Raw genomic sequence first — 44,487 nt, forward strand, 5'->3', positions numbered from 1 at the left:
GCGGACAAATGGAAATAGGAATCAAGAAAAATTATATACGTGGTGAACGTGGAAAAAGATTGGAAACTCTCCTTAATCGCTTGCATGAATGGATTCCAGCAAACGTGGAGGCTTCTCTTTTACACGGCGATTTATGGGGAGGGAATTGGATAGTTGGACCGAATGGGGAACCATTTTTAATTGATCCGTCCGTAATGTATGGAGATCGCCATTTTGAAATTGCCTTTACCGAATTATTTGGCGGCTTTTCCCAAGATTTTTACCGCTCATATGAAGAATATTACCCTCTTTCCGAAAGATATGAGGAAATCAAGCCTTTGTACCAGCTTTATTATTTGCTTGTCCATCTGAATTTGTTTGGGGAATCATATGGTGGAGCAGTAGACCGCATATTAAAAATGTATGTTTAAAAAAGATGAGGACTGAGAACCGTTAGTTTTTTCGGTTTAGACAACTGTTTCCCTTCGTTTTAAAGAGCTTGCAGCTCCCTAATTGTGCAAACGATCAAATGTTTTCTTCCAGAAAGAAAAGGATAGTTGTCGTCCCTCCCCGAAATTCTTATTTAAAAGCCCGCTCTTCTCAAATAAATTTATAAACGAACGTTTTCATTTTCTAATTCAACTGTAATGTCAAAGCTTCGCTGCCCGGCGCATTCGGTTTATTAGCTGAAAGAGGTTGGAATACTGAACTCAGCATCAAAATGCAAGGACTTGAAGCTGACAGCATTTCTATATTGAAGACAAATGAAACAGGCTTAATAGCTTGCTTGGTCCATTTTGTCTTGGTTGATTCGATTTATCTGAAAAATTCCGCCTCTAAACGCCGATGAAGGCAGCCGAATTGCGAGACTGCTGATTTTGGCAATCATATTTATTGTTAAACAAACGTTTGATTAGTAATATAGGTAATTGATAATAATATATGAAGCAAATAAATGTTTCCACAAAATTTTTTATGATAATCTAAAATAAAGGAGTTGATCACATGGCAAAAGTAGCTACTCTTATTACAGACTTGTTCGAAGACAGTGAGTTCACAAGTCCTGCAGAAACATTTCAATCAGCAGGTCATGAAGTGGTCACAATTGAAAAAGAAGCTGGCAAAAAAGTTAAAGGAAAAAAAGGTGAAGCGGAAGTTAAAATTGACTATTCGATTGATGATGTAAAACCGGACGATTTTGATGCACTTCTTTTGCCGGGAGGTTTCTCGCCGGACATTTTGCGTGCGGATGACCGTTTTGTTTCTTTTGTAAAAGCTATGATGGATGCGAAAAAACCGGTATTTGCTATTTGTCATGGACCTCAGCTGCTAATTTCGGCAAAAGCATTGGAAGGTCGGGATGCAACTGGCTATAAATCAATTCGCGTAGATATGGAGTATGCAGGCGCCAACTATCATGACGAAGAAGTTGTCGTGTGCCAAAACCAATTGGTTACAAGCCGCACACCTGCTGACTTAGAAGCATTTAATAGAGAATCATTGAAGCTTTTGGATAAAGTATCAAAGTAAGCGGAGAGAAATTCAAAATTTTTTGCTGAGTGATTTTGGCAAAAACAAACTTCATATATGGCAAAAAACCTGCCTGTTTATGTTTGAACAGGCAGGTTTTTATCATGCAGCAAGACTTTATTATAGAACATCTTTCATCAAACGTTTAATCATAGGTGCCATGAAGAATAAAATAAGGCCAAGAATAATTGAAATCATGCCGATAATGCCAAAATAAACAATTTCTGTTTCAACTGTGTAGTATTTTACAAGCTGGGCATTAATGGCTTGAGCGGCTGCACTAGTTAAAAACCATAGGCTCATTGTTTGCGCTGAAAAAGCCGCTGGAGCAAGCTTTGTAGTTGCTGAAAGTCCTACTGGGGACAAGCACAGCTCTCCGATTACAACAAGGAAGAAGCTAAGTACGAGCCATAAAGGGCTAACTAATGACTCAGTACCGTTTACATAAGCAGGAATGATCATAACTAGAAATGATAGACCGCCAAAAATAAGTCCGAATGCAAACTTGCTCGGTGTTGATGGCTGACGCTTTCCAAGCTTCACCCAAAACCATGCAAAAACCGGCGCCAAAAAGATGATAAATAAAGGGTTCAATGATTGAAACCATGATGAGTGCAGTTCAAGTCCTGCATAGGATAATTGGGTGCGCTTATCTGCATAAGTGGCCAAAATAATAGCCCCTTGTTCTTGAATAGCCCAAAAAACTACTGCGGCAATAAAGAGCGGAATGTAAGCAATTACACGCGAACGCTCCACTTCTGTTGTTTTAGGACTCCGGTACATAAATATAAAATAACATGCAGGTATTACAATTCCGAGGATGCTGACAATCATAGTAAAGCTATTTATAGTCAAAAGTCCTGCAGGGATGGTGACAGCTAAAAAGGCGATAATTACTAAAGCGCCGATGCCGAAAATAGTGAATACTTTTTTTCGTTCTTCCGGTTGTAACGGGTTAGGCACCTGTGTTCCGGCGAGACCAAGGTTTTTCTTTTTTGTCAGGACAAATGTCAAAAGCCCGAAAAACATACCAATAGCAGCAAGAGCAAAGCCAAGATGAAAATTATATCCTTGTCCTAAAGTTCCAACAATAATGGGAGCTAAAAATCCACCTAAATTAATACCCATGTAAAAAATACTAAACCCTGAATCGCGGCGGGCATCGTTATCTGCATAAAGATCGCCGACAACACTTGATACATTCGGCTTTAAAAGTCCAGTACCAAGAACAATCAGCGTCATGGAAATGAATAAAGCTTCAATATTTCCAGGGAAGGATAAGACGATATGGCCGAGCATGATTAAAATTCCGCCGTAAAAAACAGTTTTGCTTGTCCCTAACAGGCGGTCTGCAATCCATCCTCCAATCGTTCCCGACATATACACAAGAGAACCGTAGATCGCCATAATCGATGCAGCGGTAGCTTCATCTATTCCCAAACCACCTTTAGAAACTTCATAATACATATAACCTGTGGTGCTAGATAAAGATCACAGGATATAAAAATAGCCCTTGCATGGAAAATTCCTTTAAAATGAAAGTGCTACCAAACATTTAAAAGGAGAAGTCCCATGCAAGAGCACTTTCATTTTACAACAGACGAAGCGAAAATTCAAAAACAATATGCAGCGATTTTGTTCTTTGTATCTGGACAATTGTCTTTGATTCAGATGTATTTACAACGCCGAAATCACCATTTGTTGAAGCAAGAAGATGAAGTCATCATCGCCGTCCATGTTCTTGGAAAGTTGTTAGGTTTTACATCCGAACGAGCTTGGCACCGATTTGTGATCGGAAACTTATTTTCGAAAGATTTATTTCCTGAACGTTCTCGATATAACCGCCGTTGTCGAAATCTTGGCTTTGCCGTCAAATGGATACGATATCAACTAGCCAAACGTGGGCAACATCACGCTTATGCGGTAGTGGATAGCTTACCTATTGAACTCTGCCACCACGCACGAATGTATCGCGTCAAACGGTTTCAAGGAATCGCAGATATCGGGTATTGTGCATCCAAAAAGATGGCTTACTATGGGTTTAAGCTTCATCTCCAGATCACTGACCAAGCGCTTCCGATGGGATATGTCGTCACCGAAGCATCCTGTCACGACCGGACAGCTGCGGAAACCGTGATGGCCCAACTTCCTCATCCGTATACACTTGGTGACAAAGGATATGTGAGCCAAGACTTGCAAAAGAAGCTGTATGATGAATACAAGATCACTTTTTGGACGCCCGTTCGGAAAAACCAGAAAATCCATCAATCGAAAGCATGGAAACGATGGATGAAACGAAAACGCAAAATCGTCGAAACCGCGTTCTCGGTTTTAGTGGATTCATTTCGGATCACGAAAATTCGCGCCAATTCGATCTCTGGATTTGAAACGGCGCTTGATGCCATTTTGTTGGCCTATTCGCTCGTTGTTCTTGGGCTAGTTGAGCGTTGACGCTCAACTAGCACCATGGGTTAATACATATAATAAAGAAGTATTGCTCTCATTCCGTAATAGGAAAAACGTTCCCAAAACTCCGTAAAAAACAGCGTAAATAATCCTTTTGGATGTCCGAAAAAACCTTTTTGCGGAAGGCTTTGGACAATCTGCTCCTTTGTTATCATAAAAAATAAACCTCCATTATTTTTATATAATTTTTAAGATGTTTTGAATTGTCCAAAAATAAAAAAATAACCGTACCACCGCTCTTTAAATAATATTTTAATATAATTAAAACGTCAACTATTAAAGGTATAAAATTATATATATATAATATTTAAAACAGTTGTAAGTTAGGGAATTTTTAAAAAAAGGGGAGGATACAATATGAAATTGGTGATTGGCAAAAGAAAAAATCGGTTCCCATATAGGTTAAACCGATTTTATCCATGGTCATATTGATTATATTAACGTTAAGATTTCTTTCTATTTATTTCCTCTGCTATCAATTGATACGATTTTGTGCGTTCTTCATAGCTTCCAGTTATTGTTATGATCATCATTTCATCTGCTTCATACCAATTTTTTAATTCATATAAACGGTGAACGACAAATTTTGGATCGCCAATGATCATATTCTTTTGAAACTGTTGAAACTCATCTGAATTCAGCAATTGCTGCTTTGCTTCTTCTTTTAAAGGAAAATCAAGTGTTTTTCCTTTATGATGCTGAAGATTCCATAAAAAGCTGCTGAAGGTGATTTGCTCCGCTTTTTCGTTAGTTTCAGCGCATATTGCCGAGACTGTGACAATTGTCTTTGGCTGCTGCTTTCTTTTTTTCTGAAATTGGTTTTTATATGTTTGAATAATTTGCCGCCCGTCTTCATTGCTCATAAATTGGCCAAATGCATAGGAAATGCCGTTTTCAGCTGCTAAAAAGGCGCTCTTTATGCTTGTGCCAAGGATCCAAGGTTCAGGAGGAATATTTGGCAAAGGAGAGGCTGAGATGCTCGAAAATAATTCATTTTTTGGATAGTCATTATATAAAAAATGAAGCAGCTCTTGAACGGTTTTCGGCATGTTTTTTACATTTTCGAGATAATTGCCGGATAACGCAATGCTTGATTGAGCGTCTCCTCCGGGGGCGCGCCCGATCCCAAGATCAATGCGGTTAGGAAATAATGTTGCCAGCATATTAAACATTTCCGCAACTTTATACGGCTTATAGTGGGGGAGAAGCGTTGCGCCTGACCCGATGCGAATCGATTTTGTTTTTGCCCCTATAACTGGGAGCATAATTTCTGGAGCGGAGCAGGCAAGTCCAGAAAGATTGTGATGCTCCGCAATCCAGTAGCGGGTATAGCCTAGTTTTTCCGCCAATACGGCCAGTTGAATGGATTGCTCCAACGCCTCTTTTGCTGTTGAGTTGTTCAAAATCGGTGCTTGGTCTAAAATGCTAACCTGCATTATTCGCCAACCTTTCTTCGTATATTAAAAATTTTTTAATGCTTCGCGAATCGGGGTGTTTCCTGAGACAAGATCAAATGAGCGGCGAAAAGTGTTTTTCTCCGTTATTGATGCAAAAATAACCGAAGCCACATCTTCTCTTGGAATGGCGGCTCTTTCAAGATTTTCGGCAATTTTTATTTCTCCGGTTCCTTTCTCATCCAATAGCGCCCCCGGCCGGACAATTGTATAGTTTAAACGGCTTTGGACAAGGAAACGGTCGGCATAATGCTTGGCAACATAATAATGTTTAATCTTTTCGTTCCAATTTTGTCTATTATGGGCTTGCAGAGCGCTGACCATTATAAACCGTTGAACGCCTGCCTTTTCTGCTGCTTCAATTGTTTTTACGGCACCGTCTAGATCGACTAAAAGAGTTTTATCTGCACCTGTATGTCCGCCTGAACCAGCGGTAAAGACGATCCCTTCCGCACCTTTGATCGCCTCGGCGATCTGATCGACTGTGCCTTCCAAATCAGCTAAAACCGTCTTGACTCCGATCGAGTCAAAATATTCTTTTTGGTTTTCGTTGCGAATCATTGCTTTCACTGTGTGCTCGTTGCTTTCTTTTAATAACTGAACAAGAATTTTTCCGATTTTTCCATTGGCGCCAACTACAACAATTTCCATAAACGGACTCTCCTTTCAAACATCGTTTATTAACATTATTCCAGAAGCTGTCTGTTTTCTCAAATGATCGATACATGGTATGTGGTTGATTTTCCCATCGATGGGGATTAGTATATTAATAATTGACTTTTAAGATGTTCAAGGGGGTAAAGGAGGGGTGAGTATGGAACGCTATACGGTAAGGGCAGAAAAAGAAATTTCTATTAAAAAAATGCTCTTGATAGTTGGAATCATCTTTGCTGCTTTTAATTTGCGTCCTGCTATTACTTCGGTCGGACCGCTCATCGGTTATATTCGTGAAGATCTCGGAATCTCCAACGGGGTTGCGGGTTTACTAACGACTATCCCGTTAATCGTTTTTGCGGTTCTTTCGCCATTAGCTCCGAAATTTGCAAGCCGATATGGAAATGAAACGGCGATTTTTGCTGGGTTAGTCGTGCTTCTTGCAGGAATGATTATTCGAACATTCGGAGCGATGATCGGTCTGCTTTTAGGAACTGTATTGATTGGAGTAGGCATTGCCATTGGAAATGTGCTTCTTCCGGGTATTGTAAAAGAACGGTTCCCGGATAAAATCGGACTGATGACAAGCGTTTATTCAACAGCTATGGGTATGCTTGCAGGGATCGCTTCCGGTTTAGCAATTCCGTTGTCGGAAGGATTAAAATTTGGATGGAAAAATGCCTTATTATTTTGGGCAATTTTAGCAATTGTGGCGATATGTTTATGGTTTCCATTAATTAGTGGAAAACAGAGATCCGCGAAACCGCCAATTGAACATATTTCAAATGGTTTTTTGCTCCGGTCGCCGCTGGCATGGCAAGTCACATTTTTTATGGGTCTTCAATCGTTCTTATTTTATAGTATGGTTGCATGGCTTCCTGAAATTTTGCAGGCGGACGGATTAAGTGCTTCAACAGCTGGTTGGATGCTGTTTCTTGTGCAAATTGCTGGCTTGCCGGCAACATTTGTCGCTCCGGCACTGTCGGACAAATATGCAGATCAAAGGCGAATTGTAGCGGTTTTAGGAGCTATTTATTTAGCAGGTCTCGTTGGATTATTGTATGGCGGGCCTCTTTTACTGATTGTCTTTTGGATTATTTTAATCGGTATTGGACAAGGGGCAAGCATTGGGCTCGTATTAGCGCTATTTGGTTTAAGAACAAGAAGCTCCGAGCAAGCTTCCGCTTTATCGGGAATGGCGCAATCAATTGGTTATTTGCTTGCTGCTTTTGGGCCCATTTTAATTGGCGTTTTGTATGACAAAACTCATTCGTGGGTGGTGCCCATTTTATTGTTTATTGCTGTCTGTGTTTTGATGATCATTGCTGGATTGAATGCCGGACGAAATAAGTATGTGTAAAAAGAAACTAAATAAAAAGCCGGGGCAGTTCAAAGTCGTTTTTTCGGCTTATTGACTGCCCCTTTTAATGTTTTAGAAACGTTGATATATCGGTGTTTATGATTGTTTGTTTTCAATGGGGAATTGACTTTTTGGACAACCCCAAGCTTTTTATTGTATTTGGAAGGTTCCATTTGATAAATGAATGTTCACATCGGCGATGGATGCAATGTTTAAGAAGGGCTGTCAAGAAAGTCAGTGAAAAACGATTTTCTTGACAGCACCATTCCAGCTTGTTGATAGTGATTAATAATATTGATTATTCTTCCTCATAATTAACACCTATTGTAACCTCTTTATTTTCAATTGAAAAGTTTACATTCCATCTAGGATGTATTTTAACTTTATTATCTTCATCAAGTTCTAGGACCCCGTGTATTTCATCATTATTTTTAGAAATGAAAATAACTTGCTTTGTTTCTTCATTTACATAAACATTAATTGATTCATGATAATTAAGTGTAAAACCGTTAAAAGTCATTTTCTTCATAAACTAAATCTACTCCTATTCTTTATTTGGATAACACTTTCCCATTTTTATCTAAAGAAGCTATTCTTTTTCCATCTTTCTTTAATTTCCATACACGTCCACCATGTCCTGCTGTATCTTTTTCTACTGACCACTTCCCATTTTTAAAAGTACCAGAATTTTAGTTAGAGGTGTATTCCCGTGTTTATCTTTAAAAGAACCTAATTTCACTTTTCCGTTTGAATCTAACAATGATTGTGGTATTCCATAATTAGAAGCAATTACTCTTTTAGGATCATTAAAATAGTTAGAAATAGTTTTATAGAGCCAACTTCCAGCCTTAATAGTAACCCCACCAACTACTATTGCACCAGTCGCTAGTAATGCAACTTGACCAACACCAGGAACAAAATAAATAGCAGGAGCCAATGCAAAGAAAGGTTAAATAGAAGAACCACCATTACCATCACTTAAAACAACAATCTCAGGTGATTTTAAATACTCCTCAAATTCCTCTGGACTATAAAATTTTCCATCTATCAAAACACCATCTTCCAAACTTCAAAATTAGGAATATCTTGGTTATAAATGATCTCCTCATCTTTAAATTGAGAAGCTTTTAGAGTAGATATACCTGCAGTTCCTACAGATGAAAAAATTAAAGCAAAACTAAAATACATTTCATGCGGTTCATATCAAACGTTGCCTTTCAATTTTTGGTTCTTAAAATGTTTAAACAGGTAGAGAAATCACATATCCGATAAAAAACAGCATTGTTAAAAATATTTTTGATTTTCCAACCTTTTTAGCTGTTCTATAAAATCCCCCCTTTAAACTTCCAATTTTATGTAGGTTTTTAGCGATTGGGATACATTTCCATTAATGTTATTATAGTATTATGTTGTTTTCAACCCCTCTATATAACATGAGTCAGTCAAGACTTTGTGGGAACTTTTTGATTCGCTGAAAAAAGAAGTAAGTCATAGGTTAGCGAACCATTTTTTTGAATCATCCGTAAGCGCTTTTGGACTCTCATCTCTTGCCATGACGGACGAATATGTATACCTTTTTTTACCTACCTTGAATTCAAACAGAGCATGCCTTTTTGTCATTGGCATGGTCAAACAGCTAAAACAACGGTATCTCTTCAACGGAGAACGTTTAACCTTGGAACAACTGTATCGAAAAGCGAAACGAGACATTGGCTAAAAAGAAACACTCGGCTCGATTCACGTAACCCTTCATACGGGTTTACCAGTGAAAATCGTGTTTGTGCGGAATCGAAACAACCAAAGTGAATGGCTGGCCATTTTGAGTACAGATACCACGCTGTCTAATGAAGAAATCGTTCGAATCTATGGGATGCGTTGGGACATCGAAACCTTTTTTAAATTCAGTAAATCGTTTTTACATTTAGCCAAAGAGTTTCAAGGTCGTTCCTATGACATGATGATTAGCCATACTACCATTGTCTTCACTCGGTATATCTTGATTGCTTGGCAACTTCGGAAAGAAGAGGATCCAAAGACCATGGGCAACTTATTCTTGTTTCTATGTGACGAAGTAAAAGAGATGGACTTTAAAACGGCTTTACTACAATTGATTTCTCTTTTCCAAACTTTGGATGAAGCTATTGAATGCCGGACGAAATAAGTATGTGTAAAAAAAAACTAAATAAAAAGACGGGGCAGTTCAAAGTCGTTTTTCCGGCTTATTGACTGCCCCTTTTAATGTTTTAGAAACGTTGATATATCGGTGTTTATGATTGTTTGTTTTCAATGGGGATTTGACTTTTTGGACAACCCCAAGCTTTTTATTGTATTTGGAAGGTTCCATTTGATAAATGAATGTTCACATCGGCGATGGATGCAATTGTTAAATCGTGCGTCACCATGATGACGCATTTTCCCTCTTGATGTGCTAAATCTTGAAAAATGCGGACGATTTCTTTAGATGTTTGCTCATCCAAGTTTCCTGTTGGTTCATCCGCGACAATTAACTGCGATTCGCAGCAAAGAGCGCGGGCAATGGAAACTCTTTGCTGTTGTCCTCCGCTTAGTGTCAGTACTTTTTGCTTTGCTTGGTCCTGCGAAATCCCCATTTGTTCTAATGTTTTTAGTGCAATTTGTTTATATGGCTTTTTAGAGGATTTCGTTATTTCCATTGCCGCAACGACGTTTTGCAATGCTGTCATATAAGGAAGCAAGTTGTATGATTGAAAGACGATTGAGACGTATTGATTGCGAAATTTGGAATAGCCGATTTTTTTTAAATCCTTGCCCTCGTATAAAATAGACCCTTCTTTTGGAGAATCAAGAGCACCGGCAAGAGCTAAAAATGTGGATTTTCCCGCACCGCTTGGACCAGTAATTGTGTAAAATGTACCTTTTTCAAAATCAATATTGATCTTTTTTAAGATTTCTACTTTTTTTTGATCTCTGCTATACCAATAGCTAACATCTTGAAATTTCAACAATGCACTCATTTGATCCCCTTCTTTTCTTAGTCTTGTTTAGTTAAAATCACCTTCGGATGCAGCCGCAAAACGGACAGCGATGGAATAAATGATGATAAAACGGCAATTAACATTCCGATAGACGACAGCATGCCTAAATCTTTCGGTGTTATTGCGATTTCTAAGTCATCAATTGTTTCCACGTTAGCTGCTTGCCCTCTCATTCCTACACTGCCTCCCATTCCTGGTCGAAAGGATGGAGGTGTATTCATCTGCTCTTGCTGGGCCAGCTCTTGCGCTAATAATTGATCGCTGATCTTGCCGGCCACCACATTTCCGCATGCGCTTGAAATTCCGATGGCGAGAACGGCTACAATCAATATTTCTGCGACAAATTGACCGATGAGCTTCCATCTTTTCTCCCCAAGAGAAAGAAGAACACCCATCTCGTATTTCCGTTCGCGGATTGACAGCATGACAATCAGTCCAAGAATGACAGCCCCCGAAATCGTCACTAAGTAAACGACATTTTTTGAAAATGACGCGACATTGTTGATTGGTCCGACCATTTGATTGTATAGCTGATCATTTGCATCAAGCTTGAATGTATCGAAGTCTATGCTCGAATTTTTCTTCGCTTTTTGAATAAACGAGTCTATTTCCGCGGGATCTTTCATGTAATAAACAGCGCGGTCAATGGTATTTTCATAGTCTTCACCTTTCAGTGTGTTCGCGACAGTATATGGAACGTACAATTTGTTGTAAGGGTTCATAAAAGAAAAATTCATTCCTTGATCTTGTTCGTTTGTGGTTGTCTCATAAATGCCAATGATTTTTAATTCAATCGTTTTTTCCTCTTCATTGGCACCTTTTACCGTAATCGTATCACCGACAGTTAAGTCGTTTTCATCCGCCAATGTTTTTTCGATGACCACAACATTTTTTCCTAATGATTGATCGGTAATATGTTCACCTTCTACCAATGTAGAATCTCCGTTCATAAATTCTTCGACAGCATCAGTAAAAACGACGCCTTGCAGACTGATATCAGATTGAAACATTGGATTTCCATTTTCCCCAAAGGGACCTCTGTTTTCTGTTTCCTCATCCGAATCACTTGTGTCTTCATTTTCAATTGGATCAAAGTCTTCAGCAATTCCGTTTGTCGACGAATATAAGTTATAACCTTTTACTTCTGAGTATGTAGATAATTCTTCTGCCGATTTTACCGGAATGGGTTCAAGCTGAAACCTCGTCCGTTCACCTTCCGATTGCTGCTGATTCCGCATTTTTTCCATATCCATCTGCAAGGTCACTTCTCCTCCCAGCTTTTCCTTCGCTAAATCACTGGCTTTCTTTGCTGCACTTTCGATCGCCAGACCGGAAAGGACAAGTAAGCAAATGATGGTGAAAATAAACAGTTGTAAAAGGCTTTTTCCTTTTCTAGCCCATACGCTTAACAACGACCTTTTAAAAAAATTCATCTAATCTTACCTCCTTCGTGATTGTCAACGATAAGCATATTGGAAACATATGAACAATTTATGAAAAATCTATGTTCGAAAGTTTAATTTTTTAAAAGAGAAGTTGAAGTAGTTGCTTCCCTTTCTTTACTCGTTTATCTTGAAAATAAGAGTTGTTTTAGCGGGAGGAAGAGAAATGAAAATTTTAGTGATCGAAGATAATGAAAGCGTCTGTTCGATGCTAAATATGTTTTTTATAAAGGAAGGGATTGAAGGGGAATTTGTCCATGATGGACTTGAAGGCTACCAATCCGCTAAGAGTGGCAATTGGGACTTGCTCATCATCGATTGGATGCTTCCCGGAATGGATGGAGTCACGCTTTGCAGAAAATTAAGAGAAGAGGAACACTCCGTTCCGATCATCATGCTGACCGCTAAAGACAGTGAATCCGATCAAGTGATCGGACTTGAAATGGGAGCCGATGATTATGTCACGAAACCGTTTAGCCCGATTGCACTAATGGCGAGAATAAAGGCAGTGGCGAGAAGATATAACAAGCAAGAACCTCGTCAAAAAAACATTGTGACAACCAAACACTTTAAAGTGGACAAAGATGCAAGAGAAGCGTATTTTAAAGGACAATCGATTAATAACCTAACTCCAAAAGAGTTTGACCTCCTTTATCATTTTCTCACACATCCGCGCCAAGTATTTACGAGAGAGCAGTTGCTGGAAAGTATATGGGGGTATCAATTTTACGGGGATGAAAGAACGGTTGATGTCCACATGAAAAGGCTGAGAAAGAAGCTCGGGCCTGAAGCGCAAAACTTCCTTCACACGGTTTGGGGGGTGGGATATAAATTCGACGAATCGGTGAAGCACGATGAAACTTAAATATATGTATCAGCTGCTTATTAGCCATATAGGAGTTTTAGTCATTGCATTCTTGATTTTGAGCTTTTCCTTTGCAAAATATGTTGAAAACTATGTTTATCAAAATAAAGTAGAAGAATTGATTGCCTACGGCCAAAACATTTTACATGATTATAGCCGCGATAATTGGGGCGGAAACCGGATTTTGGATCAATACCGGCAGGTGCTGAGGACACGAAATATTATGTTCAGTGTGTTTAATCAACAAGGCGAAATTTTTTATCCGGAAGCTGGCTTTTTCCCGCGGTTCACAATGTCAGAAAAAGAATGGGAGAGTTTGGAGGATGGCAAAATTGTCGTGGTCAAGCAAGATTTAAAACGGTTTGATCAGGCGGTATCCTTCGTTTCTTTGCCATTCATCGTGAACGGGGAGCTGATGGGAGGAGTTCTCCTAGTTTCGCCGATAAGCGGTTCAAGAGAGACCATCAGCGACATTAATCAGTTTTTATTTTATACAATTTTAATTTCGTTGACTGTTTCATTTTTGCTAAGCGGTCTTTTATCGAAGCTGCATGTTCGGAGAATTCAGAGGATTCGTGAAGCAACGTCAATGGTGTCATCTGGAAACTATGACGTCCAGGTGAATGCCTCCAAAATCGATGAAATTGGTGAACTGGCAAGCGACTTTAATGAAATGGTAAAAAAGCTTAAAGCTTCTCAGGAGGAAATAAACAGGCTTGAAAAAAGAAGGAGACAGTTTATTGCAGATGTTTCTCATGAGTTGAAAACTCCTCTTACAACGATCAGCGGTGTCATTGAAGGATTAAAAAGCGATATGATTCCTGAAGAAGAAAAAGAAAGAGGCATTCAATTAGTAAGCCAAGAGGCAAAAAGGCTGATTCGGCTAGTTAATGAAAATTTGGACTATGAAAAAATTCGGTCGAATCAAGTAAAGCTAAATATAGAACCTATACAGTTAATTGATGTGTTTGAAATTGTGAAGGAACAGCTTCTTTCACAAGCTGAGGAGAAAAATAACATTATGATCATTGAAGCGGATGAAAATGAAATCATTTATGCTGATTATGATCGCCTCATTCAAATTTTGATCAATATTGTTAAAAATAGCATTCAGTTTACACAAAACGGAAAAATATTTTTGCGGGGGAAACCTGGATATAAGGAAACAATCATTGAAATCGAAGATACCGGGATCGGAATGGACGAAAAAGAAATTGAAAACATTTGGCAGAGATTTTACAAAGCAGATCTGTCAAGAACAAACAATAAATACGGGGAATTCGGGTTAGGACTCTCAATTGTGAAGCAGTTAGTGCTCCTGCATCAAGGAGAAATCAACGTGACAAGTAAAAAAGGCAAAGGAACGAAATTTGAGATTAAACTGCCTGTCAAAAGCTAAAGAATCTTGTAGAAGGGATTGGATAATACATGGAGCTTGCATTTCATCGTTCGCCCAATAAATATATCGGGGGAGTATCGATCAAAGTGGAGGATCTTAAGAGATCTATTGCGTTTTACCACAATTTATTGGGGTTTAAAATATTAGAGCAAAAGGAAAATAAAGTCGTTTTTTCTGCTGATGGAAAGAAGCCGCTATTGATTGTCGAACAACCGGATAATGTCATAAGAAAACAAGTCCGGACGACAGGGTTATATCATTTTGCCATTTTATTGCCGGAAAGGAAAGATTTAGCTAATGCCCTTTATCATCTCATTCAAATGAACTATCCGCTGCAGGGTGCTTCCGATCATTTGGTCAGTGAAGCGGTCTATTTAGCAGACCCGGATGGAAACGGCATTGAAATTTATGCTGATCGAAAGTCGGCGAATGGGGAATGGAATCAAAATCAAGTTGTGATGGACACGATTCCGTTAGATATAAACGATTTATTTTCTGAAAGAGATCCAGAGGGCTGGCAAGGGATGCCTGAAGCAACCATTATTGGTCATATTCATTTGCATGTTGCCTATTTAGATGAAGCAGAACAATTTTATTGTAAAGGCCTCGGTTTTCAAATGACATCAAAATATGGATCTCATGCATTATTTATTTCTAGCGGCAAATACCATCACCATATTGCGTTAAATACTTGGAATGGTATAGGGGCTCCAAAGCCTCCTGAGAATAGTGTCGGGCTTAAATGGTTCACAATCATTTTGCCGAATAAGGAAGAAAAAGATCAGATGATCAAGAGATTAAAAGAAATAAATGCACGTATAACTGAAAAAGATGGAAAAATATACACGATCGATCCTTCCGGAAATCAAATTGAAATAACGACAGCTCATTAAAAATCGATCATGAACATGGACGCATTGGCGTCTTTTTTTTGTGCAAATTTTTCTTGCATTAAGAATAAAAAAACGAAAAATGCAAATATTAACAAGAAATAAAAATGCTGGAGTTAAGCAAAAATGAAATTCAAAAAGATGCTTTTATTTGCTGTTGTTTTGTTGTTGTTATCCGGCTGCTGGAACCGAAGAGAATTAAACACGATTGCCATTCAAGTGGGTTTAGGGATCGATAAAGAAGGAGACCAGTATGTGGTGACCTCGCAAATAGTAAACCCTAGTCAAATTGCCATGCTGATGAGTAAAGGGGATAAAACTCCTGTTATGACTTATCAAGAGAAAGGTCACACCATCATTGAAGCTATACGGCGAATGACCACTGCTGTTCCAAGGAGAATTTACTCGTCTCATTTGCGGATTTTAGTAATCGGTGAGGAATTAGCAAAAGAGGGAATTGGGGAGGTGCTTGATCTTTTGTCACGCGATCATGAAATGAGAACAGATTTTTATATAACTGTTGCAAAGGATGCCAAGGCAGGGGATATTTTAAAAGTTTTAACAGCGTTAGAAGATATCCCGGCGAACCAGCTTTTTAATTCTCTTGAATTATCAGATAAGCAATGGGCGCCGACAATATCTGTAACTCTTGATCAATTGTTATCGGATTTAAGCAGCGAAGGGATCGAAGTGAAACTGACAGGAATATCAGTAGAAGGCAATCAGCAAGTCGGTGAAACGAAAGCCAATTATGAACAAATTGACCCTGAAGCAAAATTAAAATTTAAAGGAATCGCTTTGTTTCACCAAGACCGATTAATAGGCTGGCTGGATGAACAACAGAGCAGAGGACTTCATTATATTATCGGCAAAGTACATCGGACGATCGAAGAAATTTCATGCAAGAATGACGGAAAGATAAGCATTGACATTTTTTCTGCAAAAAGCCAGCTAAAAACAAAAATGCATAAAGGCAATCCCGTTGGTGAAGTTCATATAGAGGCTCAAGGAAATGTAGCGGATGTACAATGCAAGCATCTCACAATAACAAATACAAAAACGATAAGGAAGATAGAAAAAAAGACGGAAGAAAAAATAAAACAAGAAGTTGAAAAAGTTCTTTCGAATGTTCAGCAAGATTACCGAGTCGATGCTTTCGGTTTTGGAAAAGCGTTGTATCGGGACGATTATAAAAATTGGAAAAAAATAAAAAAACATTGGAAGGAAACGTTCACTGAACTTCCAATAAAAACTACTGTTGATGTCAAAATACGAAGAACAGGCACGATCAACAATCCTCCGCTTCACAAGCTGGAGGATTGAGAGCAGGGAAATGGAAGGAATTTTATATGGAAAAAGCAAAAATCGATGGGTTACAGATGTTTTCATTTATGTTTTTGTTTCAATTTGGAAGTCTGATTGTCACAGGGCTAGGATTGGAAGTAAAGCAAAATAATTGGATCGCCGTGTTAGTTGTTTCCGGAATTAACATTCTCCTTATTTTATTGATTTACGGGCCAATTTATAATCGTTTTCCAAACCTCACCTTGACAGGAATATTTTTGGAAAACACAGGGAAAATTGTTGGTACAGTGCTTTCAATCATATATAATTTTTATTTTATCTTAATCGCCGGCTTTATATTGCGGGATACTGGGGATAACATGATTAAATATCTTTTGCCTGAAACGCCTATTGAAGTGGTTTTATTGATGGGAGTTTTACTTATTTCTTATTCATGCTTTTTAGGAATTGAAGTGTTCGCAAGAGTTGCCCAGCTGCTTTTCTTTATCATGATCACTCTAGGGATAATGGGAAATTTTTTAGTGTTTGCCTCCGGAATTGTTGATCCGATACATCTTTTGCCAATTTTAGAAGATGGCTTATTTCCTTTAATCAAAGCGGTGTTTCCGTCTATCATTTCTTATAGCGAAATGGTTGTCTTTTTCATGATACTTCCATACTTAAACAAACCTCAGAACGGTGTGCGAATTGGAACGTTATCGGTTTTATTCAGCGGTTTGGCCGTCTCATGGACTTTTGCATTAACTATTGCAGTGCTTGGGGTGTACGGAACGGAATTAGCCGATCTTCCTTTGCTTGATACAGCCCAAAAAATCAATGTCGGCGACTTTTTTCAGAGAATGGATCCGATTGTCATTTTAACTTTATTTATCGGCCTTTTCATAAAATTAAATATTTTTTTTTATGCAGGAGTTGTAGGAATGGCGGAGCTGTTTAAAAAACAAAAGCACCAGCCTTTTATACTGCCTGCAGCGATTATGATTTTTGTCATTGCAATTGTAAGTGCGGAAAATGAGATCGAGAAAAAAGAACTTTTAAAGGAAAAGCTTCCATTGTTCATTGGGCTGCCGATTTTAATTATTATTCCTTGTATATTGTTGGTGATCATAGCCATTCGCGGCAAACGGCAAAAAAGAAAGCATCTACAACCTTATTCAAAAGGATCGATGAAGGATGAATGAATTTTTGGTAATAGGTGCATTATTATTAAGTCCCCTTCTGACATATGTGATCGTGTTATTAACTATTCGCCCTCTTATTAAAAGAGCTACTTCATCGTTTACAAAAATTCTCATGGGTGATCCCTATATGGAAAATGTATGGGAAATGGTCAGTGCCTTTACGCGGATAAGTCCAAGGATTGTCGTTGAGAACAGCTTGAGGGCTGCAGAAGGGAAAATTATTGACCGCCCGTTTGGTAGCCCGCGAAAATTTCTTAATTTTGACGGGCTCGTCTTTTCACCCGCTCAACTTGCAATTTTTCCTGCAAAAGAGGACGCAAAAGTGGAAATGAAAACGGTTATTGGTCCCTTGGCCAAAAAACCTCTCACAATTGATATGCCTGTTTTGCTTGGCGGGATGGCATACGGTCTTGGCGTAAGCGAACAAGTTCGAATTGCCCAAGCCTGGGGAACGGCCGTTGTCGGAACAGCCTGTAACATTGGTGAAGGGGGATTTTTGCAAGAGGAACGTGAACGGGCAAAGCATTTGATCGTTCAATACCACACTGCGAATTGGGGGAAAAATGCAGATGTATTAAAACAGGCAGATGCTGTGGAAATCCATATTGGGCAAGGAGCTTCAGCTGCTGTCCCGGCAAGAATTTCACCTGAATTTTTGCAAGGAAAGGCCCGTGATATATTAGGTTTAAAACCGGATGAGACCGCAGTTATTCCAAGAAGATTCAATGAATGGAACAGTCCGAACGATTTAAGAAAGGTTGTAAAAGAATTAAAACAACTCACTGGAGGAGTCCCGATCGGAATCAAAATTTGTGCAAGCAACAGGCTTGAAGAAGATATTGAATACGGACTTTTGGCAGGTGTGGATTTTATTTCGATTGATGGCGGTCAGGCAGGTACAAAAGGATCGGCGCCGATCATACAAGATGATTTCGGATTGCCGACGATTTATGCATTGACTAGGGCTGTCCACTATATAACAAAGAGAGAAATGAAAGGAAAAGTGAGCTTATTGATTGGCGGCGGAATCAATACTCCCGGGGATGCATTGAAGGCTTTGGCGCTTGGAGCAGACGCTGTTTATATAGGAACTGCTGCTTTATGGGCAATGACGCATACACAGGTCGTAAAAACAATACCATTTGAGCCACCGACGGTATTGGCCTTTTATAGGGGAAGAATGGCGGATCAATTTAATAAAGAGGAGGCAGCATATTATTTATCTAATTTTTTAACGTCATTTTCGGAAGAAATACAGGTCGCTGTCAAAGGTTTAGGGAAAACAAATGTTCATGATGTGAACCAAAGTGATCTTGTCGCACTTGATGAAACAACAAGTAAAATCACAAAAGTCCCTTTAGCATTTGACCCAAATGAGACCGCTCATATGACTGGAAGCAAAAATTGATTTCGACTACTTCTTGTTTAGTACGTGGCTAAATCTTAACGCATGTTCAATTTCATCAGTCATGGCTCTAAAGAAAGCATCTCGAATCATTGGATCTTGTGTAGATAAATAATTATCGCGGTATGTCTCATATGCTTCCAATTCTTGTTCATAAGCGATCCGCAGACCTTCTTGGAAATTTCGGAATCGAGTTATTTTTGTTTGATAAACCGGTTTTTTTCCTGTTAATGTTTGATAAAGCTGCGTGAATGTTCGTAAATGTATTTTTTCGTCTTCTAGTGCATGTTCAATTGCCTGTCTCTGTTCAGAAGTTGCCGCCGCCTTTGCCAATCTTGTGTAAAAATCAATGGCACTTGCTTCAGAAGAAATTCCGTTTAAGATAGCCTTCAGTATATTGTCAATGGAGCTGTTATATCTATTTTGTCTAATGAAGCTGTGGTCGTAAACTGGATAATAGTAGTTTACATAATGTGTATTAGCATACATGCAAATATCCCACCTTTCATTTTTCTTATGTCAGTTTATTCAGATATAGAGAAAAAGTGATGAATTGGATGAAATCGAGACGTGTCGGAAACAAATTTTTGTTAAAAACTAAATTCTTATTGACTTAAAACGAAAGAGATTATATAATCATTTTCAAAATTATTTACTAAATAAATTATTTTCAGATAAGAAAAGCAAAGAAAAGGAGCAGTAAAAGAGGCCGGTGGCGCATAGAGAGCTGACCCGCAGGCTGAAAGGTCAGTCGTTCACCACTCTTTGAAGGTCACCTTGGAGCTTTGTTTTAGAAATAGCGCAAGCTAAAGTATAAAGCAACGGTTCTTCCGTTATCAAGAAAAGTCATGTACGTGACTTGCTGAGTCTGTATTTCGCGAGGAATACAGAAAAGTTGAGTGGTACCGCGAAAAACTCGCCTCAACAATCCAATATTTCTTTTTGGATTGGGGCGAGTTTTTATTTTGATAATTTCATATGAAAAAGGTGAGGAAAAGGAGCAGTAGAAGAGAGCGATGACGTATTAGAGAGCTGACCCATAGGCTGAAAGGCCAGCCGTTATCTCTCTTTGAAGATCGCCTTGGAGCCTTGTTTTAGAAATGGCTTTTTGCCAAAGTATAAAACAACGGATCTTCCGTTACGAAGAAAGTCATCTATGTGTGACTTGCTGAGTCTGTATTCTGTGAGGAATACAGAGAAGCTGGGTGGTACCGCGAAGCATCTCGCCCCAGCAATCAACCGATGTTTTATGCGTTGGTGATTGCTGGGGCATGTTTTTTTAATTGGCTATTTCGCCATGCTGCCCGCTAAAAGAAAAGCCCGATTTAGCCAATCAAGCATTCAATAAAAATTGGCAACCCAATAGGTCTAGTCAGCAGCGCACAATAAAATTAAAATAATGAGAAAGGATGGATGAACATGAATCAAGTTATTGAATTTATTAAATCGGACCGGTTAAAAGAAAAGCCTGATCTTGAATCGTTAGGATTTGGAAAACATTTTACAGACCATATGTTTATATTGGATTATAATAAGGTGCAAGGGTGGCATTCCCCTCGTATAGTGCCGTTTGAACCGTTGGTGCTCTCGCCGTCAGCAATGGTATTTCATTACGGGCAAGCAATTTTTGAAGGGCTGAAAGCTTATAAAACGAATGACGGCCGCACATTGTTATTCAGACCGGATAAAAATATAGAGCGATTGAACCGCTCTTGCGAACGAATGTGTATTCCGCCCATTGACCCTGATCTAGTATTGGAAGCCATTGTGCGGCTTGTTGAAGTGGAAAGAGATTGGATTCCAAATAAAGAAGGCACTTCTTTATATATCAGACCGTTCATCATTGCAACGGAACCATATTTAGGAGTTAGACCAGCAAGCGAATACAAGTTTATGATTATCCTGTCGCCAGTTGGAGCTTACTATTCAGGCCGTCAGCTCGTTCCTGTAAAAATTTATGTTGAAGATGAATATGTTCGCGCTGTACCGGGAGGAGTTGGTCATGTTAAAACTTCCGGAAACTATGCAGCTAGCTTATACGCCCAAAAAAAAGCGGAGGAATTAGGATACGATCAGGTGCTCTGGCTCGATGGAAAAGAAAATAAATATGTTGAAGAAGTTGGAAGCATGAACATTTTCTTCAAAATCAACGGTGAAGTGTACACGCCAAAATTAAACGGAAGCATTTTGAGCGGTATAACAAGAGACTCCGTTATCCAGCTAGTGAAAGATTGGGGAGTACCGGTGCATGAAGAACGCATTGCAATAGAAGATATCTTCAATGCCTACAAAAACGGGGAATTGGAAGAAGTTTTCGGAACAGGAACAGCAGCGGTAATTTCGCCGGTCGGGGAGCTGAAATGGAATGAGCATAAAATGCTATTGAATAATTCTGAAACAGGCGAGTTTTCTAAAAAGCTTTATGAAACGATCACGAACATTCAATACGGAAAAGCGGAAGACAAGTTCGGCTGGACGAAAGAGGTATAATTCAATTTTATATTGATTTCAAATAAAATTTATTAAGGTGCCATCCATCTTTATTTGCTTTCGAATCAGAAATATTGGCAGTGTCAAAAAATTGTTTTTAGGTAAGAATGGAACAGAATATGGAGAGGAGATAGATGATTGATTAAAGCTGTTTTTTTTGACTTAGATGATACACTTCTTTGGGATGAAAAAAGCGTCAGCGACACATTCCAATATGTTTGCACCACAGCCGAAGAACAATACGGGGTTGATTCAAAACAGCTTGAGGAAGCGGTTCGTCAAGAAGCGAGAAAATTGTATGAATCTTATGAAACATATCCATTTACAAAAATGATTGGCATCAATCCGTTTGAAGGCCTTTGGGCGAATTTTAGCGAAATCGTGCACGAACAGTTTGGGAAGCTTAATCAATTGGCGCCTGTTTACAGAAAAGATGCTTGGACGAACGGTTTGAAGGCGGTCGGTATAGATGATGCTGAATTCGGGGAAAAGCTGGCTGAGCTTTTTCATGCAGAACGGCGCAAAAGACCGCTCGTATATGAAGATACATTTGAAGTATTAGAACAGCTGAAACAAAACTATCGTTTGCTTCTTTTAACAAACGGGGATCCAAGCCTGCAAAAAGAAAAGATTGCTAGTGTTTCTGCTCTCTCATCGTATTTTGAGCATATTGTCATTTCAGGTGAGTTCGGCAAAGGTAAGCCTGATCCGTCAATTTTTGAACACGCACTAAACTTAATGGGTGTTCAAAGCAATGAAGTGGTAATGGTTGGAGACAAACTGAGCACTGACATACTTGGGGCATCACGGACAAATATCCGGTCTGTTTGGATTAATCGAAAGCAGTTGGAGCTTAGCGGAGAAGTCACTCCAGACTATGAAATCAGCCAATTAAGAGATTTATTGACGGTTTTAGAGGATTTAAAAAAGGAATAGAAATATTTTGATAGGAAAAGAATTGAGGCTGGACTGGATGAAAATACATCCGAAGTCCAGTTTTTTTAGATTCGTGCTTTTTATGAAAGGGCTGTCTTAGAAAATCAAATCGCCATTGAAAACAAAAAATCATAAACACCGATATATCAACGTTTCTAAAACATTCATGGGGGCGTCTATAAGCCGTAAAAACGACTTATTAGACACCCCCAGCGGCTTTTTCTTTATTTAAGATGCGAGCCTAAAAATTCTTTCACTTCCTCAGGTGTTTTTGCGTATGCGCTGTGCAGATGAGCGATTTTTTCGTTGTTTTTAAAAATTAAAATGCTTGGAATTCCCATTACTTGATATTTTTCAGCTAGGTCGGGGAATTGATCTTTATTGATCTCATACCATTCATATTGACCGTATTCTTCTAAAATGTCGCCGATAAACATGTCCATTCTTTTGCAATCAGGGCACCAATCGGCAAAAAACTTGATGATGGTTTCTTGATTGCTCTGAATCACTTGTTCAAACTGTTCTGCTGTCTCTATTGGCTTCATTGGATAACCCCTCCTTCCTTCGTATTTATTTTAATTCATGGTAAAGAAGAAGTGAATTTTTTTCTCCCGCAAATAAATTGTTCGGCAATGATAACAAAAACAACCTATATAATGATAAAATAAAACAGATGATTTTTTTCAAAACGGGAGGAAAAAATAAATGGCAATCAAACTGGCGCTTGTATATGGGGGCAAATCTGCCGAGCATCAAGTATCATTACAAACAGCTCGGGCAGTAATAAACGCTCTCGATAAAAATAAATTTGACATATATCCAATTTACATTACGGAGCAAGGGCAATGGGTAAAAGGAAAGCAATTGAACGGTCCAGTTGAAAGAGTAGAAGACTTGAAGTTTCTAGCGGGAAATTCCGAAGCTGGAGAAAAAGGTGAACATTTGCCGGTACCTTTCAGTCAAGAGCTATTTAACGCTCCAGGAAGCGCTGATCCAGTCCATGTCGTATTTCCGCTATTGCATGGACCGAATGGTGAAGATGGAACGATACAAGGAATGCTGGAATTGCTGAATATACCTTATGTTGGGAATGGAGTTTTGGCTTCAGCAGCAGGAATGGATAAAATCATTATGAAAAATTTATTTGCCCAAGCAGGACTTGCTCAGGCAAAGTACGTTTGGTTTACGAACAAAGACTGGGAAAAAGATAAAGAGGAGGTTTTTCAAAAAGTCGAGGAGCAGCTCGGATATCCTTGCTTTGTAAAGCCAGCCAACCTCGGTTCAAGCGTAGGTATCAGCAAGGCAAAAGATCGGCAATCGCTCATTCAATCTATTGAAGAAGCGTTTCTGTATGATCGGAAGCTGATTATTGAAGAAAGTATTGATGGAAGGGAAGTTGAAATCGGAGTAATTGGAAATGATGAACCGATCTGCTCTGTTGTTGGGGAAATTGCTCCGAAAAAAGAGTTTTACGATTATAAAGCGAAATATGAAGACGGAGATACGGAGCTCATTATTCCAGCTGACATAACGGAAGAGCAATATGAACAAATCAAGAAAATGGCGCTGAAAGCATTTAAAGCTATCGATGGTTCTGGACTTGTTCGGGCAGACTTTTTCTTGAGAAAAGACGGAACACCGTTGATCAATGAAGTGAACACAATGCCTGGATTTACGCCGTTTAGCATGTTCCCTCTTTTATGGAAGCACAGCGGCATCGATTATCCGGCGTTGATTGAAAAATTGGTTCAGCTTGGAATCGAGCGATATGAACTAAAACAGAGAATCAAGTATACTATTTAAAGATCGTTCTTAGGGCGGCTGTGTAAGCCGCCTTTTGAAAGGAGAACAAAAAAGCATGATAAAACGGCAATTATCAGCAATTAAGCAGATGGCAAACAACGCAGAATTAAAAGAGGAATTTGAGAAGATTACCATCGAAGGGGTAACGACTGATTCGCGGAATGTCCGTAAAGGAAACTTATTTGTACCCATTATTGGCGAAAAGTTTAATGGACATGACTTTGTCGAGAAAGCGTTCGAAAATGGTGCTCATGCCTCCTTATGGTCTAGATCAGTCCCGAATCCGCCGCAAGACAAACCATTGATCATTGTCGACGATACCTTGGCAGCATTGCAGCAGATTGCTTCTCACTATTTGTTGGCAGTAAACCCAAAAGTAGTAGGGATTACAGGCTCTAATGGCAAAACAACGACAAAAGATATGATCGCATCGGTTGTGGGCACTCGGTATCGCGTGCATAAAACGAAAGGGAATTTCAATAACCATATCGGTCTGCCTTTAACAATATTAGATATGCCTGAAGATACAGAGGTGGCCGTATTAGAAATGGGCATGAACGCTAAGGGAGAAATTGAATTATTATCATCAATTGCACGTCCTGATATAGCCGTCATTACCAATATCGGCGATGCTCATTTACAAGATTTAGGCTCTCGTGAAGGGATTGCGGAAGCAAAGCTTGAAATTATAAAGGGTTTAAAAGAGAATGGAACACTCATTTATCATGGTGATGAGCCTTTGTTAAAAAAAGATTATTCATGTCAAACCGTAACGTTTGGAGAAAATAAAAACAATAATCTTTTTCCGACATCAATGGAGCTGTTGGGTGAAGGAACACGGTTTCGCGCCAATATAGCTGAACAGCCTTTTTTTATCCCTGTTTTAGGCCGCCACAATGTTTTAAACGCATTGGCAGCGATCGCTGTTGGAGAACTCCTAAAGATCGGACTGGATCGTATTGAAAAAGGGCTTCGCGATTTGAAAATAACAAACATGAGACTTGAATTGATTCAAACGAAGAACGGTCTGTCCATCATAAATGATGCATATAACGCGAATCCTACAGCGATGAAAGCAGCCATTGATCTAGTCCATGGTCTAAAAGGATATTCGCAAAAAATTCTTGTCTTAGGGGATATGCTGGAGCTTGGCGAAAGAGAAGTTGAACTTCATCAAGAAGTAGGAATGATGCTGTCTGATCAAGAAATTGATCACCTCTTTACATTTGGAAAGCTCGGAAAAGAAATTGCCGTTGGTGCAAAGAAAGTTATAGATGAAAGAAAAATTCATGTGTTTTTTGACAAAGATGAACTAATTCATGAATTAAAGAAAGCTGCAGGCTCAAAAGATCTTGTGTTAGTGAAAGCGTCCAGAGGAATGAAGCTGGAAGATGTTGTTCATGCATTAATGGAAGAATAAAATAAAACATCATTTTGCTTGTGCTTTTGTTTTTATGCTTTTTTAGCTATAGTGCGGTAAGTTGAAATAGATTGATGGAAATGGTATGATAACACCTGCGGTGAATGGATAAAAATCCCTATGCGTACTTTCCAGCAAAAATCGGAGTTTACACTGATTCTCACGACTATGATAAGCTTACAGTTTCTAGAAAATACGCACAAGAGCCTTTTTATCCAGCAGCGCTTAATAAAAGTCTTAAAGGAGTTTGGAAAAATTGACAAATTTGTTTCACCAGTTCGGGTTGAGTCCGGAGCTGTTAAAATCAATAAAAAGAATGGGCTTCGAAGAAGCGACTCCCATTCAAATGCAGGCGATCCCTTTAGGCTTGAACAATAAAGACATCATTGGACAAGCGCAAACAGGGACAGGAAAAACAGCAGCTTTTGGCATCCCTTTAGTAGAAAAAATTAATGTTCATGATTCAGCTGTTCAAGCGATCGTGATAGCTCCAACACGGGAACTTGCTATACAAGTATCAGAAGAGTTATATAAAATCGGTTATGATAAACGGACAAGAGTATTGCCGATTTACGGAGGCCAGGACATTTCCAGGCAGATTCGGGCTTTGAAGAAGCCGCCCCACATCATTGTTGGAACACCTGGAAGGTTATTGGATCACATACGGCGCAATACGCTGCGGCTTGATTCTGTGCACACTGTCGTTTTAGATGAAGCGGATGAAATGCTCAACATGGGGTTTATTGATGATATTGAGCACATTCTTTCAAATATTCCTAGGGAGCGTCAAACCCTTCTATTTTCTGCGACAATGCCTGGTCCAATTAAATCAATTGCAGAACGTTTTATGAAAAATCCGACTCATGTCCGTGTAAAAGCGAAAGAAGTAACGGTTCCAAATGTGCAGCAATATTATTTAGAAGTGCCTGAAAAACAAAAATTTGACGTTTTGACAAGACTTCTTGATCTGCAATCACCGGAGCTTGCGATTGTGTTTGGCAGGACAAAGCGCCGAGTGGACGAACTTTCTGAAGCATTAAATGTCCGCGGCTATTCAGCAGAAGGAATTCATGGCGATTTAAGCCAAGCGAAACGCTTATCTGTTTTGAACAAATTTAAAAATGGGGCCATTGATGTACTTGTTGCAACAGACGTAGCAGCCAGAGGGCTTGATATATCTGGTATCACCCATATATATAATTTTGATGTACCTCAAGACCCTGAAAGCTATGTGCATAGAATTGGAAGAACAGGACGGGCTGGGAAGTCAGGAAAAGCGATGACGTTTATAACCGCAAGGGAACGCGGTATTTTGGAAACCATTGAGCATACAACAAAAAGAAAAATGGATCGAATGCGTCCTCCTACTTTAGATGAAGCACTAGTAGGAAAACAAAAAATGACGGTCGAAAAAATTTGCTCTGTAGTGGAAACTGAAAATTTAGATCAGTATAAAAATTTTGCTGCGGAGCTATTGGAAAAATATGATTCCGTCCCATTGCTTGCAGCAGCTATTAAAATGTTAACGAAGGAGCCGGATACGACACCTGTAAAATTGACGGAGGAACCTCCTCTCCCTATGAAGAAAGAAAAAAGCAGAAATAAACGAAAGCTTGATTTAAAAAACAAACGGGTTGGACGGAAACGCTCCTTTCATTCAGCAAGATCGACAAAAGGATCGGCTAGCCCAAAATAATTGGAATGAAAAAGAATAATCAGACATGGAAAAAGAGGCATTCCAAAACTTGGAGCTGCCTCCTTTTTATATATTTGAAACTTTTTGCCTAAATGAAACGTAATTTTTTACAGAAGGAGACAAGGGAGGGAAAAACTTGCGGCGCGAACCACAAAATCGCATTAGTCCTAAAGCTGTTACTGTATGGAAGATCACTGCGGCTATTTGGAGCATCGTTGAGTTGCTGGTGATCATAGGCATATCTTTATTGATATTTTTTTTCAACTGGCCGAAATGGATTATTCCTATATTGGCAATTATTTGGTTGGTGTCTTCTATTTGTTCCATTTTCATTTTTCCAAATATTCGGTTGAAAATATGGCGATATGAAGTTCATGAGAATGAACTGGATTTGCAGCATGGATTGTTTACAGTTACCCGTGTGCTTGTTCCAATGGTGAGAGTTCAGCATGTAGATACCTCACAAGGGCCGATTTTAAGAAAATATAACTTGGCGACTGTAACTATTTCCACTGCAGCAACGGTTCACGAGATTCCTGCCCTGGAAATGGAAGAAGCGGATCAGCTTCGCGATTATATCTCGAAATTGGCACGGGAGGCGAAGGATGATGTATGATCAGAAAAGATTGCATCCCGTAGCTGTTTTAGTGAAAATTGCGAAGGCGATTAAAGAAATTATAGTAACGAATATTTTCTTGTTTGTCACAAACATAGGAAACATCCGGTCGTTTTTATTGATCGGAACGATTCTAGCACTTATACTCACGATCATTTCCAGTGTGTTAAATTGGTTGAAATTTACTTATCGCATTGAAGAAAATGAATTTCGTGTTGAGCAGGGCGTTTTTTTAAAAAAAAATCGATATATACCGATTGAAAGAATTCAATCCATAAATGTAACCGCCGGTTTCATCCAGCGCCTCTTCGGTGTAGTGAAGCTTGAAATCGAAACAGCGGGCGGCATGGGCGAAGCAGAGGTTGAACTTAGCGCCATACGGAAAGAAGAGGCAGAACAGATTCGGACAATCATCAAGGAGCAAAAAAGACAAATAGCACAAGGAGAAGCAGAGCAAGACAAACTGGAAGAAGGAAGGGTTCTTTACAAAATAAGCTTTAACGAACTGCTTATTACTGCAGCAACTTCAAGCGGCTTAGGGGTTGCTCTGTCAATCGTAGCCTTTTTAAGCCAATTTGATGAAATTATTCCGTACGAAAAAATATTTGACAAGCTGGAATGGATTGTCCATGCAAGTGTGACGATGATTGTCATCTTATGTTTGATTGGTTTGATCATTGCGTGGATTATAAGCTTTATCGGGGTTTTACTCCAGTACGGAGATTTTACAGTTCGAGAAGAAGCCGGACAAATTATTATTTCAAGTGGCATTTTTGAAAAAAAACAGATTTCTATACCAATAGATCGTATTCAAGCAATTAAAGTAACAGAAAATTGGCTGCGCCAGCCTTTTGGATATGCAACTGTACATATTGAATCGGCGGGAGGCGGAAGTGACAAGGATGTCGAGACCATTTTGTTTCCGTTAATTCGGAAGAAACAAGTTAAAGAAAAGGTTGAAAGCTTTTTCCATTTGACGATAAACGAGACACTGCACCCGGTTCCGCGGCGTGCGCTGTCCAGATTTTTGCTCCGTATGCTGATTTTATCACTTCTCATAGCCGTCCCTTTATGCTTGTTTTTTAAACCATGGGGCTACTTATCACTTATTCTCATTCCTTTTGCACTGGTGCTCGGATATTTTCAATATAAAGATACAGGTTGGTATTTAAATGGAAAGGAATTGACGCTGTCTTTCCGCGTGTTGAATAAGACAACCGTCTTTTTCGAAAAAAAGCGGATTCAATCATTGGAATTGAAACAATCCTATTTTCAGAGACAAAAAGATCTGACTTCTGTTCAGTGCAGTATTATTTCCAAGTCTACTGGAAGCTTTTTTGCTGTTAAAAACCTCGAGGAAAAGGACGGAATGGAAATTTATAAATGGTTTTCAAGAAGAAGTGAAGGACAAGTTTAGAAGCTCCCATCTCTCATGTGGATGGGAGTGATTTAAATTTTTACAACACATATAAAATAGCCGCAAGTATAAAAACGAAAACAAAAATCCATATCGACCATTTTTTGAAAAATAATTTCATTCCTTCCTGCCGAACCGGTTGATGATAATACGTATAATGAATGAAGCTTGGTTTTTTGCGGACAAACACTTTACCTAGCAAAAATCCAGCCAGAAGTCCTGTTACATGTGCAACTACATTGATATGGGCATCAATAAAGGACAGTACGAGAGCTATGGCTGTAACCGTTAAGATCATTTGAGAGTTTTTTTGATCCATATATTCCTTTCGGAAAAAACAGATGAACATGTACGTGCCCAAAATGCCAAAAATCGCCCCTGAAGCTCCTGCATGAGAATAATCCATTGGCATGATCAAATAGGTTGCAATGTTGGCTATAATGCCTGATGCACTGTAAATGACCAGAAAATAAATTGACTTTACCATTCGTTCCAGCGGCGGGGCAAAAATAACAAGTGTGATTGTATTAAACAAAAGATGGGAAAAGCTAGTATGCAAAAAAATTGGTGTAATGAGCCGCCACCATTCCCCTGAATGAACCCCTGCATTGTATCCGGTTAAAAAAGAAAATAGAAGCGTAAATATTGGGAAAGAAAGTTTCATCATAATCCATAACACAACATGTATGCAGCTTATGATCGTGACAGCAGGATAAAGGCGAATAAAAGTGTGAAGGCTTTCTGTTCTGCGAAACATGTGAATTCTCCTTTTCAACAGGACAAGTATTCTATAATCATTTGTATGATTTTCAATTTATAAATAGTACAGTAGAAAATTAAAGGGATGTGATGGTGTGATCGTTGGGATTGGACTTGATATCGTTGAAATGGACAGGATGAAAGATATTATGGAGCGGAGATCCAACATTATTGACAGAATCTTATCGTTTCGCGAAAAGGAAATCTTTAATAAATTGCGGGATTCAAGACAATTGGAGTTTTTGGCAGGCAGATTTGCCGCTAAAGAAGCATTTAGCAAAGCATTAGGGACAGGAATCGGAAAGACAGTGGGCTTTTTAGATATTGAAATTTTACATGATGAAAAAGGGAAACCGATCATTGTGCAAAATATTACATCAGACCGGGTGTTTGTGACAATCACTCATTCAAAAAATTTTGCTGCTGCACAAGTAATCATTGAAAGCCTGTCAAGCTAGTCTGCATATTTGCTGACCTTGCCTCATATAGTTGTAATGCGGTAGGGGAGACAAGTCAGAAATTGTTCACTGACTCTTCAAAACTTCCTAGTGACGCTAATTGAGGCAAAGGGGTTGAAAAATTTGACGAGAGGCGTAAAGCTCGTGATTGTCTGTCTGCTTTTTGTGGGATTAATATCTGCATGTGGCGTAAAATCAAAAGAAGACGTTTCAAGTGCATTGAACAAAAAAATTGAAGAATTAAAAGGCTATAAGGTGAACGCCAAAATGACGATCAAAACAGCGGAAGAGCCGCATGTGTATGAAGTGGAAATTTGGCACAAAAAGCCCCATTATTATCGAGTGCTATTAAAAAATGATGACAGGGATCAAAGCCAGATTATTTTAAGAAATGATGATGGGGTATTTGTTCTGACTCCTGCTTTGAACAAAAGCTTCCGTTTCCAAAGCAATTGGCCGCAAAATTCGAGTCAAGCTTACCTGTATGAATCGCTTGTCCAAGATATATTGAAGGATAAAGAAGCGAAATTCGAAGTTGGGGAAAAGAACTATGTATTTGAAACAAAAACCAATTATCAAAACAATCAAATGCTCCCATACCAAAAAATTGCATTTCATAAGAAAAATTTGACACCTTCATATGTGAAAGTGATGGATGTTGATCGGAATGCGCTTGTTTCTGTTGAATTTTCCAATTTTGAATCGAATCCAAAATTTGATAAAAATGCCTTTGAAATAGAAAAAACGATGTCCAATGCCCAAGTGGATATTCCTGTTTTGGCTCAATCAGCGAACAAACAATTTGCTGTTCTTTATCCGCTTAAGGAAGACTTGCCGGAAGGTGTCGATCTCGTCCAAGAAAAAGAGCTGAATACAGATAGCGGAAAACGAGTAGTATTAACTTACGGAGGCGAAAAATCATTTACTCTTATTGAGGAGCTTGCGGAAGTTTCACCAGTTACCTCTTCAGAATTTGTCAGCGGAGAGCTGGTCGACTTAGGGTTTGCAGTTGGAGCGCTGACCGACAATTCTTTAACATGGACATATAATGGTGTGGATTATATGCTCGCTTCAAACGAACTGACGCAAGAAGAAATGATTGCAGTTGCTCGTTCTGTACAAAGCCAATCAGGGAAGTAGTAAAATTGAGCGGCAAAAGAAACGATCTTCTGCCGCCTTTTTTATGTACTATTGTTTAAAAAGAAACAGTGATATAAAATAAACAAAACGATATCGTTGGAGATGAAATTAAGATGCAGAACTATTTCCGAGATACATGGGCAGAAATTAATTTAGATCATATTGAAGCGAACATTCATGGATTAAAGGAACATTTGCCGAATGAAACTGAAATTATTGCTGTTGTGAAAGCTAATGCTTATGGTCATGGAGATGTGGAAGTTGCCCAAGCAGCATTGTCAGCAGGTGTTTCTAAATTAGCAGTCGCTTTTCTAGATGAAGCATTGAAATTGAGACAAGCAGGAATAAAGGCCCCTATCCTCGTTTTAGGAGCGGTAAGACCAGAAGATGTTACAGTTGCAGGAGAAAATGGGATAAGTGTGACTGCCTATTCAGCTGAATGGCTGGAAAGTGCGGGAAAATATTTAGGGAAAACATCAGTCAACATCCACTTGAAATTAGACACAGGTATGGGACGGATCGGAATAAGAGATAAAAAAGAACTCGAACAAGCCATTTCGCTCATAAAGGGACAGCAGTTATTTCGATTAGAAGGTATATTCACTCATTTTGCCACAGCAGACGAACACGATACAGCATATTTTGAACAGCAATATGAACGTTTCCTGGAATTATTGCAAATCGTGGATACAGACGGTTTGATTATTCATTGTGCAAACAGTGCTGCGACTCTTCGCTTTCCAACAAAAACTTTTAATGCGGTTCGCTTTGGCATTTCCATGTATGGTTTGGCGCCATCGGAATTTATCAAGAGCACGCTGCCTTTTCCGTTATATGAAGCCTTTTCTTTACACTCAAAGATTGTTCATATTAAAAAAATAAAAAAAGGGGAAAAAGTAAGTTACGGAGCAACATACGCAGCGAAAGAGGAGGAATGGATTGGTACGGTTCCAATCGGTTATGCTGATGGATGGATTCGAAAATTGACTGGTTCGGAAGTTCTTGTCGATGGAAGGCGCGTTCCTATTATCGGGCGCATTTGCATGGATCAACTGATGATTAAGCTTCCGGAAAAAAAACCTGTCGGGACAAAAGTGACACTTATCGGTTCACAAGGCAATGACATGATTTCAGTTGATGAAGTGGCCAAACGGCTGGAAACGATTAATTATGAAATTCCATGCATGATCAATTGGCGGGTTCCTCGGATTTATATAAGAAATGGAGGCAAAACAAACGTAAGAAATCCTCTGCTTACTGAAAAATGAAGAAACTTGAATAAAATATTCATCTCAATGCCGATAATATTGAAGAAATTATTTGAAAAATGGCTTTGCTTCAACGAATATAAATGTTAATATTAATATTGGAATAAAATGATTTCGGCTTTGTAGGAACGGTGGAGGTGTATTTTGGTGTCTGAATCCAGCTCAACAACGGAAATTATTGTTCGATTGCCACAAGCACTTGTTTCTGAATTAGATGGAATCGTGAAACAGGAAAACGGAAACAGAAGTGAATTTATTTATCAAGCAATGAAAATGTATTTGAGAGAGCGTAAAAAACGCCAAATTCGCGAGTCAATGAGACGCGGTTATATGGAAATGGCGAAGATCAATCTAAATATTGCATCGGAGGCTTTTCTGGCAGAGTATGAGGCTGAACACACCGTTGAACGCTTAGTTAGCGGGGGGTAATCTTTTGATTGTTAAACGCGGCGACGTTTATTTTGCTGATTTATCCCCTGTAGTTGGTTCAGAGCAAGGCGGCGTTCGTCCAGTTTTAATTATCCAAAATGATATAGGGAATCGTTTTAGTCCAACGGTGATCGTAGCCGCTATTACAGCACAAATTCAAAAAGCAAAATTGCCGACTCATGTTGAAATTGATGCGAAAAAATATGGATTTGAACGGGATTCGGTCATTTTGCTTGAGCAGATTAGAACGATTGATAAACAACGGTTAACGGATAAAATTACCCATCTTGATGATGAAATGATGGATAAAGTGGACGATGCCTTACAAATCAGTTTAGGGCTGATCGATTTCTAATATTTTTTACGTATATTTCAACGATCTTTTCAAAAGGACTGCCTGCAGGTAGAATGTTTAAAATAAATAAGATTGAAAAAATGTCCACAGTTGCGAAACTGTGGTATTTTTGATTTTTGCGCAAAAATGAACAGACGTGCTGACAAGCTGCATTCGCTTTTTTAAACGACGAAGCATTTAAAAACAGCATCTTCCATAGTCGAGAAGTGAAAGGAAGATTTGCCGCATTCCCTTTATAAAATAGCTGTAAGCAATGCATGCGACAGCATTAGCAGATATTGTGGAAGAAAAATGATAAAAATGGGAACATATCTATAATTTTTTTTATTTTTCTATAAAAGTTGAAAAGGCAAAGTTTTTGAAAGGAGACATGCAACATGTCACTGAAAATTTCTGAAATAGTTGAATTTATCCGAATGCATCGAGACGAGATTATGAAGGATTGGATTGATCGCTTCAACAAGGCTGATGCCCAATCAATTTCCGCTGAGTCTGATCAAATTGATCAAGCAATTGCTGCAGAATATGTGAATATTCTCATCGAATGGAGCAAAAACAAAGAAGATGAATTTTCCAGAAAAATTCATGAATTTTCAAAACGGATTGTCCAGCTTGACTGGCCAATGGACAAAATTGCTCAATGCTTACATACTTTTGAAAAAATATTATTTGCTAAATTGCTTGAGAAACAAATACCGGGTGATCCGCTTGAATTATTATCGGAGATAGAGAAAGTTACCTCACCGGTTAATCGGGAAGTATTTCTGCAATATACCTCTTCATATGAAAGAACCATTAATCTCCAAAAAATGGCTCTGCAAGAATTGTCTGCGCCGTTGATTCCGGTTTTTGATAGCATCACTGTTATGCCATTGATTGGAACGATTGATACGGACCGTGCCAAAAGAATTATGGAAAATTTATTAAAAGGGGTCGTTAAATATCGTTCTGAAGTGGTGCTGATTGATATAACCGGTGTGCCTGTTGTGGATACGATGGTAGCCCATCACATTATACAAGCTGCAGAAGCAGTTCGTCTTGTAGGAGCAAAAAGCTTGCTTGTCGGCATTCGCCCTGAAATTGCGCAAACGATAGTGAATCTAGGCATTGATTTAAGTCAAATTACGACGAAAAATACCCTTCAAAAAGGCATCGAAGCTGCGCTTGAAATGACCAATCGAAAAATTGTTTCAATGGGTGAACGCAGATGATGAAAACGTCAAAAATACCTATTTTAAAACTGTATAATAATCTATTAATTTCAATACAGTGGGAGCTGGACGACAAAACAGCGATGCAATTTCAGGAAGATTTATTAAAGAAAATTCATGAAACAGGAGCAACAGGTGTTGTCATTGATTTAACTTCCGTTGATGTCATTGATTCATTTATCGCCAAGATTTTAGGGGACTGTGTCAACATGTCTAAGTTAATGGGGGCGACGGTCGTATTGACAGGTATTCAGCCTGCTGTGGCTATTACGCTGATCGAATTAGGCATTGAACTGGAAGATATTCATACTGCGCTTGACTTGGAAAAAGGGCTGGAATTGCTTAAGGAGCTGGAGGATTAGAATGGATGGCCAATCCTGTGTAATGATTATGAACGAATGGGATATTGTGGCTGCCCGCCAATTGGGTCGTCATGCTGCGAAAGAACTTGGATTCGGCGCAGTGGACCAAGCCCGGATTACCACCGCAATATCAGAATTAGCAAGGAACATTTATCATTATGCAAATGGTGGGAAAATTTACATCGATAAAATTGAAGAAAAAGAAAAAAAAGGAATTAAAATTACCGCCTCTGATCATGGGCCGGGAATTCCTGATATTCGCAAGGCAATGGAGGATGGATTTACGACGTCAGGAGGACTTGGGGCTGGATTGCCTGGTGTTAAGCGCTTAATGGACGAATTTTATATCGACTCAAAGACAGGCGAAGGGACCGTTGTACAAGTGGTGAAATGGCTTCGTTAGGAGGATTTTATGGCGTTTGATGATGATATTCAAATGAAATATAAAGAGATGTTAGCAAATTACATTCAAGAACTGACCGAACAAGCTTTATATGAAGGGCAGCGCTTCAGTTGGAAAGCAATTGAACATAAAATACCGCCTGAGGAAATCATCAACATCCATTTAAAAGTTTTAAAAGAATTATTTCCAGACATACCAAAAAAGATTTTAGATTCCTTTGACTTTTTATTGGAGGTAATGGTTGGTTATGGTCTGGCTTATCAAGAACATCAATTTTTGAGGGGCAGGCAGCTTGAGCTGAAATCCGAAATTGAAATTGCAGCAAACGTACAGCAGGCACTGCTGCAAACAAATATTCCAAAAGTCGAAGAATTGGACATAGGGGTCATCAGCGTTCCTGCCAAAATTATGAACGGAGATTATTACCAGTTTGCAGAACATGAAAACACAATGAGCGTTGCGATTGCGGATGTCATAGGCAAAGGCATACCTGCAGCATTGTGTATATCAATGATTAAATATGCGATGGACAGCCTCCTGGAATCAAGGCAAAATCCGAGTTACATATTAGAAAATTTAAATAGAGTTGTTGAACAAAACATCGATGTCAATATGTTTATTACCATGTTTTTTGGTAAGTACGATTTTCGGACGAATAAGATTACATATGCATCTGCAGGACATGAACCGGGCTTTTATTATTGCGCCAGCGAGGATCACTTTTATGACCTTCAATCAAAAGGGCTTGTTTTAGGTGTTGACCGGCAAGTGAAATATGAGCAATATGAATTAAATCTTTTCCAAAACGATATGATTATTCTTTTGTCAGATGGAGTAACTGAAACAAGAACGAAGGAAGGATTTATTGATAGAGCTGCAGTGACGAGCGCCATCCGAGCTCATTTACATTTGCCTGCTCAGCAAATAGTAGAAAATATTTATAAAGATTTTGAGAAAATGCAAGGTTTTCAATTGCGGGATGATTTCACCTTAATCATTATGAAAAAAATGTTTAAACGGCTTCGAAAAAGGGTATAAGTGAATGGATGATTTTGTCTTTTATGAGGGGGATCAGAATGAATCTTGAAATTGATATTAAAAGGGAAAAAAAGGTTTCGTATGTGCATCTAAAAGGAGAGATTGATGCCTATACTGCGCCAGCGCTAAAAAATAAACTTGCGCCCATTTCTGAGGAAAGCGAACCTTTTATTGAAGTCAACCTAAAAGATGTTGAATATATGGACTCAACCGGATTAGGAGTTTTTGTCGGATTGTTGAAAACGGTCAGAAAACAAGGCGGAAAGCTGAAATTGACAAATTTGTCGCCGCGGCTGGAGCGCTTATTTCATATTACCGGTTTGGACAGCATCATCGAGATTTCAAGAAAAGGTGAGGATTAATGGATAAATGTATTGATTACATTGAAATGAAAATACCTGCGAAAACTGAGTATATAGGGATTGTCAGATTGACTCTATCCGGTATCGCCAATAGAATGGGGTACACATATGATGACATTGAAGATTTAAAGATTGCCGTCAGTGAAGCGTGTACAAATGCGGTGCAGCATGCCTACGGTCATGATGAAAACGGTGAAGTGAGAATCGGCTTCAGCTTGTTCGAAAATCGATTAGAGATCACTGTTTCAGACGATGGAAAAAATTTTGATCTATCAAAAATGAAAGAAAACACCGGGCCTTATTCTCCTTCCATGCCGATTGAAAAATTGAGCGAGGGCGGTTTAGGTTTGTTTCTAATTAAAACGCTCATGGATGAAGTGACAATCGATATGAACTCAGGAGTAACTGTCAAGATGTCCAAGCTTTTAAATGAGGAGCGAATGAGAAATGAACAAACCTCATGGTCAAAAACGAAGCAATAACGAAATCCATGAACTCATTCGTCAAGTTCAGGAAAATAAAGATGAAAAAGCACAAGAACAAATTATTGAACTTTATCAGCCAATTGTTGTTGCACTGGCAAAAAAGTACTCAAGTTCGAAAATGTATCAGGAGGATTTGGTACAGGTCGGGATGATCGGTTTATTGGGAGCGATTGATCGCTTCGACCCAACAGTTGGGAAATCATTTGATGCGTTTGTTGTTCCAACGATTATTGGAGAAATCAAACGCTATCTTCGGGATAAAACGTGGAGCGTCCATGTGCCCCGCAGAATGAAAGAACTTGGACCAAAAATAAATGCAGCGGTGGAGCAGTTGACGAGTCAGCTGGAGCGCTCTCCGAAGGTCAAGGAAATAGCAGAATATTTAGGAGCAGCTGAGGAAGAAGTTTTGGAAGCTATGGAAATGGTCAAAAACTATCATACGCTTTCTGTTGATCACTCAATAGAAGCTGGACCGGATGGAACCGCGGTCACCATTTTAGATCTTGTCGGACAAAAAGACGAGGGCTTTGAACGCATTCTTCAAAAACTGACTATTGAAAACATTATGCACGTTTTAACTGAGAGAGAAAAAGAAATTATTCTACATTCTTTTTATCATAACCGCAGTCAAAAAGAAATAGGTGAAATTTTAGGTATCTCCCAAATGCATGTTTCCAGACTATTGCGCCAAGCATTAAAAAAATTAAAAAAAGCTGTTCACGCTGATCCAATGGAGATAGGGCAATGATTCAATATCAAGAAACTGAACATATTCAATTTTTGACATGTCAGGTTGGAAAAGTAGGCAGTGCTTATTGTGGAGACAGTTTTTTCACCTGTACGGACGAGCATAGATTTGTTTGTGTTGTCGCAGATGGGTTGGGAAGTGGACAAGCTGCGCGTGAATCATCTGAAATCATATGCCAAACGGTGAAGCAATACCAGCAGGAAACTGTACATGAGATTTTTAAACAGTGCCATAAGAAATTAAAAGGTAAAAGAGGCGCGACAGCCGGAATATTAAAGGTGGATTTCGCAGACAAAACTATTACATACGGCTCGGTAGGAAACGTTCGTTTCATCTTATATTTGCCTTCTGGGGAATACATTTATCCAATTCCAACCGCTGGATATTTACCTGGTAAAATGAAGAAATATCGCATCCGCACTTTTTCATATGAAAAAGGGTCAAAATTTATTATTCACACTGATGGCCTTTATGCTTCAAACATTAAAACGGCGTTAAAAGATCATTCTTCTATTCACGAGATTGCGAAAGGCTTCAATAAATTTCTTTCCGATCGGACAGATGATTTAACTTATATAATCGGGCAGCTTTTTTAATTGTTGGGACAATCGGATGGATAACGGTTGTCTTTTTATGTTGAAAAAATTTTTGATAAAATGTTTATGTAGATGGAAATAGTAGTGGAGGCTAAAGAATGTTAAATAATGAGAAAATTTTTCAAATGTTAAGCAGCGAATTATCAATATCCACCAAACAAATTCAAAATGTCATTGCATTGCTTGAAGACGGCAACACCGTTCCTTTTATTGCGCGGTACAGAAAAGAACAAACAGGCGCTTTAAATGAAGTGGAAATACGAAACATTAGTGAACGCTGGCAATACATACAAAACCTTGAAAAAAGAAAAGAAGAAGTTATTCGGTTAATTGAGGAACAAGGAAAACTAACAGAATCTTTGCGAAATGAAATACTGGCGGCTGAAAAATTGCAGCAAGTTGAAGACTTGTATCGGCCATACCGGCAAAAAAGAAGAACGAAAGCAACGATTGCAAAAGAAAGAGGGCTTGAGCCTTTAGCCAAATGGATATATTCCTTGCCGCTAGCGGGATCGATTGAAGAAGAAGCCGAAAAATACATCAATGAAGAGAAAGAAATCCATACGGTTGAAGATGCTCTCTCTGGTGCAAAAGATATTATTGCAGAATGGATTTCAGACGATCCGAATTATCGGCAATGGATAAGGGAGCAAACGTTGAAAGAAGGTATGGTCGTCTCAACGTGTAAAGACGAAGAAAAAGATGAGAAAAAAGTATTCGAAATGTATTACCAATATGAAGAACCGATCAAAAAAATCGTTCCCCATCGTGTTTTGGCGTTAAACAGAGGGGAGAAGGAAGGGATTTTAAGGGTGGCAATCGAGCCGCCGACAGAACAAATAGTAGCCTATTTGAAGAAAAAAGTTGTTTCGGATCAAAGGACAATTGCTGCTGATATTTTAATTGAAACGTTGGAGGATGCGTATAGACGGCTCATACAGCCTTCGATTGAGCGGGAGATTAGAAAAGAATTGACTGAAAAAGCTGAAGATCAGGCCATTCGTGTTTTTTCCGAAAATTTAAGAAAACTGCTCCTTCAACCTCCATTAAAAGGAACGATCGTTTTAGGAATCGACCCGGCTTACCGTACAGGATGCAAGCTTGCGGCAGTCGATGAAACTGGAAAAGTTCTTTATATTGATGTGATTTATCCTCATCCGCCAAAAAATGAAATAGAAAAATCAAAACAAAAGCTGATCGATATTATTCAACGCTTCCAAATTGAAGTAATCGCTATCGGCAATGGAACAGCTTCAAGAGAAACAGAACAATTTGTTGCAGATGTAATAAAAGAATTAAAAGAAGATATTTATTATTTAATTGTTAACGAGGCGGGAGCAAGTGTTTATTCAGCTTCTGATTTAGCCCGGGAAGAGTTCCCAGATCTTGAAGTCGAAGAACGCAGCGCAGTATCCATTGCTAGAAGGCTTCAAGATCCGCTTGCTGAATTGGTGAAAATTGATCCTAAATCAATCGGTGTTGGTCAATACCAGCATGATGTATCCCAAAAGAAATTGCATGACTCTTTAACGTTTGTTGTGGAAACAGTTGTCAACCAAGTCGGTGTCAACGTAAATACTGCTTCGCCGTCTCTGTTGCAATACGTATCTGGATTATCAAAAACAGTGGCTCATAATATTGTGAAACGAAGAGAAGAAATTGGAAAATTTGTGAATCGCAACGATTTAAAATCCATCCCACGGCTTGGGGAGAAAACGTATGAGCAATGTATCGGCTTTTTAAGAATATTGGACGGCGACGATCCGCTTGACAGGACGAGCATTCATCCTGAAAGCTATGAAGACGCTAGAAAACTGCTGTCAAGCCTTTCATTGACAGTCGATGATATCGGTACAGAACTGTTGAAAGATAAAATCAGATCGCTGAATATTCAAGAAACTTCAAAAGCCTTGCATATTGGCGAATATACATTGAAGGATATATGCGATGCTTTAATGAGACCGGAGCGCGATCCTCGTGATGAAGTTCCAAAACCTCTTTTGAAAAAAGATGTGCTGCAGCTTGAAGACTTGAAAGAAGGAATGGAGCTGCAAGGAACGGTTCGAAACGTAGTAGACTTTGGTGTATTTGTTGATATCGGCGTTAAACAGGATGGACTTGTGCACATTTCAAAATTAAGCAAACAATATGTAAAGCATCCTTTGGACGTTGTTTCGGTTGGGGACATCGTGACAGTCTGGGTGGAAAAAGTTGATGTTGATAAAGGAAGAGTCGCTTTAACAATGGTTAAATAAATAACAACAGAAATCACGGCTGTCGGCAAAGTCGACAGCTGATTTTTTATCAACCTTATATTGCATGCTGATGGAAGCAAACAACGATCTATCAACCAAAAAATTTTGAAAAAAGTTAGTCTGTTCTTTGAGAGCTGTTGAATTATGAGCAATGCTTTTTTCTATAGAAATACCAGCATTGATTTAATAACTTGATTTGATAAACGTTTTTTTCATAATATGCTTTCTTCATTTGATTTATAAGCCAATTCGGCATTGGTTAATACCTCCTTGGATGTATTGTTCTTTTTGGCTTGCCATTTTATGGTCAAGAAAAAAAGCATATGCTAAAATAAAATATGTGAGTCCGATTAGATGTAGTAATATTTATTGTATGCGTTAAGTTGTTGTCCTGTTCAACATGTTTTTAAAGTAGGTGCAGTACATTGAATGATGACCAGCTTCAAAAACTTGTGGAGCAAATTTCACTATCCTTTTTTGGGAAAAAATTTGTTCACAAAGCGTATTTTAATCACCGTCTTCGAACAACAGGCGGAAGATATTTATTAAACAGCCATGATATTGAAGTGAATAAAAAATATTATGAACAATACGGAATGGACGAATTAATAGGGATTATTAAGCATGAACTTTGCCACTACCATCTTCATATCGAAGGAAAAGGTTTTCGGCATCGGGACTCTGACTTTAAAATGCTTTTAAAAAAAGTAGGTGCACCTAGATTTTGCACACCATTAAGAGAAAAAAATAAAAATAATATTATTTATATTTATAAATGCCTATCATGTATGAGCACTTTTATTCGCCGTAGAAAAATGAACCCAGAACGATATTTATGCGGAAAGTGCGGAGGAAAAATTCAATTTTATAAAAATAATGGTTGACGAAAAGGAGAAAGATATGATAAAGTATAAAAGCCGTCGCTAATTGGATGGCAGCGAAAAACAATATATAATGAACTGTTGACAAAATTATAAATGCTCATTACAATGGTTACAGTCGTCAATTTTTTTCTTCATTCCGCAGTAGCTCAGTGGTAGAGCATTCGGCTGTTAACCGAACGGTCGCAGGTTCGAATCCTGCCTGCGGAGCCAATTTGGAGAAGTACCCAAGTGGCTGAAGGGGCTCCCCTGCTAAGGGAGTAGGTCGTGTAAGCGGCGCGAGGGTTCAAATCCCTCCTTCTCCGCCATGAAAAATGGCCCGTTGGTCAAGTGGTTAAGACACCGCCCTTTCACGGCGGTAACACGGGTTCGAATCCCGTACGGGTCATTCATATTCGCTGAAATAGGAAGTTGAAAAACTTCCTATTTCTAACTTTAAAAAATCCAAACCAAAAAGTCTTTACATAGCGTTCAAAAAATGTTACAATAAATTTTGTGACTTTTTGATGGGCTATAGCCAAGCGGTAAGGCAACGGACTTTGACTCCGTGATGCGCTGGTTCGAATCCAGCTAGCCCAGCCACTTATTATAAAAATAATAAGAGCCATTAGCTCAGTCGGTAGAGCAACGAGCAAGGCTTCGTTGAATAAGCAGCGAGTTGTCCCGACGCATCCAGCACCTTGAGAAAGCTGGAAGAGGAAGGGACATCTGACCGACTTTAAAACAGATTAGAAGAAATTACTTTTTATGAGCCATTAGCTCAGTCGGTAGAGCATCTGACTTTTAATCAGAGGGTCGGAGGTTCGAATCCTCCATGGCTCACCATTTAATGCGGGTGTGGCGGAATTGGCAGACGCACTAGACTTAGGATCTAGCGCCTTACGGCGTGGGGGTTCAAGTCCCTCCACCCGCATATTCGCGGTAGTGGCGGAATGGCAGACGCGCTAGGTTGAGGGCCTAGTGGGGGCGACCCCGTGGAGGTTCGAGTCCTCTCTACCGCACCAAAAAAGTGTTGACATCATATTTTAAGTGAGTTACAATAAAAAACCTGTGGAATGCGCCCGTAGCTCAATTGGATAGAGCGTTTGACTACGGATCAAAAGGTTAGGGGTTCGACTCCTCTCGGGCGCGCCATATCGGGAAGTAGCTCAGCTTGGTAGAGCACATGGTTTGGGACCATGGGGTCGCAGGTTCGAATCCTGTCTTCCCGATTTTGATCAATAAAGGCTTAAAAGCAAAATTGCATGAATAAATTAAGATATGCGGGTGTAGTTTAGTGGTAAAACCTCAGCCACGAGCGACACTTCAATGAATAATCTGCGAGTTGCCTCGACGCATTTACATCCTCGAACAATGCTGGAAGAGGAAGAGGCATGGAAAATGCGTGTTTATCATTTAAATAGAAAAACAAATATTTTCGCGCGGGTGTAGTTTAGTGGTAAAACCTCAGCCTTCCAAGCTGATGTCGTGGGTTCGATTCCCATCACCCGCTCCAAAATGATCTTTGAAAACTGAACAAAACGAAAAGCGTGCCTGTTGATTCTGACAAGAGCATTTGGTGACAAACTTTTTTTGGAGAGTTTGATCCTGGCTCAGGACGAACGCTGGCGGCGTGCCTAATACATGCAAGTCGAGCGGACCGAAGGGAGCTTGCTCCTTTAGGTTAGCGGCGGACGGGTGAGTAACACGTGGGCAACCTGCCCTGCAGACTGGGATAACTTCGGGAAACCGGAGCTAATACCGGATAACACCGAAAACCGCATGGTTTTCGGTTGAAAGGCGGCTTTTAGCTGTCACTGCAGGATGGGCCCGCGGCGCATTAGCTAGTTGGTGAGGTAACGGCTCACCAAGGCGACGATGCGTAGCCGACCTGAGAGGGTGACCGGCCACACTGGGACTGAGACACGGCCCAGACTCCTACGGGAGGCAGCAGTAGGGAATCTTCCGCAATGGACGAAAGTCTGACGGAGCAACGCCGCGTGAGCGAAGAAGGTCTTCGGATCGTAAAGCTCTGTTGTCAGGGAAGAACAAGTACCGTTCGAACAGGGCGGTACCTTGACGGTACCTGACGAGGAAGCCACGGCTAACTACGTGCCAGCAGCCGCGGTAATACGTAGGTGGCAAGCGTTGTCCGGAATTATTGGGCGTAAAGCGCGCGCAGGCGGTTCCTTAAGTCTGATGTGAAATCTCGCGGCTCAACCGCGAGCGGCCATTGGAAACTGGGGAACTTGAGTGCAGGAGAGGGGAGCGGAATTCCACGTGTAGCGGTGAAATGCGTAGAGATGTGGAGGAACACCAGTGGCGAAGGCGGCTCTCTGGCCTGTAACTGACGCTGAGGCGCGAAAGCGTGGGGAGCGAACAGGATTAGATACCCTGGTAGTCCACGCCGTAAACGATGAGTGCTAAGTGTTAGAG

General features: G+C 39.4%; 42 protein-coding genes, 10 tRNA genes, 1 rRNA gene, 3 pseudogenes and 2 other annotated features (2 of these 58 cut by a window edge). Of the genes and pseudogenes, 44 read left to right on the forward strand and 12 right to left on the reverse strand.

Annotated elements, in window-relative coordinates; all coding sequences use genetic code 11:
• Together NST97_RS14680 and NST97_RS14685 are read left to right on the forward strand one after the other, a co-directional pair.
• Window positions 1-410, forward strand: partial view of a fructosamine kinase family protein gene (locus NST97_RS14680; protein WP_339194019.1) — the final stretch only. The gene continues 451 nt to the left of window position 1, outside the view; the window shows 410 of its 861 coding nt (coding positions 452-861); its start codon lies off the left edge, out of view; its stop codon occupies window positions 408-410.
• A gap of 574 nt (window positions 411-984) precedes the next feature.
• On the forward strand, window positions 985-1,509 hold the full coding sequence (locus tag NST97_RS14685; protein ID WP_341343388.1) for a type 1 glutamine amidotransferase domain-containing protein: 525 nt from the start codon (window positions 985-987) through the stop codon (window positions 1,507-1,509).
• 120 nt (window positions 1,510-1,629) lie between these two features.
• Here the strand turns inward: NST97_RS14685 and NST97_RS14690 are convergent.
• A pseudogene (locus tag NST97_RS14690) lies at window positions 1,630-2,979 on the reverse strand (peptide MFS transporter); the annotation flags it as partial.
• Between the two features lie 102 nt (window positions 2,980-3,081).
• On the opposite strand from NST97_RS14690, the gene NST97_RS14695 reads away from it, so the two are divergent.
• A complete protein-coding gene (locus tag NST97_RS14695; protein ID WP_339196453.1) occupies window positions 3,082-3,960 on the forward strand; it encodes an IS982 family transposase in 879 nt (292 codons plus the stop codon).
• A gap of 20 nt (window positions 3,961-3,980) precedes the next feature.
• On the opposite strand, the gene NST97_RS14700 is transcribed toward NST97_RS14695, so the two are convergent.
• The 3 genes from NST97_RS14700 to NST97_RS14710 all read right to left on the reverse strand — a co-directional run bounded on the left by NST97_RS14700 (window position 3,981) and on the right by NST97_RS14710 (window position 6,080).
• Entirely contained in the window at window positions 3,981-4,130 is a 150-nt protein-coding gene (locus tag NST97_RS14700; RefSeq protein WP_339200066.1) for a hypothetical protein, read from the reverse strand.
• A 288-nt stretch (window positions 4,131-4,418) separates the two neighbouring features.
• Window positions 4,419-5,411: an LLM class flavin-dependent oxidoreductase gene (locus NST97_RS14705; RefSeq protein WP_341343389.1), complete on the reverse strand. Its 993-nt coding sequence runs from the start codon at window positions 5,409-5,411 to the stop codon at window positions 4,419-4,421.
• Window positions 5,412-5,435: 24 nt separating this feature from the next.
• Window positions 5,436-6,080, reverse strand: a complete 645-nt coding sequence (locus NST97_RS14710; protein WP_340732557.1) for an SDR family oxidoreductase — start codon at window positions 6,078-6,080, stop codon at window positions 5,436-5,438.
• A 163-nt stretch (window positions 6,081-6,243) separates the two neighbouring features.
• Here NST97_RS14710 and NST97_RS14715 point away from each other — a divergent pair, with 163 nt between their 5' ends.
• Window positions 6,244-7,443 carry a CynX/NimT family MFS transporter gene (locus NST97_RS14715; protein ID WP_094244975.1) on the forward strand — a complete coding sequence of 400 codons (1,200 nt, stop codon included), beginning with the start codon at window positions 6,244-6,246 and terminating at the stop codon, window positions 7,441-7,443.
• Between the two features lie 298 nt (window positions 7,444-7,741).
• On the opposite strand, the gene NST97_RS14720 is transcribed toward NST97_RS14715, so the two are convergent.
• Together NST97_RS14720 and NST97_RS14725 are read right to left on the reverse strand one after the other, a co-directional pair.
• Window positions 7,742-7,972: a hypothetical protein gene (locus tag NST97_RS14720; protein ID WP_094244976.1), complete on the reverse strand. Its 231-nt coding sequence runs from the start codon at window positions 7,970-7,972 to the stop codon at window positions 7,742-7,744.
• Window positions 7,973-8,095: 123 nt separating this feature from the next.
• Window positions 8,096-8,380, reverse strand: coding sequence for a hypothetical protein (locus NST97_RS14725; protein WP_066247103.1), 285 nt, complete (start codon window positions 8,378-8,380; stop codon window positions 8,096-8,098).
• A 672-nt stretch (window positions 8,381-9,052) separates the two neighbouring features.
• Between NST97_RS14725 and NST97_RS14730 the strand changes: the two are divergent.
• A pseudogene (locus NST97_RS14730) lies at window positions 9,053-9,583 on the forward strand (IS4 family transposase); the annotation flags it as partial.
• 181 nt (window positions 9,584-9,764) lie between these two features.
• Here the strand turns inward: NST97_RS14730 and NST97_RS14735 are convergent.
• The gene (locus NST97_RS14735; RefSeq protein WP_066247100.1) at window positions 9,765-10,436 is read right to left on the reverse strand and encodes an ABC transporter ATP-binding protein; all 672 of its coding nucleotides are present in this window, start codon (window positions 10,434-10,436) and stop codon (window positions 9,765-9,767) included.
• Between the two features lie 17 nt (window positions 10,437-10,453).
• Window positions 10,454-11,890: an ABC transporter permease gene (locus tag NST97_RS14740; protein ID WP_311066793.1), complete on the reverse strand. Its 1,437-nt coding sequence runs from the start codon at window positions 11,888-11,890 to the stop codon at window positions 10,454-10,456.
• A 175-nt stretch (window positions 11,891-12,065) separates the two neighbouring features.
• Here NST97_RS14740 and NST97_RS14745 point away from each other — a divergent pair, with 175 nt between their 5' ends.
• From NST97_RS14745 to NST97_RS14770, 6 genes are all read left to right on the forward strand, one after another.
• On the forward strand, window positions 12,066-12,764 hold the full coding sequence (locus tag NST97_RS14745; RefSeq protein WP_063388212.1) for a response regulator transcription factor: 699 nt from the start codon (window positions 12,066-12,068) through the stop codon (window positions 12,762-12,764).
• Window positions 12,754-14,163, forward strand: coding sequence for a sensor histidine kinase (locus NST97_RS14750; protein ID WP_339194025.1), 1,410 nt, complete (start codon window positions 12,754-12,756; stop codon window positions 14,161-14,163). Before NST97_RS14745 ends, NST97_RS14750 begins: the two co-directional genes overlap by 11 nt.
• Window positions 14,164-14,192: 29 nt before the next feature.
• The gene (locus tag NST97_RS14755) at window positions 14,193-15,056 is read left to right on the forward strand and encodes a VOC family protein (protein WP_339194027.1); all 864 of its coding nucleotides are present in this window, start codon (window positions 14,193-14,195) and stop codon (window positions 15,054-15,056) included.
• Window positions 15,057-15,179: 123 nt separating this feature from the next.
• Window positions 15,180-16,376, forward strand: a complete 1,197-nt coding sequence (locus NST97_RS14760) for a Ger(x)C family spore germination protein (protein WP_339194029.1) — start codon at window positions 15,180-15,182, stop codon at window positions 16,374-16,376.
• 26 nt (window positions 16,377-16,402) lie between these two features.
• A complete protein-coding gene (locus NST97_RS14765) occupies window positions 16,403-17,539 on the forward strand; it encodes a GerAB/ArcD/ProY family transporter (RefSeq protein ID WP_339194031.1) in 1,137 nt (378 codons plus the stop codon).
• On the forward strand, window positions 17,532-18,947 hold the full coding sequence (locus NST97_RS14770; RefSeq protein ID WP_339194033.1) for an FMN-binding glutamate synthase family protein: 1,416 nt from the start codon (window positions 17,532-17,534) through the stop codon (window positions 18,945-18,947). Before NST97_RS14765 ends, NST97_RS14770 begins: the two co-directional genes overlap by 8 nt.
• Before the next feature lie 6 nt (window positions 18,948-18,953).
• Here NST97_RS14770 and NST97_RS14775 read toward each other — a convergent pair whose 3' ends face one another.
• Window positions 18,954-19,433 (reverse strand): ferritin family protein, encoded by a 480-nt coding sequence (locus NST97_RS14775; RefSeq protein WP_094244986.1) that lies wholly within the window; start codon window positions 19,431-19,433, stop codon window positions 18,954-18,956.
• Between the two features lie 188 nt (window positions 19,434-19,621).
• Window positions 19,622-19,871 (forward strand) — a binding site (T-box leader).
• Window positions 19,872-19,925: 54 nt separating this feature from the next.
• Window positions 19,926-20,178 (forward strand) — a binding site (T-box leader).
• Between the two features lie 185 nt (window positions 20,179-20,363).
• Here NST97_RS14775 and NST97_RS14780 point away from each other — a divergent pair.
• On the forward strand, window positions 20,364-21,434 hold the full coding sequence (locus NST97_RS14780) for a branched-chain amino acid aminotransferase (protein ID WP_117017400.1): 1,071 nt from the start codon (window positions 20,364-20,366) through the stop codon (window positions 21,432-21,434).
• 141 nt (window positions 21,435-21,575) lie between these two features.
• The gene (locus NST97_RS14785; protein WP_066247187.1) at window positions 21,576-22,370 is read left to right on the forward strand and encodes an HAD family hydrolase; all 795 of its coding nucleotides are present in this window, start codon (window positions 21,576-21,578) and stop codon (window positions 22,368-22,370) included.
• A 224-nt stretch (window positions 22,371-22,594) separates the two neighbouring features.
• Here the strand turns inward: NST97_RS14785 and NST97_RS14790 are convergent, their stop codons facing one another.
• Window positions 22,595-22,915: a thioredoxin family protein gene (locus tag NST97_RS14790; RefSeq protein ID WP_063388220.1), complete on the reverse strand. Its 321-nt coding sequence runs from the start codon at window positions 22,913-22,915 to the stop codon at window positions 22,595-22,597.
• 160 nt (window positions 22,916-23,075) lie between these two features.
• Here NST97_RS14790 and NST97_RS14795 point away from each other — a divergent pair, with 160 nt between their 5' ends.
• The 5 genes from NST97_RS14795 to NST97_RS14815 all read left to right on the forward strand — a co-directional run bounded on the left by NST97_RS14795 (window position 23,076) and on the right by NST97_RS14815 (window position 29,322).
• Window positions 23,076-24,173 (forward strand): D-alanine--D-alanine ligase, encoded by a 1,098-nt coding sequence (locus NST97_RS14795; protein ID WP_339194036.1) that lies wholly within the window; start codon window positions 23,076-23,078, stop codon window positions 24,171-24,173.
• A 55-nt stretch (window positions 24,174-24,228) separates the two neighbouring features.
• Complete coding sequence (locus NST97_RS14800) at window positions 24,229-25,593, forward strand: UDP-N-acetylmuramoyl-tripeptide--D-alanyl-D-alanine ligase (protein WP_341343390.1); 1,365 nt, start codon at window positions 24,229-24,231, stop codon at window positions 25,591-25,593.
• Between the two features lie 316 nt (window positions 25,594-25,909).
• A complete protein-coding gene (locus NST97_RS14805) occupies window positions 25,910-27,289 on the forward strand; it encodes a DEAD/DEAH box helicase (protein WP_063388241.1) in 1,380 nt (459 codons plus the stop codon).
• A 136-nt stretch (window positions 27,290-27,425) separates the two neighbouring features.
• Window positions 27,426-27,905, forward strand: a complete 480-nt coding sequence (locus NST97_RS14810) for a PH domain-containing protein (RefSeq protein WP_063388223.1) — start codon at window positions 27,426-27,428, stop codon at window positions 27,903-27,905.
• On the forward strand, window positions 27,895-29,322 hold the full coding sequence (locus NST97_RS14815; protein WP_063388224.1) for a PH domain-containing protein: 1,428 nt from the start codon (window positions 27,895-27,897) through the stop codon (window positions 29,320-29,322). Before NST97_RS14810 ends, NST97_RS14815 begins: the two co-directional genes overlap by 11 nt.
• A 172-nt stretch (window positions 29,323-29,494) precedes the next feature.
• Here the strand turns inward: NST97_RS14815 and NST97_RS14820 are convergent.
• A pseudogene (locus tag NST97_RS14820) lies at window positions 29,495-30,079 on the reverse strand (rhomboid family intramembrane serine protease); the annotation flags it as partial.
• 97 nt (window positions 30,080-30,176) lie between these two features.
• Here NST97_RS14820 and acpS point away from each other — a divergent pair.
• The 14 genes from acpS (at window position 30,177) to NST97_RS14890 (ending at window position 41,191) form a co-directional block, all read left to right on the forward strand.
• Window positions 30,177-30,539, forward strand: a complete 363-nt coding sequence (gene acpS, locus NST97_RS14825; protein WP_063388226.1) for a holo-ACP synthase — start codon at window positions 30,177-30,179, stop codon at window positions 30,537-30,539.
• Window positions 30,540-30,662: 123 nt separating this feature from the next.
• Window positions 30,663-31,679, forward strand: coding sequence for a LolA family protein (locus NST97_RS14830; RefSeq protein ID WP_165381955.1), 1,017 nt, complete (start codon window positions 30,663-30,665; stop codon window positions 31,677-31,679).
• A 113-nt stretch (window positions 31,680-31,792) separates the two neighbouring features.
• Window positions 31,793-32,947: an alanine racemase gene (gene alr / locus NST97_RS14835; RefSeq protein WP_094244994.1), complete on the forward strand. Its 1,155-nt coding sequence runs from the start codon at window positions 31,793-31,795 to the stop codon at window positions 32,945-32,947.
• A 147-nt stretch (window positions 32,948-33,094) separates the two neighbouring features.
• On the forward strand, window positions 33,095-33,376 hold the full coding sequence (locus NST97_RS14840; RefSeq protein ID WP_063388229.1) for a CopG family ribbon-helix-helix protein: 282 nt from the start codon (window positions 33,095-33,097) through the stop codon (window positions 33,374-33,376).
• A 4-nt stretch (window positions 33,377-33,380) separates the two neighbouring features.
• Window positions 33,381-33,731, forward strand: a complete 351-nt coding sequence (ndoA, locus tag NST97_RS14845; protein ID WP_063388230.1) for a type II toxin-antitoxin system endoribonuclease NdoA — start codon at window positions 33,381-33,383, stop codon at window positions 33,729-33,731.
• Between the two features lie 377 nt (window positions 33,732-34,108).
• Window positions 34,109-34,942 carry an STAS domain-containing protein gene (locus NST97_RS14850; protein WP_130158217.1) on the forward strand — a complete coding sequence of 278 codons (834 nt, stop codon included), beginning with the start codon at window positions 34,109-34,111 and terminating at the stop codon, window positions 34,940-34,942.
• Entirely contained in the window at window positions 34,942-35,304 is a 363-nt protein-coding gene (locus NST97_RS14855) for an STAS domain-containing protein (protein ID WP_063388242.1), read from the forward strand. Before NST97_RS14850 ends, NST97_RS14855 begins: the two co-directional genes overlap by 1 nt.
• A 1-nt stretch (window position 35,305) precedes the next feature.
• The gene (locus NST97_RS14860) at window positions 35,306-35,707 is read left to right on the forward strand and encodes an anti-sigma regulatory factor (protein ID WP_063388232.1); all 402 of its coding nucleotides are present in this window, start codon (window positions 35,306-35,308) and stop codon (window positions 35,705-35,707) included.
• A 9-nt stretch (window positions 35,708-35,716) separates the two neighbouring features.
• On the forward strand, window positions 35,717-36,745 hold the full coding sequence (locus NST97_RS14865) for a PP2C family protein-serine/threonine phosphatase (RefSeq protein WP_339194047.1): 1,029 nt from the start codon (window positions 35,717-35,719) through the stop codon (window positions 36,743-36,745).
• A 38-nt stretch (window positions 36,746-36,783) separates the two neighbouring features.
• The gene (locus NST97_RS14870; RefSeq protein ID WP_063388234.1) at window positions 36,784-37,107 is read left to right on the forward strand and encodes an anti-sigma factor antagonist; all 324 of its coding nucleotides are present in this window, start codon (window positions 36,784-36,786) and stop codon (window positions 37,105-37,107) included.
• A complete protein-coding gene (gene rsbW, locus NST97_RS14875; protein WP_278342289.1) occupies window positions 37,107-37,589 on the forward strand; it encodes an anti-sigma B factor RsbW in 483 nt (160 codons plus the stop codon). Before NST97_RS14870 ends, rsbW begins: the two co-directional genes overlap by 1 nt.
• Entirely contained in the window at window positions 37,555-38,340 is a 786-nt protein-coding gene (gene sigB, locus NST97_RS14880) for an RNA polymerase sigma factor SigB (protein ID WP_063388236.1), read from the forward strand. Before rsbW ends, sigB begins: the two co-directional genes overlap by 35 nt.
• Window positions 38,337-38,936 (forward strand): PP2C family serine/threonine-protein phosphatase, encoded by a 600-nt coding sequence (locus tag NST97_RS14885; protein ID WP_341343391.1) that lies wholly within the window; start codon window positions 38,337-38,339, stop codon window positions 38,934-38,936. Before sigB ends, NST97_RS14885 begins: the two co-directional genes overlap by 4 nt.
• Before the next feature lie 98 nt (window positions 38,937-39,034).
• On the forward strand, window positions 39,035-41,191 hold the full coding sequence (locus NST97_RS14890; protein WP_066247056.1) for a Tex family protein: 2,157 nt from the start codon (window positions 39,035-39,037) through the stop codon (window positions 41,189-41,191).
• A gap of 142 nt (window positions 41,192-41,333) precedes the next feature.
• On the opposite strand, the gene cmpA is transcribed toward NST97_RS14890, so the two are convergent.
• A complete protein-coding gene (gene cmpA / locus NST97_RS14895; RefSeq protein ID WP_094245000.1) occupies window positions 41,334-41,447 on the reverse strand; it encodes a cortex morphogenetic protein CmpA in 114 nt (37 codons plus the stop codon).
• A gap of 169 nt (window positions 41,448-41,616) precedes the next feature.
• Between cmpA and NST97_RS14900 the strand changes: the two genes are divergently transcribed.
• The 12 genes from NST97_RS14900 to NST97_RS14955 form a co-directional block, all read left to right on the forward strand.
• Window positions 41,617-42,075, forward strand: coding sequence for a SprT family protein (locus tag NST97_RS14900; protein ID WP_063388239.1), 459 nt, complete (start codon window positions 41,617-41,619; stop codon window positions 42,073-42,075).
• A 135-nt stretch (window positions 42,076-42,210) separates the two neighbouring features.
• A tRNA-Asn gene (locus NST97_RS14905) sits at window positions 42,211-42,285 on the forward strand.
• Between the two features lie 4 nt (window positions 42,286-42,289).
• Window positions 42,290-42,380, forward strand: a tRNA-Ser gene (locus NST97_RS14910).
• 8 nt (window positions 42,381-42,388) lie between these two features.
• Window positions 42,389-42,460 (forward strand) — tRNA-Glu (locus NST97_RS14915).
• 119 nt (window positions 42,461-42,579) lie between these two features.
• Window positions 42,580-42,654, forward strand: a tRNA-Gln gene (locus NST97_RS14920).
• A 167-nt stretch (window positions 42,655-42,821) separates the two neighbouring features.
• A tRNA-Lys gene (locus tag NST97_RS14925) sits at window positions 42,822-42,897 on the forward strand.
• Between the two features lie 6 nt (window positions 42,898-42,903).
• Window positions 42,904-42,985, forward strand: a tRNA-Leu gene (locus NST97_RS14930).
• A gap of 5 nt (window positions 42,986-42,990) precedes the next feature.
• Window positions 42,991-43,076, forward strand: a tRNA-Leu gene (locus NST97_RS14935).
• A gap of 53 nt (window positions 43,077-43,129) precedes the next feature.
• Window positions 43,130-43,206, forward strand: a tRNA-Arg gene (locus NST97_RS14940).
• Window positions 43,207-43,209: 3 nt separating this feature from the next.
• Window positions 43,210-43,283, forward strand: a tRNA-Pro gene (locus NST97_RS14945).
• Window positions 43,284-43,493: 210 nt separating this feature from the next.
• Window positions 43,494-43,567: transfer RNA gene (locus NST97_RS14950), tRNA-Gly, on the forward strand.
• A 74-nt stretch (window positions 43,568-43,641) separates the two neighbouring features.
• Window positions 43,642-44,487, forward strand: a 16S ribosomal RNA gene (locus NST97_RS14955) (it continues 708 nt past the right edge of the window).

Origin of the sequence: Aeribacillus sp. FSL K6-1305, assembly GCF_038050115.1 — a bacterium.
GTDB lineage: Bacteria > Bacillota > Bacilli > Bacillales > Aeribacillaceae > Aeribacillus > Aeribacillus composti.

What these genes read in the sequence shown, in the direction of transcription:
- NST97_RS14685 (WP_341343388.1), top strand. Translation starts at nt 985, where the DNA reads ATGGCAAAAGTAGCTACTCTTATTACAGACTTGTTCGAAGACAGTGAG.
- NST97_RS14695 (WP_339196453.1), top strand. Translation starts at nt 3,082, where the DNA reads ATGCAAGAGCACTTTCATTTTACAACAGACGAAGCGAAAATTCAAAAA.
- NST97_RS14700 (WP_339200066.1), bottom strand. Translation starts at nt 4,130, where the DNA reads ATGATAACAAAGGAGCAGATTGTCCAAAGCCTTCCGCAAAAAGGTTTT.
- NST97_RS14705 (WP_341343389.1), bottom strand. Translation starts at nt 5,411, where the DNA reads ATGCAGGTTAGCATTTTAGACCAAGCACCGATTTTGAACAACTCAACA.
- NST97_RS14710 (WP_340732557.1), bottom strand. Translation starts at nt 6,080, where the DNA reads ATGGAAATTGTTGTAGTTGGCGCCAATGGAAAAATCGGAAAAATTCTT.
- NST97_RS14715 (WP_094244975.1), top strand. Translation starts at nt 6,244, where the DNA reads ATGGAACGCTATACGGTAAGGGCAGAAAAAGAAATTTCTATTAAAAAA.
- NST97_RS14720 (WP_094244976.1), bottom strand. Translation starts at nt 7,972, where the DNA reads ATGAAGAAAATGACTTTTAACGGTTTTACACTTAATTATCATGAATCA.
- NST97_RS14735 (WP_066247100.1), bottom strand. Translation starts at nt 10,436, where the DNA reads ATGAGTGCATTGTTGAAATTTCAAGATGTTAGCTATTGGTATAGCAGA.
- NST97_RS14740 (WP_311066793.1), bottom strand. Translation starts at nt 11,890, where the DNA reads ATGAATTTTTTTAAAAGGTCGTTGTTAAGCGTATGGGCTAGAAAAGGA.
- NST97_RS14745 (WP_063388212.1), top strand. Translation starts at nt 12,066, where the DNA reads ATGAAAATTTTAGTGATCGAAGATAATGAAAGCGTCTGTTCGATGCTA.
- NST97_RS14750 (WP_339194025.1), top strand. Translation starts at nt 12,754, where the DNA reads ATGAAACTTAAATATATGTATCAGCTGCTTATTAGCCATATAGGAGTT.
- NST97_RS14755 (WP_339194027.1), top strand. Translation starts at nt 14,193, where the DNA reads ATGGAGCTTGCATTTCATCGTTCGCCCAATAAATATATCGGGGGAGTA.
- NST97_RS14760 (WP_339194029.1), top strand. Translation starts at nt 15,180, where the DNA reads ATGAAATTCAAAAAGATGCTTTTATTTGCTGTTGTTTTGTTGTTGTTA.
- NST97_RS14765 (WP_339194031.1), top strand. Translation starts at nt 16,403, where the DNA reads ATGGAAAAAGCAAAAATCGATGGGTTACAGATGTTTTCATTTATGTTT.
- NST97_RS14770 (WP_339194033.1), top strand. Translation starts at nt 17,532, where the DNA reads ATGAATGAATTTTTGGTAATAGGTGCATTATTATTAAGTCCCCTTCTG.
- NST97_RS14775 (WP_094244986.1), bottom strand. Translation starts at nt 19,433, where the DNA reads ATGTATGCTAATACACATTATGTAAACTACTATTATCCAGTTTACGAC.
- NST97_RS14780 (WP_117017400.1), top strand. Translation starts at nt 20,364, where the DNA reads ATGAATCAAGTTATTGAATTTATTAAATCGGACCGGTTAAAAGAAAAG.
- NST97_RS14790 (WP_063388220.1), bottom strand. Translation starts at nt 22,915, where the DNA reads ATGAAGCCAATAGAGACAGCAGAACAGTTTGAACAAGTGATTCAGAGC.
- NST97_RS14795 (WP_339194036.1), top strand. Translation starts at nt 23,076, where the DNA reads ATGGCAATCAAACTGGCGCTTGTATATGGGGGCAAATCTGCCGAGCAT.
- NST97_RS14800 (WP_341343390.1), top strand. Translation starts at nt 24,229, where the DNA reads ATGATAAAACGGCAATTATCAGCAATTAAGCAGATGGCAAACAACGCA.
- NST97_RS14805 (WP_063388241.1), top strand. Translation starts at nt 25,910, where the DNA reads ATGGGCTTCGAAGAAGCGACTCCCATTCAAATGCAGGCGATCCCTTTA.
- NST97_RS14815 (WP_063388224.1), top strand. Translation starts at nt 27,895, where the DNA reads ATGATGTATGATCAGAAAAGATTGCATCCCGTAGCTGTTTTAGTGAAA.
- alr (WP_094244994.1), top strand. Translation starts at nt 31,793, where the DNA reads ATGCAGAACTATTTCCGAGATACATGGGCAGAAATTAATTTAGATCAT.
- NST97_RS14850 (WP_130158217.1), top strand. Translation starts at nt 34,109, where the DNA reads ATGTCACTGAAAATTTCTGAAATAGTTGAATTTATCCGAATGCATCGA.
- NST97_RS14855 (WP_063388242.1), top strand. Translation starts at nt 34,942, where the DNA reads ATGAAAACGTCAAAAATACCTATTTTAAAACTGTATAATAATCTATTA.
- NST97_RS14860 (WP_063388232.1), top strand. Translation starts at nt 35,306, where the DNA reads ATGGATGGCCAATCCTGTGTAATGATTATGAACGAATGGGATATTGTG.
- NST97_RS14865 (WP_339194047.1), top strand. Translation starts at nt 35,717, where the DNA reads ATGGCGTTTGATGATGATATTCAAATGAAATATAAAGAGATGTTAGCA.
- NST97_RS14870 (WP_063388234.1), top strand. Translation starts at nt 36,784, where the DNA reads ATGAATCTTGAAATTGATATTAAAAGGGAAAAAAAGGTTTCGTATGTG.
- rsbW (WP_278342289.1), top strand. Translation starts at nt 37,107, where the DNA reads ATGGATAAATGTATTGATTACATTGAAATGAAAATACCTGCGAAAACT.
- sigB (WP_063388236.1), top strand. Translation starts at nt 37,555, where the DNA reads ATGAACAAACCTCATGGTCAAAAACGAAGCAATAACGAAATCCATGAA.
- NST97_RS14885 (WP_341343391.1), top strand. Translation starts at nt 38,337, where the DNA reads ATGATTCAATATCAAGAAACTGAACATATTCAATTTTTGACATGTCAG.
- NST97_RS14890 (WP_066247056.1), top strand. Translation starts at nt 39,035, where the DNA reads ATGTTAAATAATGAGAAAATTTTTCAAATGTTAAGCAGCGAATTATCA.
- cmpA (WP_094245000.1), bottom strand. Translation starts at nt 41,447, where the DNA reads ATGCCGAATTGGCTTATAAATCAAATGAAGAAAGCATATTATGAAAAA.